At 71.3% G+C, this 56,791-nt stretch carries 52 protein-coding genes and 2 riboswitches (2 of these 54 running past the window's edge); of the genes, 14 read left to right on the forward strand and 38 right to left on the reverse strand.

All coding sequences use genetic code 11. The annotated features are described in order from the left end of the window. The 3 genes from ACWD11_RS21670 to ACWD11_RS21680 all read right to left on the reverse strand — a co-directional run. Positions 1–1,755 carry the 5' portion of an acetolactate synthase large subunit gene (locus ACWD11_RS21670; RefSeq protein ID WP_389414805.1) on the reverse strand. 102 nt of this gene lie to the left of the window's left edge, so only the first 1,755 of its 1,857 coding nucleotides appear in the window; it begins with the start codon at positions 1,753–1,755; its stop codon lies beyond the left edge, outside the window. A gap of 214 nt (positions 1,756–1,969) precedes the next feature. Then, positions 1,970–4,972 carry a putative bifunctional diguanylate cyclase/phosphodiesterase gene (locus ACWD11_RS21675; RefSeq protein ID WP_389414806.1) on the reverse strand — a complete coding sequence of 1,001 codons (3,003 nt, stop codon included), beginning with the start codon at positions 4,970–4,972 and terminating at the stop codon, positions 1,970–1,972. Between the two features lie 381 nt (positions 4,973–5,353). Continuing rightward, a complete protein-coding gene (locus tag ACWD11_RS21680; RefSeq protein ID WP_451284814.1) occupies positions 5,354–6,328 on the reverse strand; it encodes a 2-hydroxyacid dehydrogenase in 975 nt (324 codons plus the stop codon). 76 nt (positions 6,329–6,404) lie between these two features. Here ACWD11_RS21680 and ACWD11_RS21685 point away from each other — a divergent pair, with 76 nt between their 5' ends. Further along, a complete protein-coding gene (locus tag ACWD11_RS21685) occupies positions 6,405–7,403 on the forward strand; it encodes an aldo/keto reductase (protein ID WP_389414808.1) in 999 nt (332 codons plus the stop codon). Between the two features lie 113 nt (positions 7,404–7,516). Next, positions 7,517–8,722, forward strand: a complete 1,206-nt coding sequence (locus tag ACWD11_RS21690; RefSeq protein ID WP_451284816.1) for a PQQ-dependent sugar dehydrogenase — start codon at positions 7,517–7,519, stop codon at positions 8,720–8,722. A 42-nt stretch (positions 8,723–8,764) separates the two neighbouring features. Here ACWD11_RS21690 and ACWD11_RS21695 read toward each other — a convergent pair whose 3' ends face one another. From ACWD11_RS21695 to ACWD11_RS21765, 15 genes are all read right to left on the reverse strand, one after another. Beyond that, a complete protein-coding gene (locus ACWD11_RS21695; protein ID WP_451284818.1) occupies positions 8,765–11,827 on the reverse strand; it encodes a helix-turn-helix transcriptional regulator in 3,063 nt (1,020 codons plus the stop codon). Between the two features lie 65 nt (positions 11,828–11,892). Next, positions 11,893–12,078: a hypothetical protein gene (locus tag ACWD11_RS21700; protein WP_389414811.1), complete on the reverse strand. Its 186-nt coding sequence runs from the start codon at positions 12,076–12,078 to the stop codon at positions 11,893–11,895. A gap of 189 nt (positions 12,079–12,267) precedes the next feature. Then, positions 12,268–12,795 carry a hypothetical protein gene (locus ACWD11_RS21705; RefSeq protein WP_451284820.1) on the reverse strand — a complete coding sequence of 176 codons (528 nt, stop codon included), beginning with the start codon at positions 12,793–12,795 and terminating at the stop codon, positions 12,268–12,270. Between the two features lie 35 nt (positions 12,796–12,830). Next, positions 12,831–13,406 carry a GNAT family N-acetyltransferase gene (locus tag ACWD11_RS21710; RefSeq protein ID WP_389414813.1) on the reverse strand — a complete coding sequence of 192 codons (576 nt, stop codon included), beginning with the start codon at positions 13,404–13,406 and terminating at the stop codon, positions 12,831–12,833. Further along, positions 13,384–15,627, reverse strand: a complete 2,244-nt coding sequence (locus ACWD11_RS21715; protein ID WP_389414814.1) for an MMPL family transporter — start codon at positions 15,625–15,627, stop codon at positions 13,384–13,386. The genes ACWD11_RS21710 and ACWD11_RS21715 overlap by 23 nt, the downstream gene beginning before the upstream one ends. 194 nt (positions 15,628–15,821) lie before the next feature. Next, positions 15,822–16,118, reverse strand: a complete 297-nt coding sequence (locus ACWD11_RS21720) for a hypothetical protein (protein ID WP_451284823.1) — start codon at positions 16,116–16,118, stop codon at positions 15,822–15,824. Positions 16,119–16,145: 27 nt separating this feature from the next. Beyond that, positions 16,146–17,663, reverse strand: a complete 1,518-nt coding sequence (gene gatB / locus ACWD11_RS21725; protein WP_389415610.1) for an Asp-tRNA(Asn)/Glu-tRNA(Gln) amidotransferase subunit GatB — start codon at positions 17,661–17,663, stop codon at positions 16,146–16,148. Between the two features lie 12 nt (positions 17,664–17,675). Beyond that, positions 17,676–17,915: a hypothetical protein gene (locus ACWD11_RS21730; protein ID WP_386504686.1), complete on the reverse strand. Its 240-nt coding sequence runs from the start codon at positions 17,913–17,915 to the stop codon at positions 17,676–17,678. Further along, complete coding sequence (gene gatA, locus ACWD11_RS21735) at positions 17,912–19,405, reverse strand: Asp-tRNA(Asn)/Glu-tRNA(Gln) amidotransferase subunit GatA (RefSeq protein WP_451284825.1); 1,494 nt, start codon at positions 19,403–19,405, stop codon at positions 17,912–17,914. The genes ACWD11_RS21730 and gatA overlap by 4 nt, the downstream gene beginning before the upstream one ends. Positions 19,406–19,409: 4 nt before the next feature. Continuing rightward, entirely contained in the window at positions 19,410–19,706 is a 297-nt protein-coding gene (gatC, locus tag ACWD11_RS21740) for an Asp-tRNA(Asn)/Glu-tRNA(Gln) amidotransferase subunit GatC (RefSeq protein WP_007384860.1), read from the reverse strand. Between the two features lie 165 nt (positions 19,707–19,871). Beyond that, positions 19,872–22,085 (reverse strand): putative bifunctional diguanylate cyclase/phosphodiesterase, encoded by a 2,214-nt coding sequence (locus ACWD11_RS21745; protein ID WP_451284827.1) that lies wholly within the window; start codon positions 22,083–22,085, stop codon positions 19,872–19,874. A gap of 266 nt (positions 22,086–22,351) precedes the next feature. Beyond that, positions 22,352–24,544: an NAD-dependent DNA ligase LigA gene (ligA, locus tag ACWD11_RS21750; RefSeq protein WP_451284829.1), complete on the reverse strand. Its 2,193-nt coding sequence runs from the start codon at positions 24,542–24,544 to the stop codon at positions 22,352–22,354. A 15-nt stretch (positions 24,545–24,559) separates the two neighbouring features. Beyond that, positions 24,560–25,561: a methionine synthase gene (locus ACWD11_RS21755; protein ID WP_389414820.1), complete on the reverse strand. Its 1,002-nt coding sequence runs from the start codon at positions 25,559–25,561 to the stop codon at positions 24,560–24,562. A gap of 85 nt (positions 25,562–25,646) precedes the next feature. Then, entirely contained in the window at positions 25,647–26,345 is a 699-nt protein-coding gene (locus ACWD11_RS21760; protein WP_451284830.1) for an SDR family oxidoreductase, read from the reverse strand. 19 nt (positions 26,346–26,364) lie between these two features. After that, positions 26,365–26,904, reverse strand: coding sequence for an LOG family protein (locus ACWD11_RS21765; RefSeq protein WP_389414822.1), 540 nt, complete (start codon positions 26,902–26,904; stop codon positions 26,365–26,367). A gap of 51 nt (positions 26,905–26,955) precedes the next feature. Here ACWD11_RS21765 and ACWD11_RS21770 point away from each other — a divergent pair, with 51 nt between their 5' ends. Both ACWD11_RS21770 and ACWD11_RS21775 read left to right on the forward strand, forming a co-directional pair. Beyond that, positions 26,956–27,279, forward strand: a complete 324-nt coding sequence (locus tag ACWD11_RS21770) for a DUF427 domain-containing protein (RefSeq protein ID WP_389414823.1) — start codon at positions 26,956–26,958, stop codon at positions 27,277–27,279. 36 nt (positions 27,280–27,315) lie between these two features. Continuing rightward, positions 27,316–28,098 carry an alpha/beta fold hydrolase gene (locus ACWD11_RS21775; protein WP_389414824.1) on the forward strand — a complete coding sequence of 261 codons (783 nt, stop codon included), beginning with the start codon at positions 27,316–27,318 and terminating at the stop codon, positions 28,096–28,098. 22 nt (positions 28,099–28,120) lie between these two features. Here ACWD11_RS21775 and mnmA read toward each other — a convergent pair whose 3' ends face one another. Next, positions 28,121–29,245, reverse strand: a complete 1,125-nt coding sequence (gene mnmA / locus ACWD11_RS21780; RefSeq protein ID WP_389414825.1) for a tRNA 2-thiouridine(34) synthase MnmA — start codon at positions 29,243–29,245, stop codon at positions 28,121–28,123. Positions 29,246–29,305: 60 nt separating this feature from the next. Between mnmA and ACWD11_RS21785 the strand changes: the two genes are divergently transcribed. After that, positions 29,306–29,971 (forward strand): N-acetylmuramoyl-L-alanine amidase, encoded by a 666-nt coding sequence (locus ACWD11_RS21785; protein ID WP_389414826.1) that lies wholly within the window; start codon positions 29,306–29,308, stop codon positions 29,969–29,971. 85 nt (positions 29,972–30,056) lie between these two features. On the opposite strand, the gene ACWD11_RS21790 is transcribed toward ACWD11_RS21785, so the two are convergent. The 3 genes from ACWD11_RS21790 to ACWD11_RS21800 form a co-directional block, all read right to left on the reverse strand. Continuing rightward, positions 30,057–31,220, reverse strand: a complete 1,164-nt coding sequence (locus ACWD11_RS21790; RefSeq protein ID WP_451284833.1) for a cysteine desulfurase family protein — start codon at positions 31,218–31,220, stop codon at positions 30,057–30,059. A gap of 72 nt (positions 31,221–31,292) precedes the next feature. Continuing rightward, entirely contained in the window at positions 31,293–31,559 is a 267-nt protein-coding gene (locus ACWD11_RS21795; protein WP_451284835.1) for a DUF4190 domain-containing protein, read from the reverse strand. Positions 31,560–31,582: 23 nt separating this feature from the next. Further along, entirely contained in the window at positions 31,583–31,771 is a 189-nt protein-coding gene (locus tag ACWD11_RS21800) for a hypothetical protein (RefSeq protein WP_389415655.1), read from the reverse strand. Between the two features lie 95 nt (positions 31,772–31,866). Between ACWD11_RS21800 and ACWD11_RS21805 the strand changes: the two genes are divergently transcribed. Further along, the gene (locus ACWD11_RS21805; protein WP_451284837.1) at positions 31,867–32,496 is read left to right on the forward strand and encodes a TetR family transcriptional regulator; all 630 of its coding nucleotides are present in this window, start codon (positions 31,867–31,869) and stop codon (positions 32,494–32,496) included. Between the two features lie 15 nt (positions 32,497–32,511). Here the strand turns inward: ACWD11_RS21805 and ACWD11_RS21810 are convergent, their stop codons facing one another. The 10 genes from ACWD11_RS21810 to ACWD11_RS21855 form a co-directional block, all read right to left on the reverse strand. Then, the gene (locus ACWD11_RS21810) at positions 32,512–33,363 is read right to left on the reverse strand and encodes a thioesterase family protein (protein WP_451284839.1); all 852 of its coding nucleotides are present in this window, start codon (positions 33,361–33,363) and stop codon (positions 32,512–32,514) included. A 76-nt stretch (positions 33,364–33,439) separates the two neighbouring features. Then, complete coding sequence (locus ACWD11_RS21815) at positions 33,440–34,096, reverse strand: trimeric intracellular cation channel family protein (RefSeq protein ID WP_389414831.1); 657 nt, start codon at positions 34,094–34,096, stop codon at positions 33,440–33,442. 71 nt (positions 34,097–34,167) lie between these two features. Further along, positions 34,168–35,367 carry an ABC transporter ATP-binding protein gene (locus ACWD11_RS21820; protein WP_389414832.1) on the reverse strand — a complete coding sequence of 400 codons (1,200 nt, stop codon included), beginning with the start codon at positions 35,365–35,367 and terminating at the stop codon, positions 34,168–34,170. Then, complete coding sequence (locus tag ACWD11_RS21825; protein ID WP_451284841.1) at positions 35,364–36,461, reverse strand: ABC transporter ATP-binding protein; 1,098 nt, start codon at positions 36,459–36,461, stop codon at positions 35,364–35,366. The genes ACWD11_RS21820 and ACWD11_RS21825 overlap by 4 nt, the downstream gene beginning before the upstream one ends. Beyond that, a complete protein-coding gene (locus ACWD11_RS21830) occupies positions 36,458–37,465 on the reverse strand; it encodes an ABC transporter permease (RefSeq protein ID WP_451284843.1) in 1,008 nt (335 codons plus the stop codon). The genes ACWD11_RS21825 and ACWD11_RS21830 overlap by 4 nt, the downstream gene beginning before the upstream one ends. A gap of 69 nt (positions 37,466–37,534) precedes the next feature. Then, a complete protein-coding gene (locus ACWD11_RS21835) occupies positions 37,535–39,292 on the reverse strand; it encodes an ABC transporter substrate-binding protein (protein WP_451284845.1) in 1,758 nt (585 codons plus the stop codon). Between the two features lie 58 nt (positions 39,293–39,350). Beyond that, positions 39,351–40,346: an ABC transporter permease gene (locus tag ACWD11_RS21840; RefSeq protein WP_451284847.1), complete on the reverse strand. Its 996-nt coding sequence runs from the start codon at positions 40,344–40,346 to the stop codon at positions 39,351–39,353. A 322-nt stretch (positions 40,347–40,668) separates the two neighbouring features. Next, positions 40,669–41,457: an enhanced serine sensitivity protein SseB C-terminal domain-containing protein gene (locus ACWD11_RS21845; protein WP_389414837.1), complete on the reverse strand. Its 789-nt coding sequence runs from the start codon at positions 41,455–41,457 to the stop codon at positions 40,669–40,671. 167 nt (positions 41,458–41,624) lie between these two features. Continuing rightward, positions 41,625–42,416 (reverse strand): enhanced serine sensitivity protein SseB, encoded by a 792-nt coding sequence (locus ACWD11_RS21850; RefSeq protein ID WP_389414838.1) that lies wholly within the window; start codon positions 42,414–42,416, stop codon positions 41,625–41,627. 67 nt (positions 42,417–42,483) lie between these two features. After that, entirely contained in the window at positions 42,484–43,152 is a 669-nt protein-coding gene (locus tag ACWD11_RS21855; protein WP_451284849.1) for an AAA family ATPase, read from the reverse strand. A 175-nt stretch (positions 43,153–43,327) separates the two neighbouring features. Next, positions 43,328–43,423: riboswitch (glycine riboswitch) on the forward strand. Beyond that, a riboswitch (glycine riboswitch) is annotated at positions 43,424–43,532 on the forward strand. Between the two features lie 37 nt (positions 43,533–43,569). Between ACWD11_RS21855 and gcvT the strand changes: the two genes are divergently transcribed. The 4 genes from gcvT (at position 43,570) to ACWD11_RS21875 (ending at position 47,872) form a co-directional block, all read left to right on the forward strand. Continuing rightward, on the forward strand, positions 43,570–44,688 hold the full coding sequence (gene gcvT, locus ACWD11_RS21860; RefSeq protein ID WP_389414840.1) for a glycine cleavage system aminomethyltransferase GcvT: 1,119 nt from the start codon (positions 43,570–43,572) through the stop codon (positions 44,686–44,688). 98 nt (positions 44,689–44,786) lie between these two features. Continuing rightward, on the forward strand, positions 44,787–45,164 hold the full coding sequence (gene gcvH / locus ACWD11_RS21865) for a glycine cleavage system protein GcvH (protein WP_389414841.1): 378 nt from the start codon (positions 44,787–44,789) through the stop codon (positions 45,162–45,164). 14 nt (positions 45,165–45,178) lie between these two features. Then, positions 45,179–46,444: a serine hydroxymethyltransferase gene (glyA, locus tag ACWD11_RS21870; RefSeq protein ID WP_451284851.1), complete on the forward strand. Its 1,266-nt coding sequence runs from the start codon at positions 45,179–45,181 to the stop codon at positions 46,442–46,444. A gap of 60 nt (positions 46,445–46,504) precedes the next feature. Further along, entirely contained in the window at positions 46,505–47,872 is a 1,368-nt protein-coding gene (locus ACWD11_RS21875) for an L-serine ammonia-lyase (RefSeq protein WP_389414843.1), read from the forward strand. A gap of 25 nt (positions 47,873–47,897) precedes the next feature. Here the strand turns inward: ACWD11_RS21875 and ACWD11_RS21880 are convergent, their stop codons facing one another. Beyond that, positions 47,898–49,547, reverse strand: a complete 1,650-nt coding sequence (locus ACWD11_RS21880; RefSeq protein WP_451284853.1) for an amidohydrolase — start codon at positions 49,545–49,547, stop codon at positions 47,898–47,900. 82 nt (positions 49,548–49,629) lie between these two features. Then, positions 49,630–51,048: a purine-cytosine permease family protein gene (locus ACWD11_RS21885; protein ID WP_451284855.1), complete on the reverse strand. Its 1,419-nt coding sequence runs from the start codon at positions 51,046–51,048 to the stop codon at positions 49,630–49,632. Between the two features lie 169 nt (positions 51,049–51,217). Between ACWD11_RS21885 and ACWD11_RS21890 the strand changes: the two genes are divergently transcribed. Continuing rightward, a complete protein-coding gene (locus ACWD11_RS21890) occupies positions 51,218–51,823 on the forward strand; it encodes a TetR/AcrR family transcriptional regulator (protein ID WP_389414846.1) in 606 nt (201 codons plus the stop codon). Positions 51,824–51,939: 116 nt separating this feature from the next. After that, a complete protein-coding gene (locus ACWD11_RS21895; RefSeq protein ID WP_389414847.1) occupies positions 51,940–52,497 on the forward strand; it encodes a glycoside hydrolase family 25 protein in 558 nt (185 codons plus the stop codon). Positions 52,498–52,528: 31 nt separating this feature from the next. Here ACWD11_RS21895 and ACWD11_RS21900 read toward each other — a convergent pair whose 3' ends face one another. After that, positions 52,529–53,314: an NADPH-dependent F420 reductase gene (locus ACWD11_RS21900; protein ID WP_451284885.1), complete on the reverse strand. Its 786-nt coding sequence runs from the start codon at positions 53,312–53,314 to the stop codon at positions 52,529–52,531. Further along, positions 53,286–54,287 carry a zinc-dependent alcohol dehydrogenase family protein gene (locus tag ACWD11_RS21905; RefSeq protein WP_451284858.1) on the reverse strand — a complete coding sequence of 334 codons (1,002 nt, stop codon included), beginning with the start codon at positions 54,285–54,287 and terminating at the stop codon, positions 53,286–53,288. Before ACWD11_RS21905 ends, ACWD11_RS21900 begins: the two co-directional genes overlap by 29 nt. Before the next feature lie 101 nt (positions 54,288–54,388). On the opposite strand from ACWD11_RS21905, the gene ACWD11_RS21910 reads away from it, so the two are divergent. After that, entirely contained in the window at positions 54,389–55,312 is a 924-nt protein-coding gene (locus ACWD11_RS21910) for an AraC family transcriptional regulator (protein ID WP_389414849.1), read from the forward strand. A gap of 79 nt (positions 55,313–55,391) precedes the next feature. On the opposite strand, the gene ACWD11_RS21915 is transcribed toward ACWD11_RS21910, so the two are convergent. Next, a complete protein-coding gene (locus tag ACWD11_RS21915) occupies positions 55,392–55,604 on the reverse strand; it encodes an EF-hand domain-containing protein (protein WP_389414850.1) in 213 nt (70 codons plus the stop codon). A gap of 120 nt (positions 55,605–55,724) precedes the next feature. On the opposite strand from ACWD11_RS21915, the gene ACWD11_RS21920 reads away from it, so the two are divergent. Next, positions 55,725–56,393, forward strand: a complete 669-nt coding sequence (locus ACWD11_RS21920) for a GNAT family N-acetyltransferase (RefSeq protein ID WP_451284860.1) — start codon at positions 55,725–55,727, stop codon at positions 56,391–56,393. On the opposite strand, the gene ACWD11_RS21925 is transcribed toward ACWD11_RS21920, so the two are convergent. Then, positions 56,347–56,791 carry the 3' portion of an ADP-ribosyltransferase gene (locus ACWD11_RS21925; RefSeq protein WP_451284862.1) on the reverse strand. Its footprint extends 149 nt past the window's final position, so the window shows 445 of its 594 coding nt (coding positions 150–594); its start codon lies off the right edge, out of view; its stop codon occupies positions 56,347–56,349. The genes ACWD11_RS21920 and ACWD11_RS21925 overlap by 47 nt on opposite strands.

The raw sequence follows: 56,791 nt of genomic DNA on the forward strand, positions 1-56,791 counted from the left end.
CTCGTGGACGATGAAGTCCACGACGACCGGGCGGTCGTTGATGGAGTTGGCCTCCTCGATCACCTTGTCGAGGTCGGCCGGGTCCTCGCAGCGGATCGCGTAACAGCCCATGGCCTCCGACAGCTTGACGAAGTCGGGGACGCGGGTGCCCGCGCTGGGCTGCTTGCCGTCCGCCTCCGGGCCGCTGTGCAGCACGGTGTTGGAGTAGCGCTGGTTGTAGAAGAGGGTCTGCCACTGGCGGACCATCCCGAGGGCGCCGTTGTTGATGATGGCGACCTTGATCGGGATGTTGTTCAGGGCGCAGGTGGCCAGTTCCTGGTTGGTCATCTGGAAGCAGCCGTCGCCGTCGATCGCCCAGACCGTACGGTCCGGTGCGCCGGCCTTGGCGCCCATCGCGGCCGGGACCGCGTAGCCCATCGTCCCGGCGCCGCCGGAGTTCAGCCAGGTCGCGGGCTTGTCGTACTCGATGTAATGCGCGGCCCACATCTGGTGCTGGCCCACGCCCGCGGTGAAGACCGTTCCCTCCGGGGCGAGTTGACCGATGCGCTCGATGACCTGCTGCGGCGACAGCGAGCCGTCCTCGGGCTGGTCGTAGCCGAGCGGGTAGGTCTCGCGCCAGCGGTTCAGGTCGTTCCACCAGGCGCTGTAGTCGCCCTGGTGGCCGTCGTTGTGCTCCTTCTGGACCGCCTGGATCAGGTCGGCGATGACCTCGCGGGCGTCCCCCACGATCGGCACGTCGGCGGCGCGGTTCTTGCCGATCTCGGCCGGGTCGATGTCGGCGTGGACGATCTTGGCGTGCGGGGCGAAGCTGTCCAGCTTGCCGGTGACGCGGTCGTCGAAGCGGGCACCGAGGGCGACGATCAGGTCGGCCTTCTGCAGCGCGGTGACGGCGGTGACCGATCCGTGCATGCCCGGCATTCCCACGTGCAGCGGGTGGCTGTCGGGGAAGGCGCCGAGCGCCACCAGGGTGGTGGTGACGGGCGCTCCGGTGAGCTCCGCGAGGACCTTCAGCTCGGCGGTGGCCTTGGCCTTGAGGACGCCGCCGCCGACGTAGAGGACGGGCCGCTTCGCGGAGGTGATCAGCTTGGCCGCCTCGCGGATCTGCTTGGCGTGCGGCTTGGTGACCGGACGGTAGCCGGGCAGGTCCATGACCGGCGGCCAGGAGAAGGTGGTCTGTGCCTGGAGGGCGTCCTTGGCGATGTCGACCAGGACCGGGCCGGGGCGGCCGGTGGAGGCGATGTGGAACGCCTGCGCGATCACCCGGGGGATGTCATCGGCCTTGGTGACGAGGAAGTTGTGCTTGGTGATCGGCATGGTGATGCCGACGATGTCCGCTTCCTGGAACGCGTCCGTGCCGATCGCCTTGGAGGCCACCTGGCCGGTGATCGCGACCATCGGCACCGAGTCCATGTGCGCGTCGGCGATCGGCGTGACGAGGTTGGTCGCGCCGGGGCCCGAGGTCGCCATGCAGACACCGACCTTGCCGGTGGCCAACGCGTACCCCTCGGCCGCGTGACCGGCGCCCTGCTCGTGGCGCACCAGGATGTGACGCACGCGGGTGGAGTCCATCAGCGGGTCGTACGCCGGAAGGATGCAACCACCGGGAATGCCGAACACCGTGTCGGCCCCGACTTCCTCGAGGGAGCGGATGAGGGACTGCGCACCCGTGACGTGCTCGGGGGCGGACGGCTGTCCTCCGGAACGGGGCCGCGGCTGCGGATGATGGGCCCCGGTGGCCTGCTCGGTCATCGGCATTCTCTTCTCGATGCTGAGGGTTTTTGCGAAGTTTGTACGGTGTACGACTGCTGCTGGTGCAACAAAAAACCCCTCGTGCCGTCAGGCAAGCGAGGGGAGCGCGCCGGGAGTGGGTCGCTGAGCGGTCAAGGGCTCAGCGTCAGCCGACGCGCTTTCCAAGTACGAGAATTCGGGTGCGCATGGCACTGACCCTCCCCCCGGCACGCACCGCGTGTCAAGGTGGTGGGACGGGAGTCTCATTATGTGAGCGACGGGTGCCGCCGCCTCCGAGAACGGCGGGCACCCCCCGGCCCTGCGGCTCCCGCACACCCGCGAACGCCGGCTCCCCCGGCCCGTGCGGGACCGGGTAGCGGCCGGAGGCGAGCGCCCGGCGCAGCCGGTACTCGTCCACCGGACCGGAGAAGGCCATGCCCAGGCCGTGGGTGCAGCCCATCGCCCGCAGCGCCACCACCTGCTCGGGCAGGTCCACACCCTCGGCCACGGACTGCAGCCCCAGGTCGGCGGCGATCCGCAGCAGCCCGCTGGTGATCTTGTGCAGCCGCGCGGACTCCACGACGCCCTCGACCAGGCCGCGGTCCACCTTGAGCACGTCCACGGGAAGCCTGCGCAGCGCGGCGATCGCCGCGCCGCCACTGCCGAAGCCGTCCAGCGCGATCCGCACGCCGAGTCTGCGCAGCGCGCCCAGGCGGCGCTCCAGCTCGTCCAGCGAGCCCCGTACGTCGGTGTCGGCCAGCTCGATCACCAGCGAACCCGACGGCAGCCGGTACCGGGTGAGCAGGGCCTCGATCGAGTCGGGCGGCATCGAGCGGTCCAGCAGCCGGCGCGCGCTGATCCGGACGGTCACCGGCACCGAGAGCCCGGTGGCGGCGCGCTCGGCGGCCTGCTCCACGGCCTCCTCCAGCATCCAGCGGCCCAGCTCGGCGGTCTTGTCGCTGTCCTCGGCGACCCGCAGGAACTCGGCGGGCGTGAACAGCACGCCCTGCGAGGACCGCCAGCGCGCCTGGGCGGCGACCGAGGTGATCCGGCCGTCCTCCAGGCACACCACCGGCTGGTGCAGCAGCGCGAACTCGCCGTCGTGCAGCGCGGCCCGCAGGCGCGTGGCCAGCTCGGCCTTGCGTACGACGTCCTGCTGCATCTGCGGCTTGTACAGCTCGACCCGGCCCTTTCCGGACGCCTTGGCCCGGTACATCGCGAGGTCGGCGTTGCGCAGCAGCTCGCCCGCGCCCAGGCCCGGCTCGGCGAACGCGACGCCGATGGAGGCGGCGACCCGGACATCGTTGCCGTCGATGACGTACGGCTGCGACAGCGTGAGCCTGAGGCGGTCGGCGAGATCCAGGATGTGCCGTTCGCGGGCGGACCGGTCACGGGTGCCGTCTCCGACGATCAGCGCGGCGAACTCGTCGCCGCCGAGCCGGGAGGCGGTGTCCCCGTGCCGGACCGCCTCCTGGAGCCTGCGGGCGGCCTGCACGAGCAGTTCGTCCCCGGCCTGGTGCCCGATGGTGTCGTTGACGGCCTTGAAGCCGTCCAGGTCGATGAAGAGGACGGCCGTGCCGCGCAGGGCGGCGCCACGGTCGGAGGCGCGGCGGCCGGACAGGGCCTGCTGCACGCGCTTGGTGAACAGGGCGCGGTTGGGCAGGTCGGTGAGCGGGTCGTGCTCGGCGTTGTGCTGGAGCTGCGCCTGCAGGCGGACGCGCTCGGTCACGTCCCGGCTGTTGAAGATGAGGCCGCCGTGGTGGCGGTTGACGGTGGACTCCACGTTCAGCCAGCCGCCGTCGCCGGAGCGGAAGCGGCACTCGATGCGCGTAGTGGGTTCCTCGTGCGGGCTGGCGGCGAGGAAGCGGCGCACCTCGTGCACCACGCAGCCCAGGTCCTCCGGGTGGATGAGGTTGGCCAGTTCGGTGCCCACCAACTCCTCCGCGGGGCGGCCGTAGACGCCGGCCGCGGCCGGGGAGACGTAGCGCAGGATGCCGTTCGGCGCGGCGATCATGATGACGTCGCTGGAGCCCTGCACCAGGGAGCGGAAGTGGTTCTCCTTCTGCGCCAGTTCCTGGGTGAGGGTGATGTTGTCGAGCAGCATGATGCCCTGGCGCACCACGAGGGCGAGCACGACGGTGCCGCCGGTGATGAGCACGACGCGGTCGACGCTGCGGCCGTTGAGGACGTTGTAGAGGATCCCCAGCGTGCAGACGGCGGCGGCGAGATAGGGCGTGAGGGCGGCCAGCGAGCCGGCGATCGGCCGGGCCGCCGGGAACCGGCTGTGATCACCTCCCTGCGGGGGCAGGTGGTGGTGGCTGCCGCCGCCCCGCTGTCCCGGCAGGTGCTCGCGCACCACGCGCGTGTAGCCCTCGCCCTCCTGCCGCTCCGTGTCGCCGCCCCGGGGGGAGGCCCAGGGGGCGTAGGCGAGCAGCAGCGAGCCGGCGAACCAGCCCGCGTCGAGGAGCTGGCCGGAGCGGTAGTTGCTGTTCATCAGCGGCGAGGTGAACAGGGCATCGCACATCACGGTCAGGGCGAGTGCCCCGATCGCGGTGTTCACCGCGGTGCGGTTCACCGACGAGCGCCGGAAGTGCAGCGCCAGCACCATGCTGACCAGCGCGATGTCCAGCAGCGGGTAGGCCAGCGACAGCGCGGTGTGCGACACGCTCGTCGCCTCGGACTGGGCGGCGGTCTGGGCGAGGGCCAGGCTCCACGCCAGCGTCAGCAGGGAGCCGCCGATCAGCCAGGCGTCGAGGCCGAGGCAGACCCAGCCGGCCCGGGTCACCGGGCGCTTGGCGAGCACCAGCAGCCCCACGATGGCGGGCGGGGCGAAGCACAGGAAGAAGCCGTCCGCGTAGCTGGGGCTGGGCACGGGCCGCTCGAGCACGACCTCGTACCACCCCCAGACCAGATTGCCGAGGGACGCCATCACCGAGGAGAGGGCGAACAGCAGCCAGGCCGGCCGGAAGCGGATCCGGCGGCTGCGGGCGTACAGGAAGCACGAGACCGCGGCGGCAGCGGCCGCGGCGCTCAGCCCGAAGTCGCCCATGATCAACGCGAGTTCGTCCGAACCCCAGCCGAGCGCGGAACCGACGGCGTATCCCGCGCACACCAGGGCCAGAACGAGTTGGGGGACCATGCCCGCCCCGCCGCCGGAGGACGGCGGCCGGGGCAGCGCCCCCGACGAAGGATGGGCCCGCAACGCGCCGTTGAGGGTCGTCGTGGGAGGCGGCGGCGAGCTCACCGGTCCCTCCCGGTCCGCGCCGCTCCCGGGTCCCGGTGCGCTGGATGGGCCTGCCTGCGCCGGCTGCTGTGCCTGCGGTGATGGCTGTGGTGTCCGCCGGGACTGCCGTGGTGGCCGCGCCTGCGCGCGGCCGTGCGCCAGGGTCGCCGCCGGCGGCCCCGCCGCGTCGGATCGTTGGTCCATAGGCCGTGCATCGCCCGTCGCCCCCCTCACAGTCTGCAATGTCCATCCCCGGCGCCGAACGGTGCGCGGCGCAGCCCCTGTCGGGACGATACACCAGTCTCGTCACTCAGGGACATAGGTTCTCTACGCTCCGTGACGACCAGCGGGGATGCGGGTACGGACCGCGTCCGGAAGGTTGCGGAGGGTACCCGAACCGGGTTACGTGGCTGTCGCGTTGGTCGACGGGCCGCTGTCCGCACCCGTCGTAAGGATCACGTTGCGCAGCGGCTCCCGGTTCACGAAACGGCTCAACTGCTCGACCAGCAGCCGCTTGGCGCGGGGCATGAAGGCGGACGTCGGGCCACCGACGTGCGGACTGATGAGCACCCCGGGAGCCTGCCACAGAGGGTGGCCCGGCGGCAGCGGTTCGGGGTCGGTGACGTCGAGGGCCGCGGTGATGCGCCCGCTCTCCAGTTCGGCGAGGAGGGCCTTGGTGTCGACGACGCCGCCGCGGGCGATGTTCACCAGCAGCGCCCCGCCCTTCATCCGGGCCAGGAAGTCGGCGTCGACGAGGTGACGCGTGGTCTCGGTGAGCGGGGTGGAGAGCACGACGACGTCCGCCTCGGGAAGCAGGTCGGGCAGCCGGGTGAGTGGATGCACCGGCCCGCGCTCCGTAGTGCGCTCGGAGCGCGCGACGCGCGCCACCCGCGCGAGCTCGAACGGCGCGAGCCGGTCCTCGATGGCGGCGCCGATCGAGCCGTATCCCACGATGAGCACGGTCTTGTCCGCCAGCGCGGGCCGGAAGCCACCGTGCCACTCCCCCTTGTCCTGGGCGCGCACGAAGTCGGGGATGCCGCGCAGCGAGGCCAGGATCAGCGCGAGCGTGAGCTCGGCGGTGCTCGCCTCGTGCACCCCGCGCGCGTTGCAGAGCCGGACGCCCGCGCGCAGATGCCGCAGTCCGGGCTCGACGTGGTCGATGCCGGCGGACAGCGTCTGCACGACCTCGACGGAGCTCATCAGGGGCAGCGGGCGCTGTCCGAGTCCCGGCGGCTTCATGTAGGGGACGACGTAGAAGGCGCACGCGGCGGGGTCCGCGGGATAGTCGTCGGCGCCGTTCCAGAAGCGGTAGTCCGGCCCCTCGGGGAGCCCTTCGATCTCGTCCGGCGGGATGGGAAGCCACACGTCAGCAGTCATGCACCGGAGGCTATGTCAGGTCCCCGGGACGGCAGAGGTTAGGTTGGGGTGGCGGAAGAGGGAGGGTCACGAGCAGGTGGAGCGCAGGACGATCGGCGCGGCGGCGCTCGCGGTGGGGGCTGTCGGACTCGGGTGCATGCCGATGAGCTGGGCGTACAGCGGATCCCGGCAGCGCGGTGACGAGTCGCTGCGGGCCGTGCACCGGGCGCTCGATCTGGGCTCGACGCTGCTGGACACGGCCGACATGTACGGCCCGTTCACCAACGAGCTGTTGCTGGGGCGGGTATTGAAGGAACGCCGCCAGGACGCCTTCGTGTCGACGAAGGTCGGGCTGCTGGTCGGCGAGCAGCACATCGTGGCCAACGGCCGCCCCGGGTACGTGAAACGGGCGTGCGACGCCTCGCTGCGGCGGCTCCAGACGGACGTGATCGACCTGTACCAGCTGCACCGGGCGGACCCGGAGGTGCCGGTCGAGGAGACCTGGGGGGCGATGGCGGACCTCGTCCGGGCCGGGAAGGTACGGGCGTTGGGCATGTGCGCGGTGGGGGCGCGCGGCGGTCGCCGGTCCGGGAGCCGCCTGCACGACGCCACGCTGCGGCAGTTGCGGCGGATGCAGCAGGTCTTCCCGGTGAGCGCGGTGCAGGCGGAACTGTCGGTGTGGTCGCCGGAGGCGCTGGAGTCCCTCCTGCCGTGGTGCGAGGCGCGCGGCATCGGCTTCCTGGCGGCGATGCCGCTGGGCAACGGCTTCCTCACCGGCACGCTGACGCCGGGCGAGGGCTTCGAACCGGACGACGTCCGCGCCCGCCATCCCCGCTTCACGGCGGAGATGATGGCCGCCAACCAGCCGATCGTGGTCGGTCTGCGCCGCATCGCCCGCCGCCATGGGGCAGACGTCACCCCGGCGCAGGTGGCGCTGGCGTGGGTGCTGGCGCAGGGACGGCACGTGGTGCCGGTGCCGGGGGCGAAGCGGGAGCGGTGGGTGACGCAGAACGCGGGGGCGGCGCGGCTGCGGCTCACGGCGGAGGATCTGGCGGAGATCGGGGCGCTGCCCGGGGCGCGGGGGTCCTGGGACTGAGCCGGTGGGTACTTAGCCGGTGGGTACTGAGTCGGCGGGTACTGAGCCGGCGGTTGCCGGGCGGTCTTGATGCGGGAATCATTGATCGGGAACCTGTGAGGCGCGAGCGGTGTATGACAAGGAGAAGCCGCCGCGTCGAAGGGACCATGATCGTGCAACGTCGAGCTGTGTCGGCCGTACTGGCCGCGGCCGCGCTCCTGCTGACGGCCGGGTGTTCCTCCGACGACGAAGGGGGCTCGTCCGGCGCGGGTGACAGCGCGGCGTCGACCGGTGCGGCCTCCCAGGCACCACCGTCGTCCCGGGCCACCGACGACACCCCGCCCGCCAAGGGCTCCGCCAAGGTGGTGCGGACGGTCGCCGAGGGACTGAAGAGCCCGTGGGGCCTGGCCCCGCTGCCGGACGGCGACCTGCTGGTCTCCTCCCGTGACGAGGGCACCATCACCCAGGTCGACACCGAGAGCGGAAAGAAGACCGAGCTGGGCGAGGTGCCCGGGGTGTCCCCGGCCGGAGAGGGCGGCCTGATGGGCCTCGCGCTCTCCCCGGACTACGCCTCGGACCACATGGTCTACGCCTACTTCACCTCGGCCTCGGACAATCGCATCGTCCGGCTGCTCGTCGACGAGGACAAGCCGGCCGGCGAGCAACTGGGCGCCCCGGACACCGTCTTCAGGGGCATCCCCAAGGGCTTCGTCCACAACGGCGGCCGGATCGCCTTCGGCCCCGACAAGATGCTGTACGCGGGCACGGGCGAGAGCGGCGAGGAGGGGCTGTCGCAGGACAAGAAGTCCCTGGGCGGCAAGATCCTGCGGATGACCCCGGAGGGCGAACCGGCGCCGGGCAACCCCTTCCCCGACTCCCCGGTGTACTCGTACGGCCACCGCAATGTGCAGGGCCTGGCCTGGGACACCGAACAGCGCCTGTTCGCCGCGGAGTTCGGCCAGGACACCTGGGACGAGCTGAACGCGATCAAGCCGGGTGACAACTACGGGTGGCCCCGGGCCGAGGGCGAGTCGGACGACCCGGCGTTCCACAACCCGATAACCCAGTGGGCCACGGACGAGGCCTCCCCAAGCGGCATCGCCTACGCCGAGGGCTCGGTCTGGATGGCGGGCCTGAGGGGCGAGCGTCTGTGGCGCGTCCCCCTGAAGGGCACGGAGGCCGCGGCCGACCCGCAGTCCTTCCTGGAGGGCGAGTACGGCCGACTGCGCACGGTGGTCCCGGCAGGCGGCGACAAGCTGTGGCTGACGACGAGCAACACCGACGGCCGGGGCTCACCGGAGGACGCGGACGACAGGATCCTGGAGGTGCAGGTGTCCTAGGCGGCGAGGAACAGGTGTCCTAGCCGGCGAGGTGCAGGTGTCTTAGGCCGCGCCGCCCACCCGCTCTCCGTCCTCCGTCGGGAACAGCCCCATCCGGTGCGCCATCGCCGCGGCCTCGCCCCGCCCCGCGACGCCCAGCTTGGCGAGGATGTTGGAGACATGGACGCTGGCCGTCTTCGGGGAGATGAAGAGTTCCTCGGCGATCTGGCGGTTGGTGCGGCCGGCCGTGACCAGCCGCAGGACGTCCCGTTCACGGCTGGTGAGGCCGAGGGTGTCGGCGGCGGGGCGGGGCGCGTCGGGCGTGAGGGGGAGGCGCGCTCGCCGGGCGAGGGAGGCGACCTCGTCGGCGAGGGGGCGGGCGCCCAGGTGGTCGGCGACGGCGTGGGCGAGGCGGAGGAGTTCCGCCGCCGAGGCCCGGTCGTCCTCGCCGCCCGCCGTCACCAGGGCCTCGGCGAGCCGGTGGCGGACGCGGGCGAGGTCGTGGGGCCGCTGGAGGCGCTCGAAGGCGGTGACGACCGACGACCAGAGGTCGGGGGGCGCCTGTCCCTCGGCGCGGTGGAGTTCCGCGCGGACCCACTGCTCGTGGGCGCGCCAGATGGGCGCGTCGGTGGTGAGGGTCTTCACCGCGCCGAAGAGGCGCTCCAGGGTCTCGGTGCGGCCCTCGTCGGCGGCGGGGAGGTCCCGGGCGTCGGCCTCGGCGGTGGCGGCGGCCAGCAGCAGGGGCCAGGCGTAGCGCTGGGTGCCGGGCTGGAAGCCGGCGTCGAGGACGCGCGTGAGTTCGGCGCGGGCGTCCAGGATGCGGCCCTCGGCGGCCGCGAGGGCTATCGCGAGCCGGGACAGGGGCAGGTCGTTCTGCGGCATGGGGTCGTGGGAGCCGTAGGCGAGGCGGCCGTCGGCGAGGTGCCGGGCGGCCTCGTCCAGATGTCCGCGGGCCAGCGCGATCTGGGCGAGGCAGTGGGCGGCGCAGCCGCGCGGCTTGGCGACCTGGCCCACGCGCTGGGCGGCCAGCGCGGCCTGCGCTGCCTCGTCCCAGCGGCCCAGGGAGATCAGTGCCTCGGCGAGGTTGGCCCAGATCCAGGCCTCCGAGTCCCGCAGGCCCCGGTCCTGGGTGAGCCGCAGGCCATCGCGGAGGATCCCGACCGCGTCCTCGGAACGGCCGATGCCTTCGAGGACGGACGCCAGGTTGATGTGGCTGCGGCCGAGCACCGACGGCAGTCCGAGCGGCAGCGCCTGCTCCCGCACCTCGTACATCTGGGCGAGCCCGGTCTCGATGTCCCCGGCGTCGACGAGCAGTACCCCCAGGGTGAGGCGGGCGTTCAGTTCGATGTCGGAGGCGCCCACCATGCGCGCGTACTCGACGGCGCGCTCGGCGGCGGTCATGGCGTCCGGGCCGGGTGCCCGGACCATGGCCCAGGCGGCCGCGGTGGCCAGCACGTCGGCGTGCACCTCGGACGGCGGCAGGCCCCGGACCAGCTCCTGGGCGGTGCCGATCTCCTGCCAGCCGTCGCCGCGGGCCTGGGCCTGGACCAGCCGGGAGCGCTGGATCCAGAACCACGCGGCCCGCAGGGGATCGTCCTCGCCGTCGAGCAGACGCAGCGCCCGCTTGGTGATCTTCAGGGCGCGCTCGCGCTCCCCGCACAGCCGTCCGGCGACGGCGGCCTCGGCCATCAGGTCGAGATAGCGCAGGGGTGTGGTGGCGGGGTCGCAGCCGCAGGGCGGATAGACCTCGGTGTAGTCGACGGGGCGCAGGGTGGCCCGTACGTCCTCGGGCGCGGAGTCCCACAGCTCCATCGCGCGTTCCAGGAGCCGCAGTTGTTCGGAGTAGGCGTGCCGGCGGCGGGCGGTGACGGAGGCGTCCAGCACGGCGGGCAGGGCCTTGGCCGGGTCGTGGGCGTGGTACCAGTAGCTGGCCAGGCGCATGACGCGTTCGTCGGCGGGGACGAGGCTCGGATCGGCCTGGAGGGCCTCGGCGTAGGCGCGGTTGAGGCGGGAGCGCTCGCCGGGCAGCAGGTCGTCGCTGACCGCCTCGCGGACCAGGGAGTGCCGGAAGCGGTAACCGTCGCCGCCGGGCGCGGCGGTCAGGATGCTGGCGTTGACGGCGGCCCGCAGCGCCTCCAGGAGATCGTCCTCGGCGAGCCGGGCGACGGCGGCGAGCAGCCGGTACTCCACGGTGGAGCCGCCCTCGGCGACGATCCGGGCCACCCGCTGGGCGGACTCGGGCAGGGCCTCGACCCGCACCAGGAGCAGATCGCGCAGGGAGGCGGTGAGTCCGGTGCAGCAGCCCTCGTGGGCGGCGACGGCGAGTTCCTCGACGAAGAAGGCGTTGCCGTCGGAGCGTTCGAAGATCTCGTCGACCTGGGCCGGGTCGGGTTCGGTGGCGAGGATGCCGGCGATCTGGCGGCCGACCTCGGCGCGGCTGAACCGGGCGAGCTCGATGCGGCGGACCGTGCGCAGCCGGTCGAGTTCGGCGAGCAGGGGGCGCAGCGGGTGGCGGCGGTGGATGTCGTCGGAGCGGTAGGTGGCGAGGACGACCAAGCGGCCGGTGCGCAGGGTGCGCAGGAGGTAGGCGAGGAGGTGGCGGGTGGAGGCGTCGGCCCAGTGCAGGTCCTCCAGGACGAGGACGACCGTGCGGTCGGCGGAGACGCGCTCCAGCAGCCGGGCGGTGAGCTCGAAGAGGCGGGCCATGCCGTTCTCGTCGTGCCGCTGGGAGCCGGTCTCGCCGAGTTCGGGCAGCAGCCGGGCCAGTTCCTCCTCCTGGCCCGCCGCGGCGGCGGCGAGTTCCCCGGGAAGTTCGTGGCGCAGGGCGCGCAGGGCGGTGGAGAAGGGCGCGAAGGGCAACCCGTCGGCGCCGATCTCCACGCAGCCGCCGAGGGCGACGACGGCTCCCGCGCGGGCGGCGCGGTTGGCGAACTCCTCGACGAGGCGGGTCTTGCCGACCCCGGCCTCGCCGCCGAGGAGCAGCGCCTGGGGCTCTCCCCCGGTGCCGAAGGCCGGGGAGGTTCCTCCGGCCTCGGCACGGGCGAGCGCGTCGTTCAGGATCTGTACCTCGTCGGCACGACCGACGAACACCGGGCTGACGGACTGGTTCTCCACGGGCCAGAGCATCGCACGCGGCCCTGACGGCGGGGCACCGGTTTTCGTGGTGCGCCCTGGCGCCAGGCCCCCGATGGTCATGCGGTGCGGGTGATCCGCAGGCGGCCGAGACGGGAGGTATGCACCTCGCCCTCGGCGGCTTGGCGGGCCGCCTCCCGGCGGGCGGCGCGGCGGCCGCGGACGATCTCACGGGCCAGCCGGTCGTTCTGGGCCTCGCGCATGAGGTCGGCGGTGCGCAGGCGGTAGAGCTCGTGCTCGAACATGGTGTCCCCTTGGGAGAGTTGGCTTCGCTTTGTTGCGATGCCTCAACTCTCGTCTCCCAGGGGGGTCCGCCACATCGGGAGAGTTCCGCATCTTCGGCGGTGCCCGGGGCCTTAGATGCGGGTGAGGGGCCTCAGATGCTCCGTAAGGTGCTCACGGACGCTCTAAGACCCCTCAGGACCTGCGGTGATTCAGCCGGTGGAAGGAAGGCCGAGCAGGACGTCGGTGTACTTCAGGACGGCCAGCAGCAGGCCGATCACACCGAGCGCGACGCCGCCCCAGGCGACCGACTTGATCCACACGGGCTGCGGCTCGCCGGGAACGCCGAAGGCGGGCCGGGCCAGCACGAAGACGCCGGCGATCAGGGCGATGAGCGCGAACAGGCCCGCCCACAGGGCGGTGGTCTGCCAGGCGTCGCCGTAGACCTGCTGGACCTGCTGGGCGACGGTCGCGCTGGAGGAGGTCTCCAGCTGGCCGATGAGGGTCTCGCGCGCGGCGGCGACCGTACCGATCCAGCCGCCCGTCAGCGACACCAGGCCGAGCGCCGCGGAGACGACGGCGCCGGCGCCCTGTCCGACGAAGGAGGTGCCCCCGTCCTTGGTGGTGTCGGCGGCCTCGGCCTCCGTCACCTCGTCCATCACTTCGTCGTCGGGCTCGGTGGCCTCTACGGCCTCCGGCTCCTCGGCTGTCTTCGTCACGTCCACTGTCTTCGTTCCCATGTCTCGCACCGTACGGAGGCTGTCTGAGAGGTTTCTTAATGATCCTTGTGAGCGGTACGCGCGCGTGCGTGCGCCCACTCGGCGGCGAGGATCGCCCACACCTCGGTGTCGTGGCGGACGCCCCGGTGAGGATAGTTCTCCCGCAGGACGCCCTCCCGGGTCATGCCGAGCCGCCGCGCCACATTGATGCTGGGCTCATTGGCCGCCGCCGCGTGCCATTCCACGCGGTGCATGCCGCGCGCGCCGAACGCCCAGTCCAGGAGCGTCCGCATCGCGCGGGTGACGAGTCCGCGTCCGGTCGCGGCCGGCTCCAGCCAGCACCCGACCTCGCAGTTGCGGCTCGCGGCGTCGAAGTTCAGGAAGAGCACCCCGCCGACCAGCTTCCCGTCCAGCCACAGCCCGTGCAGGGACCCGGTGTCGGCGGCCCGCATGTCGGCGTACCGCTGGAGGACCTCGCTGGCACCGGCGGTGTCCTCGGCCTTCGAGCCGAACGGGACGTACTGGTTGATGAACTCCCGGCCGCGCTCCAGGTGCGCGAGGAACTCCTCGGCGTGCCAGGGCTCCAGGGGCCGCAGTTCGGCGCCGTCGTCACCCAGCGATATCGCGTACATCCTGCCGCTGCTCCTTCGCCAGTACGTCCGCCATCTCGGCGTCCGTCGCAGCGGCCAGCCTCTCATGGGCGGCGCGGGCCTCGGGCGGCTCGATGCTGATCCGGGGCAGCCGGGCGTCCAGCCAGCGTGGCAGCCACCAGTTGGCGCCGCCGAGGAGATGCATCAGGGCGGGCACGAGCAGGGTGCGCAGGACGAAGGCGTCCAGGGCGACGGCGGCGGCGAGCGCGATGCCGAACATGGCGATCACCCGGTCGCCGCTGAGCACGAAGGCGAGGAAGACCGAGATCATGATGACCGCGGCGGAGTTGATCACCCGGCTGGTCTCGGCGAGGCCGATCCGTACGGCCCGCCGGTTGTCACCGGTCTCCAGCCACTCCTCGTACATCCGGCTGACCAGGAACACCTGGTAGTCCATGGAGAGCCCGAAGAGCACGGACACCATGATCACCGGGAGGAAGGGCTCGATCGGCCCGGCGCGGCCGAGACCGAGCAGCTCGCTCCCCCAGCCCCATTGGAAGACGGCGACGACGATGCCGAAGGAGGCGGCGACGGCGGCGATGTTCATCGCGGCGGCCTTCAGCGGGATGCCGATGGACCGGAAGGCGAGCAGGAGCAGCAGACAGCCGAGTCCGACGACGACGCCCACGAACAGGGGCAGCTTGCCGACGATGACATCGGCGAAGTCGTCGTAGCCGGCCGTCACCCCGCCGACCTGCACATCGAGCGAGGTGCCGGTCTCCGCGCGCGGGAGCACCTCGGAGCGGAGCCGCTCGACGAGGTCGCTGGTGGAGCGGGACTGCGGCGAGGACTCGGGGACGACCGTGAGGTACGCGGTGTCGCCGGCCGCGTTGAAGGTCACCGGGGTCACCGCGGCGACGCCCTCGGTGGTGCGCAGGGTGGCGTCGAGGCTGTCCAGGGCGAGCTTGTCGTCGCCGCCGTCGACCTGGGTCACCAGGGTCAGCGGGCCGTTGACGCCGGGGCCGAAGCCGTCGGCGAGGAGGTCGTAGGCCTGCCGGGTGGTGGCGGTGTCCGGGTTGTTGCCCTGGTCGGAGGTGCCCAGGCGCAGCGAGAGGGTGGGCAGGGCGAGGATCGTGATGACGACCAGGGCGAGGGCGCCGAGCAGCTTGGGGTGCCGCTCGACGAACGCCGACCAGCGGGCGGCGAACCCGGTCGGCAGCTCGGGTTCGGGCCCGTGCTCGACGAGCCTGCGCCGCTCGCGGCGGCTGAGGGCGCGCAGGCCGATGAAGGACAGCAGGGCCGGCAGCAGGGTCACGGAGGCCGCGACGGTGAGCACCACGGTCAGCGAGGCGGCGACGGCGACGCCGTTGAGGAAGTTCAGCCGCAGGATCAGCATGCCCAGCAGGGCGATGCAAACGGTGGCACCCGCGAACACGACCGCCCGTCCGGTGGTCGCGACGGCCTGGGTGATCGACTCGGTGACGTCCAGTCCGCGCTTCAGGCCGCGCCGGTGCCGGGTGACGATGAACAGCGCGTAGTCGATGCCGACGCCGAGCCCGATCAGCATGCCGAGCATGGGCGCGAAGTCGGCGACGGTCATGACGTGCCCGAGCAGCACGGTCCCGGCGTAGGCGGTGCCGACGCTGACCAGGGCGGTGGCGATGGGCAGCACGGAGGCGGCGAGCGAGCCGAAGGCGAGGAAGAGGACGATCGCGGCGACGGCCACCCCGACCACCTCGGCGAGATGGCCGCCGGAGGACTCGGTGAGCCCGATCGCGGTGCCCCCGAGCTCGACCTGAAGCCCGTCGGCCTCGGCCTCCCCGGCGATGTCGACGACCGCCCGCACTTCGGCGGGGTCGATGTTCTCGGCCCGGTCCTCGAAGATGACCGTGGCGTAGGCGGTCCGGCTGTCCGCGCTGACCTGGGCCGCGCCCTGGCCGCCGTAGGGGCCGGTCACGGCGGCCACGCCGGGCAGCTCGGCGATCTCCTCCAGGGCGCGGTTCATCGTCTGCTGGACGTCGGCGGCACGCACGCTGCCGGCGTCGGTGTGCCAGACGACGGTGTTGCTGTCCCCGCCGAGGCCCTGGAAGCCGTCCTCGAGGAGCTGGGTGGCCCGGCCGGACTCGGTGCCGGCGACCTCGTAGTCGTTGGAGTACGCGGCGCCCGCGGCGACGGCCGCCGCGCTCACCGCGCCGAGGGCGAGAAGCCACAGCAGAACGGCGACAAGGCGGCGCTGGACACACCAGCGGGCGAGGGCTGCCACGAAACGTGCTCCCAGGAGTGCGATTTATGGATCTTTGACCGGGAACAGCGGTTCATGAGGTGAACAACCCGCAAAGAACGCATCAGCAATGCGAGCACCACTCTTACAGCCCAAAGTGATCATTTGATGTGTTCGTGGGCTTATTCACAGGAATGGGAGACGGATCACAGGACAGTAACGGCTGCTGCGCCATGTCAGCCGAACTGATCCCCGAACGCCATCACCGTCACCCCGGCGATCAGCAGCCACAGCGCCCGCCGGGTGCGGCCGCGGGAGCCGAGGAAGGCGGCGAGGCCGCAGACGGCGGCGCCGAGGGCGTAGGCGGCCGGCACGAGCGCCGGGACGGCGCCGGTGGCGCGGAGTGTCGAGGCGGCGAGTCCGGCCAGGGTCAGCAGCACACCTGCAGCGGCCGCCGTCCAGCGGGCCCGGTGCGGTGCGGGGTGCCGGAGGTCTCCGGACGCGCCCAGGGGGATGCATCGGCTGCGATGCATCCCCCTGGGGCTCGGGACAAGGGGCCGTCAGCCCTCGCTGACGCCCAGCTTCTCCAGGATCAGCTCCTTGACGCGCGCCGCGTCGGCCTGACCACGGGTCGCCTTCATGACCGCGCCGACCAGGGCACCGGCCGCGGCCACCTTGCCCCCGCGGATCTTGTCCGCGATGGCCGGGTTGCCGGCGATGGCCTCCTCGACGGCCGTGGTCAGGGCACCCTCGTCGGAGACGACCTTCAGACCGCGCTTGTCGACGACCTCGTCCGGGGTGCCCTCGCCCGCGAGGACGCCCTCGATGACCTGTCGGGCCAGCTTGTCGTTCAGGTCACCCTTGGCGACGAGCTCGGTGACCCGGGCGACCTGCTCCGGGGTGATCGCCAGCTCGTCGAGCGAGGTGCCCGACTCGTTGGCGCTGCGGGCGAGTTCGCCCATCCACCACTTGCGGGCGGAGGCGGCGTCGGCACCGGCGTCGATGGTGGCGACGATCGGGTCCAGCGCACCGGCGTTGAGGATCGACTGCATGTCGGTGGCGGAGATCCCCCACTCCTCACGCAGCCGGTTGCGGCGCACCAGCGGCAGCTCCGGCAGCCCGCCACGGATCTCCTCGACCCACTCACGGGACGGGGCGACCGGCACCAGGTCGGGCTCCGGGAAGTACCGGTAGTCCTCGGCCTCCTCCTTCACGCGGCCCGAGGTCGTCGACCCGGTGTCCTCGTGGAAGTGGCGGGTCTCCTGGATGATCGTGCCGCCGGAGGACAGCACGGCCGCGTGCCGCTGGATCTCGAAGCGGGCCGCACGCTCCACGGACCGCAGCGAGTTGACGTTCTTCGTCTCGGACCGCGTGCCGAACTTCTCGCGGCCGTGCGGGCGCAGCGACAGGTTCACGTCGCAGCGCATCTGGCCCATCTCCATCCGGGCCTCGGAGACACCGAGCGCCCGGATCAGCTCGCGCAGCTCACGGACGTACGCCCGGGCGACCTCGGGAGCGCGCTCGCCCGCACCCTCGATCGGCTTGGTGACGATCTCGATGAGCGGGATGCCGGCGCGGTTGTAGTCCAGCAGCGAGTGCGAGGCGCCGTGGATACGGCCCGTGGCACCGCCGACGTGCGTCGACTTGCCGGTGTCCTCCTCCATGTGGGCGCGCTCGATCTCCACGCGGAAGGTCTCGCCGTCCTCCAGCTGTACGTCGAGGTAGCCGTTGAAGGCGATCGGCTCGTCGTACTGGGAGGTCTGGAAGTTCTTCGGCATGTCCGGATAGAAGTAGTTCTTCCGGGCGAAGCGGCACCACTCGGCGATCTCGCAGTTCAACGCGAGACCGATCTTGATGGCGGACTCGACGCCGGTCGCGTTGACGACCGGGAGGGCGCCGGGCATGCCGAGGCAGACCGGGCAGGTCTGGGTGTTCGGGTCGGCACCGAGCGCGGTCGAACAGCCGCAGAACATCTTGGTCTTGGTGCCGAGTTCGACATGGACCTCGAGGCCCATGACGGGGTCGTACGACGCCAGCGCGTCCTCGTACGACACCAGGTCGGTCGTGGTGGTCACGATGAAACTTCCCTCTCAGCCCAGCAGGACGTCGTCGTCGCCCAGCCGCTTCAGCTCGCGGTAGAGAATGGCCAGGTTGGTGACGACCGCGGCACCGGTCACGACGGCGTCGAGCAGCCGCAGCGTGTCGTTGTCGCCGCGGGCCTTCTTGATCTGCTTGTAGACACCCAGGGCCCCGAAGGCCGACGTGGCCATCGAGATGTACAGACCGGACTTGGAGCTCTTGAAGCCCTTGGCCTTGGACAGTGCGCTCACAGCGACGGAGCCTCCTCGATCAGCGGGTGGCCCCACCTTTCCACGAAGGCTGCCTCGACGGCGGCGCCGACCTTGTAGAGGCGCTCGTCCTTCATGACCGGGGCGATGATCTGCAGTCCGACCGGGAGGTTGTCCTCCGGGGCGAGGCCGCACGGCAGTGACATGGCCGCGTTGCCCGCCAGGTTGGTCGGGATGGTGCACAGGTCGGCGAGGTACATCGCCATCGGGTCGTCGGCGCGCTCGCCGATCGCGAAGGCGGTGGTCGGGGTCGTCGGGGAGACGATCACGTCGACCTGCTCGAACGCCTTGTCGAAGTCCTGCTTGATGAGCGTACGGACCTTCTGGGCGCTGCCGTAGTAGGCGTCGTAGTAGCCGCTCGACAGGGCGTACGTGCCGAGCATGATGCGGCGCTTGACCTCGGGGCCGAAGCCCGCCTCACGGGTGAGGGAGGTGACCTCCTCGGCGGAGTGGGTGCCGTCGTCGCCGCTGCGCAGGCCGTAGCGCAGGCCGTCGAAGCGGGCGAGGTTGGAGGAGCACTCGGAGGGCGCGATCAGGTAGTACGCGGAGAGCGCCAGGTCGAAGGACGGGCAGTCCAGCTCGACGATCTCGGCGCCCAGCTCCTTGAGCAGGGCGACGGACTCGTCGAAGCGCTGGATGACACCGGCCTGGTAGCCCTCGCCGCGGAACTGCTTGACGACGCCGACGCGCATGCCCTCGACGCTGCCGTTGCGGGCGGCCTCGACGACCGGCGGGACCGGGGCGTCGATCGAGGTGGAGTCCATCGGGTCGTGCCCGGCGATGACCTCGTGCAGCAGGGCCGCGTCCAGGACCGTACGGGCGCAGGGGCCGCCCTGGTCGAGGGAGGAGGAGAAGGCGACCATGCCGTAGCGGGAGACCGAGCCGTACGTCGGCTTCACGCCGACCGTGCCGGTGACGGCGGCCGGCTGGCGGATGGAGCCGCCGGTGTCGGTGCCGATGGCGAGCGGGGCCATGTGCGCGGCCAGCGCGGCGGAGGAGCCGCCACCGGAACCGCCGGGGATCTTGGTGAGGTCCCAGGGGTTGCCGGTCGGGCCGTAGGCGCTGTTCTCGGTGGAGGACCCCATGGCGAACTCGTCCATGTTGGTCTTGCCGAGGATGACGACGTCGGCGGCCTTGAGGCGCTGGGTGACGGTGGCGTCGTAGGGCGGGATCCAGCCCTCGAGGATCTTCGAGCCGACGGTCGTCGGGATGCTCTCGGTGGTGAAGATGTCCTTGAGCGCGAGCGGTACGCCGGCCAGCGGGCCGAGCTTCTCGCCGCGCTCCCGCTTCTCGTCGACGGCACGGGCCTGGGCCAGCGCGCCCTCGCGGTCGACGTGCAGGAAGGCGTGCACCTTCTCGTCGACGGCCTCGATGCGTGCGAGGTGGGCCTCGGTGACCTGGACCGCGGTGAGCTCGCCGGAGGCGATCTTCGCGGCCGTCTCGGCGGCCGTGAGCTTGATGATGTCCGTCATGCGATTAGTCCTCCCCCAGGATCTGCGGCACCTTGAAACGCTGCTGCTCCTGGGCCGGGGCGCCGGAGAGCGCCTGCTCGGGGGTGAGCGACGGACGGACCTCGTCCGCCCGCATGACGTTCGTCAGCGGGAGCGGGTGCGAGGTCGGCGGTACGTCTTGGTCGGCGACCTCACTGACGCGGGCCACCGCGCCGATGATGTCGTCCAGCTGTCCCGCGAAGTGCTCGAGCTCTTCGGGCTTCAGCTCCAGACGCGCCAGCCGGGCGAGGTGGGCGACCTCCTCGCGCGTGATGCCAGGCATGCAGCGATCCTCTGGGTGGGAGTGGGTGGTTCGGGCCCAATCCTATGGGGCGGGGACCCGTGCCAGGGAAACGGTTTCGACAGCGCCCGGAAAGGGGCCCGGGGCCGCGTCGATTTCGCGGCTTCGCCGCGTGGGCGCGACCTGCCCCGACGAACCGCGGACGCGCTAATCGGCCGCCGGCAGTGCCGCCCGCGGCCGCTGCCACCCTCGTGACCCCCGGGCCCGCAGCCACGCCGTCGTCTCCTCGGGAGGCATCGCGGCGGCGACCAGCCAGCCCTGTACGGCGTCGCAGCCCAGGTCGCGCAGCCGCTCCCAGGTCTCGTCGTCCTCGACGCCCTCGGCGACGACCAGCAGGCCGAGCGAGTGGGCGAGGTCCACCGTGCAGCGCACGATCGCGGCGTCCTCGGTGTCGATGGCGAGGCGGGCCACGAACGAGCGGTCGATCTTCAGCTCGCTCACCGGGAGCCGCCTGAGGTGCACGAGGGAGGAGTACCCCGTGCCGAAGTCGTCCAGGGACATCTTCACGCCGTGCCCGGTCAGTCCCGCGAGGGTGTCGGCGGCGCGCTGCGGGTCCTCCAGCAGGACGTGCTCGGTGATCTCCAGTTGGAGCGCTCCCGCGGGGACGCCGTGCCGGGCGAGCCGGGCGGCGACCAAGCCGGCGAAGCCCGGGGTGTGGACGTCGCGCGGGGAGACATTGACGGCGACCGGGACGAACAGGCCCTGCGCCCGCCACTTGGCGACCTGTCCGAGCGCCGTGTCCAGCACGTACTCGGTCAGATAGGGCATCAGCCCGGAGGACTCGGCGATGGCTATGAACTCGTCCGGCGGCACCTTCCCGCGCTCCGGGTGCACCCAGCGGACCAGCGCCTCCAGGCCGGCCACCTGGCCGTCGAAGCGGACCTTGGGCTGGTAGTGCAGCTGCACCTCGTGCGCGTCCAGCGCCCGGCGCAGATCGCCGAGGAGTCCGAGCCGGTCGGGGGTGTTGGAGTCCCGCTTGGACTCGTACACCTCCACGCCGGTACGGTCCCGCTTCGCCTGGTACATCGCCACGTCCGCGCGGCGCAGCAGGCCCTCGGCGTCCAGGGCGTGGTCGGGGAAGACGGCGACGCCGGCACTGGCCTCCAGGACCAGGGTGAGGCCGTCCAGGTCGAGCGGGGAGCTGAGGTCGGCGACCAGACTGCGGGCGACCCGGGTCGCGGACGTCGTGGAGTCGGCGACCGGCAGTAAGACGGCGAACTCGTCCCCGCCGAGGCGGGCGGCCTCGGCGCCGCGGGGCAGCGCCAGCCGGAGCCGGTCGGCTATCTGGAGCAGCAGCCGGTCCCCGGCGAGATGACCGAGGGTGTCATTGACCGAGCGGAAGCGGTCCAGGTCGATAAGCATCAGTGCGGACTTGGCGTCGATCCGCTCGGCGTCGTCGAGCGCGGTCCAGATCCGCTCCAGCAGCCACTGCCGGTTGGGCAGTCCGGTCAGCGGGTCGCGCAGTTGCTCCTCGGCGCGCGCCCGGGCTATCCACAGGGTGGAGTCGAGGGCGATCAGCGGGATGGCGAACAGCGGCAGCAGGACCGGCTTGGCCATGGCGACGACGCAGACCAGCGGGGCGATCCCGAGCAGGGCGACCGCGACCAGACCTTGTCTGACCAGGGCGGTGCGGGCGACGGTGGGCACTCCTGCGGTGCGCGGGGCGTGGAGGTACCACAGCAGGGTGCGGCTGACCGCGAGGTAGGCGACGGCGACCAGCACCACCTCGGGGGCGGTGTAGAAGGTCCAGGTGTCCGGGTTCCAGGGGTTCTCGACGGACGGCACCCGGCCGAACGCGGCGAGCACCAGGGCCCCGGCGGCGATGCCGAGGATGTCCACCGAGCCGTGCAGGACACCCTGCCGCCAGCGGTGGCGGCGGGCTGTGCCGACCAGCACGACGACGGTGAGGCTGACCATGCCGGCGGGCAGCCAGCCGAAGAGCATCAGGACGGCGAGGGTGAGGGCGGCGCCGGAGCCGGTGCCGCCCCACCAGCGGGCCCGGCCGAGGGCGACGAGGTGGCCGACGATGATGCCGGTGAGCAGCGCCAGCGACCAGCCGACGGTGCCGGACGGGAAGAGGGCGTGGCCGCCGGTGAAGGCGCGGTAGAACCCGGCGCCGAGCACGAAGCCCGCCGCCGCCACGACGCCCGCGGGCAGCGCGGGCCACGACAGGTGCCGTTCGGTCTCGCTCTCCGGCACACCCGGGACGCGCTCGACGGTGAGCTGGGCGGCGCCGAGGCCGGCCGCCCCGGTGAGCGGTACCGCGCCGGGCCGCCCGGACCAGCGGCTCGCGCGCCAGGGGCCGGTGACCCGGCGCAGGCGCAGCCGTGAATCCGGGGCGGCGCTCTCGGTCGGTTCCATTCCCGTCCCTCTCACAGCCGGCGGTGCCCACGCCACGCGGCCCGTGGCCCGACGACCGGGCGGCACCGCGTTGGAAAACCCTTCCCCGGCTCATCATGAGCAAGGGAATGCCCCGACCGCAGCTGGGCACGGCAGGCGCACATCTCAACAGTAGGCCGCAGAGGGCTTCCACGGGCAGCGGTCGTCGACGGTTGCCCGAATGCGCCCCGGCCACCCGTATGCATCTGATATGCGCCGATCGGGTGGCCTTCAACCGCTGCCGCCGCCTACTCCTCGGTGGGAAGCGCGACGCCGGCCGCCGCCTCGGGACCCTGTTCCAGCAGGACGTCGAAGCCGTCCTCGTTCAGAACAGGCACCTTGAGCTGCATCGCCTTGTCATATTTCGAACCGGGATTCTCCCCCACCACCACGAAGGACGTCTTCTTCGAGACCGAACCGGTCACTTTCGCTCCACGGGTCTGCAGCGCCTCCTTGGCGCCGTCCCGGGTGAAGCGCTCCAGGGTGCCGGTCACGACCACGGTGAGCCCTTCGAGCGGGCGCGGGCCCTGGTCCTCGCCGGAGCCCTCCTCCTCCATGCGGACACCGGCCGCACGCCACTTGCGGAGGATCTCCTGGTGCCACTCCTCGGCGAACCACTCCTTGAGGGAGGCGGCGATGATCGCGCCGACGCCGTCGGTGGCCGCCAGTTCCTCCTCGCTCGCCTGCTCGATCCGCTCGATCGAGCGGAACTCACGGGCCAGCGCCTCGGCGGCGACCGGGCCCACATGACGGATCGACAAGCCCGTGAGGACCCGGGCGAGCGGGCGCTCCTTGGCCGCCTGGATGTTCTCCAGCATGGCAAGCGCGTTCTTCTTGGCCTCGCCCTGCTGGTTGGCGAAGACCCGGGCGACCTTCTCCTCGCCGGTCTTCGGGTCCCGCTTGGGCAGGCCGCTGTCCTGGTCGAGGACGTACGCCTTGATGGGCAGCAGCCGCTCGATGGTGAGGTCGAACAGATCGCCCTCGTCGGCCAGCGGCGGGTCCTCGGGCTCCAGCGGCTTGGTGAGGGCGGCCGCGGCGACGTACCCGAAGTGCTCGATGTCCAGCGACTTGCGGCCCGCGAGGTAGAACAGGCGCTCGCGCAGCTGGGCCGGGCAGGTGCGCGCGTTCGGGCAGCGCAGGTCGACGTCGCCCTCCTTCATGGGCCGCAGCGCCGTGCCGCACTCGGGGCACTCGCTCGGCATCACGAACTCGCGCTCGCTGCCGTCGCGCAGGTCGACGACCGGGCCGAGGATCTCCGGGATGACGTCACCGGCCTTGCGCAGCACCACGGTGTCGCCGATGAGCACGCCCTTGGCCTTGACCACGTCCTGGTTGTGCAGGGTGGCGAACTCGACCTCCGAGCCGGCCACCGTCACCGGCTCGACCTGGGCGTACGGCGTGATCCGGCCCGTACGGCCGACGCCGACCCGGATGTTGACCAGCTTGGTGTTGACCTCCTCCGGCGCGTACTTGTACGCGATGGCCCAGCGCGGCGCGCGCGAGGTGGAGCCGAGGCGGCCCTGGAGCGGGATCTCGTCGAGCTTGACGACGACTCCGTCGATCTCATGCTCGACCGAGTGCCGGTGCTCGCCGAAGTGGGCGATGAACTCCCGGACGCCGTCGAGGTCGCCGACCACCTTGTTGTGCCGGGAGGTGGGCAGTCCCCACCTCTTGAGCAGGTCGTACGCCTGGGAGAGGCGGGTGAGGCCGTCGCCGCCCTCCAGGGCGCCGATGCCGTGGACGACCATGTGCAGCGGGCGGGTGGCGGTGACGCGCGGGTCCTTCTGGCGCAGCGAACCGGCGGCGGCGTTGCGCGGGTTGGCGAAGGGCTTGTCGCCGGCCTCCACCAGACGGGCGTTGAGCTCCTCGAACTTCTCCATCGGGAAGTAGACCTCGCCGCGGATCTCCACGAGGTCCGGGACGCTGTCCCCGGTCAGCCGGTCCGGGATCTCCGCGATCGTCCGGACATTGGGAGTGATGTCCTCGCCCGTGCGGCCGTCGCCCCGGGTCGCCGCGCGGGTGAGCCGGCCGTGCTCGTAGGTCAGGTTCACGGCGAGGCCGTCGACCTTCAGCTCGCACAGGAAGTGGTACGCGGAGGTGCCGACGTCCTTGTGGACGCGCTCGGCCCAGGCGGCGAGCTCCAGGTCGTCGAAGGCGTTGTCCAGGGAGAGCATGCGCTGCCGGTGCTGGACGGCGGTGAAATCCGTCGCGTACGCCCCCGCCACCTTCTGGGTCGGTGAGTCGGGGGTGCGCAGCTCCGGATACTCCTCCTCCAGTGCCTCCAGCGAGCGCAGGAGCTTGTCGAACTCCGCGTCGCTGACGACGGGGGCGTCCTTCACGTAGTACCGGAAGCGGTGCTCCTCGATCTGCTCAGCGAGCTTGGCGTGCTGTTCCCGCGCCTCGGCGGGCACCGTCGTCTCCGCTTGCTTGTCGCCGGCCACCGTGTTGTCCTCCCGTTACTCTGGGTTGTCCGCGAGGGATCTCGCCGCCCGGACGCAGTGGGCGAGGGCCTTGCGGGCGTACTCGGGGGATGCGCCCGCGAGTCCGCACGCCGGGGTGATCGTGACGGACTCCGCGAGGAGCCCCGGCCGCAGCCCCAGCCTGCGCCACAGCGTCCTGACACCCATGACGCTACCGGCAGGGTCTGACAACGGGCCGTCCGTGCCCGGGACGACACCGGCGAACAGCCGGGTGCCCGCCTCCACCGCCTCCCCGATCGTGTCGTCGTCACGCTCGGTGAGGAGCGCGGCGTCGAAGGACACCGCCGCGGCGCCCGCCCGGCGCAGCAGGGCGAACGGGACGTCGGGTGCGCACGAGTGGACCACGACGGGTCCGCCGGCGTGCACCCCGACGGTCTCGCGCAGCGCGGCCTCGACGATCTGCCGGTCCACGGCACGGTGGGTCCGGTACCCGCTGGCGGTCCTGACGTGCCCGCGCAGGACCGCCGTGAGGGAGGGTTCGTCGAGCTGGAGGACGATCTGGGCGCCGGGGATGCGGCGTTGCACCTCCGCGAGATGGAGGCGCAGTCCCTCGGTGAGGGAGGCGGTGAGGTCGCGGCAGGCGCCGGGGTCGGAGAGGACCGACTCGCCGTTCCTGAGCTCCAGCGCGGCGGCGAGGGTCCAGGGCCCGACGGCCTGCACCTTGACCTGCCCCTCGTACCCCTGGGTGAACTCCTCCAGGGCGTCGAGGTCTTCGACGAGCCAGGACCGGGCGCGCCGGGTGTCCCTGCCGGGCCGGTCCCCGAGGCGCCATCCACTGGGCTCCACGCGCGCGTACAGCTCGACGAGCAGGCCCGCGGTACGGCCGATCATGTCGGCGCCGGGGCCGCGGGCGGGCAGTTCGGCGAGGTGCGGGAAGTCCTCGAAGGACCCGATGACCGTCTTGGCGGCCTCCCGGGCGTCGCCGCCGGGCAGGGAGCCGACGCCGGTGGCGGGGGCGAAGCTGAAGTGTGCGTTCACGGAGGGAAGCCTACGTAGGAGGTGGCGGCGGGGGCACCGCCGCGTACCCCGGCCCGCTTCGCCCCCGCCGGGGCCGCCCGGTGGGTCAGCGGCCGGGGCGGACCGTCACGTCGTTGATCTCCGCGTCCCTGGGCAGGTCCAGGGCCGTCAGGATCGTCGTCGCCACCGACTCCGGGTCGATCCACTGCGACCCGTCGTACTCCTTGCCCTCCTGCTGGTGGACCTTCGCCTGCATCGGGCTGGCCGTGCGGCCGGGGTAGACCGACGTGACGCGGACGCCGTTCGCGTGTTCCTCGTGCCGCAGCGCGTCCGCCAGCGCCTTCAGACCGTGCTTGGAGGCGGCGTAGGCGGACCAGTCGGCGTGTGCGTTCAGGCCCGCGCCGGAGTTCACGAACACCACGTGGCCCCGCGTGGTCCGCAGCTGCGGCAGGAAGTGCCGGGTCAGTTCCGCGGGTGCGATGAGGTTGACGTTCAGCTGGTGGCGCCAGGACTTGGGGGTCAGGTCGCCCACCCGGCCCAGGTCCACCACGCCCGCGATGTGCAGCAGCGAGTCCACCCGGTCCGGGAGCGACTGGTGCGAGAAGGCCCAGGACAGCTTGTCGGGGTCGGCGAGATCGCCCACCAGCGTCCTCGCCCCGGGGAACCGGGCCGCCAGTTCCTTCGCCCGCCCCGCGTCACGCGCGTGCAGCACGAGGTCGTCCCCGCGCGCGTGCAGCCGGCGCGCCACGGCCGCGCCGATGCCGGAACCGGACCCGGTGATCACATGAGTAGCCATGCCGGTCATGGTCGCACCCCCGGGGCCGTCACTCGATGCCCTGGCTCTCCTCCAGATAGGCCAGCGCCCCCACCGGCTCCTCCGCGAAGAACACCAGGTCGGTCAGCGGCCGGGGCAGGAAGCCCTCGTCCTCCATGCGCCGGAACTGCTCCTTGAGGCCGTCGTAGAAGCCCGCCGTGTTCAGCAACACCACCGGCTTGTCCGTGTGCCCGTGCTTCTTCAGCTCCAGGATCTCCGTGGCCTCGTCCAGCGTGCCCGTCCCACCGACCATGATCACCACGGCGTCGGCGTTCTCCAGCAGCAGCTTCTTGCGCTCGGCCAGATCCTTGGCGACGACCATCTCGTCGGCGCCCGCGCGGGCCCTGGCGGACAGGAACTCCACCGAGACGCCGAGCAGCCGCCCGCCCGCCTCCTGCACGCCGTCCGCGACCACCTTCATCAGGCCGACGTCGGAGCCGCCCCACACGAGCGTGTGACCGCCCTTGCCCAGCAGGTTCGCGAACTCCCGCGCGGGGCGGGTGTAGCGCTCGTCGAGATCGGCCGCGGAGAGGAAGACGCAGATTCGCATGCGATCACCGTACGCGGGAAGAACCGGCGCCCCGCGCGCGCTGCACCAACCATGGCTGATGGACACACGATCACGATCGAGCAGGGCACGCGGCGCGTGCGGGTCGTCCACGACGGCGAGGTCCTCGCGGAGAGCGACCGGCCGCTCGTGCTGCGGGAGACCGGCTGTCCCGCGCGCTACTACCTGCCCGCCGAGGACGTCCGGACGGACCTGCTGACGCCCTCCGACACGCACACGTACTGCCCGTTCAAGGGCACGGCCTCCTACTGGTCGCTGCCGGGCGCACCCGACCGGGTGTGGTCGTATCCGGACCCCAAGCCGGACGTCGCCCGGATCAAGGACCACCTGTGCTTCTACGACGTTGAAGTGTTGTGAGCGATTAGCCGGGTGCTCGATGGCAACCTGTCGGGCATGGCACACGAGACCATTTCGCGCGACGGCACCTCCCTCGCGTACGAGAGCACCGGTGACGGCCCGGTCGTCGTCCTCGTCAGCGGCGCGATGTCCACGGGCGCCACGCTCGCGCCGCTGGCCGGGTCCCTCGCGGAGCACGGGCTCACCGCGGTCACGTACGACCGCCGGGGCCGTGGCGCGAGCGGTGACACGCCGCCGTACGACGTGGCCCGCGAGGTGGAGGATCTCGCGGTGCTGATCGAGGCGGTGGGCGGCGAGGCGGCGCTGTGCGGGGTCTCCTCGGGCGGCGCGCTGGCGCTGGAGGCGGCGGCGAGCGGGCTGCCGGTGCGTCAGGTGGCCGTGTACGAGACGCCGTTCACCGTGTACGAGGGTGGCACCGCGGAATGGGCCGCGTACACCGAGCGCCTGACCGAGGCGCTCGGCGAGGACCGGCGCGGGGACGCGGTCGAGCTGTTCCTGCGGCTCACGGGGCTCGCCGAGGCGATGATCCAGGGCGCCCGCCAGTCCCCCATGTGGGCCGGCATGGAGGCCATCGCGCCGAGCCTCGCGTACGACGCCGCGGTGCTCCGGGACGGCGATGTGCCGCGCGAGCGGCTGACCGGGATCGAGGTACCGGTGCTGGCGGTCGCGGGCGGCGAGAGCCCCGGCTGGATGCGGGAGGCCGCGCAGGCGGTCGCCGAGGCGGCCCCGCGGGGCGCGTACCGCTCCCTGCCGGGCCAGACCCACATGGTGGAGCCCCAGGTCCTCGGACCGGTCCTGGCCGAGTTCTTCGCCGCCTAGGCAGTCCCGTCCGCAGGACCGGTCAGGCCACGTCCGCCGTCGCGCGCGTGGTCGTCGAGATCGTCGCCGAACCGACCACGCGCGTGCCGTCGTACAGGACGATCGCCTGGCCGGGGGCCACACCGCGGACCGGTTCGGTGAACGTGACCTCCAGGGTGCCGTCGATCAGTTCGGCGGTGACCTCGGTCTCGCCGCCATGGGCGCGCAGCTGGGCGGTGTAGGTGCCGGGCCCGGTAGGGGCGGCGCCGCACCAGCGGGGCCGGATCGCGCGCAGGGCGATGACGTCGAGGGCTGCGGCCGGGCCGACCGTGACCGTGTTGTCGACCGGGGAGATGTCGAGGACGTAGCGCGGCTTGCCGTCGGCGGCCGGGGTGCCGATGCGCAGGCCCTTGCGCTGGCCGATGGTGAAGCCGTACGCGCCCTCGTGGGTGCCGAGCTTGGTGCCGGACTCGTCGACGATGTCGCCCTCGGCCTTGCCGAGCCGCTTCGCCAGGAAGCCCTGGGTGTCGCCGTCGGCGATGAAGCAGATGTCGTGCGAGTCGGGCTTCTTGGCGACCGCGAGCCCCCGGCGCTCCGCCTCCGCGCGGATCTCGTCCTTGGTGGTCACCGTGTCGCCGAGCGGGAAGAGCGCGTGGGCGAGCTGCTTGTCGTCCAGGACGCCGAGGACGTACGACTGGTCCTTGGCCATGTCGGAGGCGCGGTGCAGCTCGCGGCTGCCGTCCTCGCCCACGATCACCTGGGCGTAGTGGCCGGTGCAGACCGCGTCGAAGCCGAGGGCCAGCGCCTTGTCGAGCAGCGCCGCGAACTTGATCTTCTCGTTGCAGCGCAGGCAGGGGTTCGGGGTGCGGCCCGCCTCGTACTCGGCGACGAAGTCCTCGACCACGTCCTCGCGGAAGCGGTCGGCGAGGTCCCACACGTAGAAGGGGATGCCGATGACGTCCGCGGCGCGCCGGGCGTCGCGCGAGTCCTCGATGGTGCAACAGCCACGCGCGCCCGTGCGGAACGACTGGGGGTTCGCGGAGAGCGCGAGGTGGACGCCGGTCACGTCGTGGCCGGCTTCCGCGGCACGGGCGGCGGCTACGGCGGAGTCCACGCCTCCGGACATGGCGGCGAGGACGCGAAGGGGGCGCTGCGGGGTGTCAGTCATAACTCTTCAAGAGTAAGGGGCCGCGGGAACCGGAGCCCACGAGTATCCGTTGACGATCACATGGGGGCGAGGAAGGCATCCAAGGACACGGACCGGCGCATCGGCCGGCGGGCGCTGCTGATCGGCGGCGCCGCGGCGGCCGCGGGCACCGCCGTGCTGGCGCGCGACGAGCTGGGGCGGCTGTGGTGGCGCATGCCCGGCGTGGAGAAGCCGCGCGAGGAGGGGGAGGTCGACTTCGCGGGCGCGCGCTGGGTGGCGGCGTCGGACGCGAACTGGCGGCGCGCGGACCGGCCTGACGACTACGGCGTCGACATGGTGGTCATCCATGTCACCCAGGGCAGCTTCGACAGCGCGGTGCGGGTGTTCCAGGATCCGGAGCACGGCGCGGCCTCGCACTACATCGTGCGCAAGGACGGTCACGTCACGCAGATGATCCGCGAGCTCGACGTGGCGTTCCACGCGGGCAACCGCGACTACAACGAACGCAGTGTCGGCATCGAGCACGAAGGGTTCGTGGACCGGCCCGAGGGTTTCACGGACGAGATGTACGCGGCCTCGGCGCGGCTCACCGCCCGCATATGCGCGCGTTACGACATCCCCGTGGACCGCGAGCACATCATCGGCCACGTCGAGGTACCGGGCACGGACCACACCGACCCGGGCGAGCACTGGGACTGGAAGCGGTACATGACACTCGTGCGCAGGGCGCGGACCGCCGTGGCGTGACCCGGCGGTCGGGCCGGGACCCGGATGCCGCGGCGGCGGGCAGGGCGAAAGCCTGGGGCGCGAGGTGCACGCCCGGAGGGGGCCGCTACGTCAGCCCCGCCGCGCGGGCCCGCTCCACCGCAGGGCCGATCGCCCGGGCGACGGCGTCGACGTCGGCGTCGGTGGAGGTGTGGCCGAGGGAGAAGCGGAGGGTGCCGCGGGCCAGGTCCGGGTCGGTGCCGGTGGCCAGCAGGACGTGGCTGGGCTGGGCGACGCCCGCGGTGCAGGCGGAGCCGGTGGAGCACTCGATGCCCTGGGCGTCGAGCAGGAGCAGCAGGGAGTCACCCTCGCAGCCGGGGAACATGAAGTGGGCGTTGGCCGGGAGGCGGTCCACCGGGTCGCCGCCGAGGATGGCGTCCGGGACGGCCGTGCGGACCGCGGCGATCAGGTCGTCGCGCAGGCCGCCGATCTCCTGGGCGAACCACTCGTGCTGCTCGGCGGCCAGCCGGCCGGCGACCGCGAAGGAGGCGATGGCCGGGACGTCGAGGGTGCCGGAGCGGACCTGGCGCTCCTGGCCGCCGCCGTGCAGGACCGGGACGGGGGCCTGGTCCCGGCCGAGGATCAGCGCGCCGATGCCGTAGGGGCCGCCGATCTTGTGGCCGGAGACGGTCATCGCGGCGAGGCCGGAGGCGGCGAAGTCCACCGGGAGCTGGCCGACGGCCTGGACGGCGTCGGCGTGCAGGGGGATGCCGAACTCGGCCGCGGCCTGGGCGAGTTCGCGGACCGGCAGGATGGTGCCGATCTCGTTGTTCGCCCACATGACGGTGGCCAGGGCCACGTCGTCGGGGTTGCGGGCGATGGCCTCGCGCAGCGCCTCGGGGTGGACCCGGCCGTGCTCGTCCACCGGGAGGTACTCGACGGTGGCGCCCTCGTGCTCGCCGAGCCAGTGGACCGCGTCCAGGACGGCGTGGTGCTCGACGGGCGACGCGAGGACCCGGGTGCGGGCCGGGTCGGCGTCGCGGCGGGCCCAGTACAGGCCCTTGACCGCGAGGTTGTCGGCCTCGGTGCCGCCGGAGGTGAAGACGACCTCGCTGGGACGGGCGCCGAGCGCTTCCGCGAGGGTCTCGCGGGCTTCCTCGACCGTACGGCGGGCGCGGCGGCCGGCTGCGTGCAGGGAGGAGGCGTTGCCGGTGACGCCCAGCTGGGCGGTGAGTGCCTCAGCCGCCTCCGGGAGCATCGGAGTCGTCGCGGCGTGGTCGAGGTAAGCCATGGTGCAGCGATTCTACGGGCCCGGTCGGCGGCCGTAGGCGCGGGTGCGGGCGCGGTGCCGGGCGACGGCCTGTCAGAAGCTCCAGGACAGTGTGCCGTCCGCCTGCATGAAGGCCAGCAGGACCAGCAGGTCCGCCACTCCCAGGCCGAGGCCCAGGTAGGCGCGGCCCCGGCGCTGGGTGCCTCGGGACAAGGCGACCGCGGCGAGGGTGATCGCGATCGGGCCCAGGAAGACGTTGAGGACCAGGAGGCCCACCAGGCCGAGGATGAAGGACGCCACGGCCATGCCGTCGGTGTCCCGGGCGATGCGGCGGTCGGTCGTCGGGGCGGTGAGCTGCATGACGGATCAACTCCCTGTGCGGGTCAGTGGCGGCGGGCGTGGCGCTCGCGGAGCGCGAAGACGGACAGCCACACGGCGATCACCGCGGCGGCGACGACGGTGAAGCCGAGCGGTGCGTGGGCGACGGTGCCCAGCACGACGCCCAGCAGCAGGAGCGCGGCGACGAGGAACAGCATGGGATGGGATCCCCCTCCGAGATGCGTCTCGTACATGGGTGAACAGTTGTAGGTACAGCTGTTCACTGACTTCCCAGTCTAGCGCGCCTTATGACTTTTCAATTCGGGAGAACAGTTGTTAACTGCATGGCATGAGTCACACCCTCGGCATCCGGCAGGCCCAGAAGCAGAAGACCCGACAGGCGCTCCTGGACGCCGCGTTGGGGCTGCTGGAGGAGCAGAGCCTGAGCAGTCTGGGCCTGCGCGAGGTCACCCGTGCCGTCGGCGTGGCCCCCACCGCCTTCTACCGGCACTTCCGCTCCACCGCGGATCTCGGCGTCGCCCTCGTCGAGGAGGCGCTCGGCAGTCTGCACCCGATGATCCGCACCACCGTCTCCGCGGACGGCGACCCCGACGAACGCATAGCGCGCGCCGTGGAGTTGATCGCCGGTCATGTCACCGCGCACCCGGCGCACGTCCGCTTCATCGCCCGTGAGCGGCACGGCGGTGTGCAGCCCGTGCGGGAGGCCATCCAGCAGCAACTCGCCCGGTTCGGCGAGGAGGTGCAGCACGAGCTCGCCAAGGACCCGATGTCCGGGGGCTGGAGCGACGACGACCTGCTGATGCTGGCCAACCTCTATGTCGACCAGATGCTCATGGTGGCCTCCCTCTTCCTCGACACGCTGGAGGAAGGGGCCGAGGAGAAGCAGGCGCAGGTCGTCCAGGTCGCCACCCGCCGGATGCGGCTGATCAGCATCGGCCGCCGGCACTGGCTGGACTGAGGCCCGCTTCCCCGGTCAGCCGAGACGGACCCGGGCCAGCTGCCGCGACTGGGCCACCAGACGGTCCTCGCTGTCCCACACCTCCGCGTCCTCCTCCAGGAAGCCGCCCGCCAGGTTGCGCGTGGTGATCCCCACCCGCAGCGGGCCCGGGGCCGGGCGGCAGCGGACGTGGACCGTCAGTTCCACCGTCGGGACCCAGCCCTTGATGCCGAGCTCGAAGGCGGTCGGCGGCAGCGCGTCCACCGCCAGCAGCAGGGAGAGCGGGTCCGCGTCGCGGCCGTCGGCCAGGCCGAGCCAGGCGCGCATCTCGCCCTTGCCGGAGGGGGCGCCGAGGGCCCAGCCCAGGGTGGCGGGGTCCAGCTTGATCATCAGGCGGTGGGTGATGGCGGAGCTGCCGGGGACCGGGGCGGGGCCGTCCTGGGGGCCGAAGCACTGGTCCATCGGCGGGATCGCGGGCGGCTTCGCCGTCGTACGGACGTCGTCAGGGAGGGCGTCGAGGTCGCCGTAGGAAGCGAGGACGCGGATGCGTTCGACCTCGCGGCCCTGGTCGTCGTACTGGAAGAGCGAGGCCTGGCCGGTCGACAGGGTGCGGCCGGTGCGGACCACCGAGGTGCGCACGACGGCCGGGCCGGGCTGGGACGCGGTCAGGTAGTGCGCCGAGATCGTGAACGGGTCGGCGTGCGGCAGGGCGTCGGAGAGCGCGCGGCCGAGGACGGCCAGCAGATAGCCGCCGTTGACGGCGCTGATGATGGTCCAGCCGGCGGAGAGGTCGATGTCATAGACGCCGGGCTCCCGCCGGGTGAGCGCGGTGTCGCGGTCGAACTCGCTGTCGCCGATCGTGGCCTGCGTGGACGCTGCTTCTGGCATGGGTGAACGGTACAACAGGCGACTACTAAGCGGTAGCTTTCCTCGTCGTTCCCGGCACCGGCCCGCACCTCGGCGCCTACTCCTCCCGTACCGTCGAGCGCCGGTTCCAGGCCCGCGGGGCCCGCCAGTGGTAGCGCATCGCGAGCAGCCGCAGGACGAACGCGGTGACCGCCGCGAGCCCGCCGGTGACGGGGCCGAGGGCGTCGTAGCGGATGCACAGGGCGACCATCGTGGCGCCGACCATCGCCGGCACCGCGTACAGGTCACGGTCCCAGCGCAGCAGGGAGGGGACCTCGTTGGCGAGCACGTCCCGCAGGACGCCGCCACCGACCGCGGTGGCCAGGCCCAGGGCGGCGGAGGCGGTGAGGCCCAGGCCGTGGTCGTACGCCTTCGTCGTGCCGGTGACGCAGAACAGGCCGAGGCCGGCCGCGTCGAAGACGTTCACGCCGCTCTGGATGCGCTCCACGTGCGGATGCAGGAAGACCACCAGGAGAGCGGCGAGCAGCGGGGTCAGGAAGTACCCCAGGTCCGTGAAGGCGGCGGGCGGCACCGAGCCGATGACCAGGTCCCGGAAGAGTCCGCCGCCCAGCGCGGTGACCTCGGCGAGGACGGCGATGCCGAAGACGTCGAAGTTCTTGCGGACCGCCAGCAGGGCGCCCGAGATGGCGAAGACGAAGATGCCGATCAGGTCGAGCGTGTGCTGGACGGAGGGGGTGAAGAGTTGCTGGAGCACCCTGCCATTCTTACCCGACGACGAGCCCCCGCCTTTCATTGCAAGGCGGGGGCTCGGTCGGGCGTGGGGCACTAGTCCTTCTTGCCGGGGGTTTCCTCTTCCGTGGCGGCGACCTCCGCGGCCACCGCCGCCGAGGTCTCCGCCGATTCCGCCAGCACCTCGTCGGACACCAGCTCCGCCGCCTCCTTCGCGGCGGTCAGCAGGACCGTGTCCTGCGGGGCCTGGTCCTCGAAGTTCTCCGGGTGGTGGCAGGCGACCCGCTGGCCGGGGCGCAGCTCCAGCAGCGGCGGCTCGGTCGTCTTGCAGATCTCCGTCGCCTTCCAGCACCGCGTGTGGAAGCGGCAGCCGCTGGGCGGCGCGATCGGTGAGGGCACATCGCCGCGGAGCAGGATGCGGTCGCTCTTGGTGCCCCGGCGCTTGGGGTCCGGCACCGGCACGGCCGACATCAGGGCCTTGGTGTACGGGTGCATGGGGGACTCGTACAGCGCGGTGCGGTCGGCGAGCTCGACGATCTTGCCGAGGTACATCACCGCGATCCGGTCCGAGACATGGCGGACGACGGACAGGTCGTGCGCGATGATCACGTACGTCAGGCCGAGCTCCTGCTGGAGGTCGTCCATCAGGTTCACGACCTGCGCCTGGATCGACACGTCGAGAGCGGAGACCGGCTCGTCCGCCACGACCAGCTTCGGCTTCAGCGCCAGCGCCCGCGCGATGCCGATGCGCTGACGCTGACCGCCGGAGAACTCGTGCGGATAGCGGTTGTAGTGCTCGGGGCTGAGGCCGACCAGCTCCAGCAGCCGCTGGACCTCCTTCTTCACCCCGCCCTCGGGCTCGACGCCCTGGAGCCGGAAGGGCGCCGAGACGATCGAGCCGATGGTGTGCCGCGGGTTCAGGGAGCCGTACGGGTCCTGGAAGATCATCTGGATGTCCCGCCGCAGCGGGCGCATCCCGGCCGTGCTCAGCCGCGTGATGTCCTTGCCCTCGAAGTGGATCGAGCCGCCCGTCGGGTCCTGGAGCCGGGTGATGACCCGCCCCATGGTCGACTTGCCGCAGCCCGACTCGCCGACCACGCCCAGGGTCTCGCCCTTGCGCACCTCGAAGTCGATGCCGTCGACCGCCTTCACCGCGCCGACCTGGCGCTGGAGCACGCCCTTGCGGATCGGGAAGTGCTTCTGCAGGCCCTCGACCTTCAGCAGCACCTCGCGCTCCTCCGCGGGGGCCGACGCCTGCGCCGGGACGGTCACGTCCGATTTCTTGGTTTCACTCACAGCTTCGGCGCAATCTCTTCGGTCCAGATCCGCGTGCGGTCCTCGGGCGAGAGGTGGCAGGCGGAGAAGTGTCCGGTGCCGACCTGCGACAGCTCGGGGCGCACGGTGCGGGTGACATCGCCCTTGGGGACGTCCGCGTACGGGCAGCGGGGGTGGAACGCGCAGCCCGAGGGGATGTTGATCAGGCTCGGCGGCTGGCCCTTGACCGGGATGAGCCGGTCCGAGGTCTCCCGGTCGATGCGGGGCATCGAGCCGAGCAGACCCCAGGTGTACGGGTGCTGCGGCCGCTCGAAGATGTCGTCGACCGGACCGCGCTCCACGCACCGGCCGCCGTACATCACCAGCACGTCGTCGGCGATCTCGGCGACCACTCCGAGGTCGTGGGTGATGAGGACGACCGCCGAGCCGAACTCCTTCTGCAGATCCCGGATCAGGTCGAGGATCTGCGCCTGCACGGTGACGTCCAGGGCGGTGGTCGGCTCGTCCGCGATGAGCAGCTCGGGGTTGTTCACCAGCGCCATGGCGATCATCGCGCGCTGGCGCATACCGCCGGAGAACTCGTGCGGGTAGCCGTCGACGCGCTTGGCGGGCTCGGGGATGCCGACCCGGTCGAGCATCTCGATGGCCCGGTTGCGCGCCACCTTCTTGCTGACGTCGTGGTGGACGCGGTACGCCTCCACGATCTGGTTGCCGATCGTGTAGTACGGGTGCATCGCGGACAGCGGGTCCTGGAAGATCATCGCCATCTCGCGGCCGCGCAGCCGGCGCACCTCGTCCGGGTCGGCGGAGACCAGTTCCTTGCCGTCCAGCCAGATCTCGCCGGACATCCTGACGTTCTTGCCGCGTGCGCCGAGGCGGTGCAGGCCCATGATCGCCAGCGAGGTGACCGACTTGCCCGAGCCGGACTCGCCCACGATGGAGAGGGTCTTGCCCTTCTCCAGCTTGAAGCTGAGCCCGTCGACGGACTTGACCATGCCGTCGTCGGTCGGGAAGTGCACCTTGAGGTCACGGACTTCGAGGAACGCGGTGGGCGTGTCGGAGGGCGCCTTGACGGGCTCCCCCACTGCGGCACCGGTCTTGGAGAGTTCGGTCACGAGAGCCTCACCCGCGGGTCGGCGGCGGCGTACAACAGGTCCACCAGGAAGTTTGCGATCACGACGAAGAAGGCGGCGAGCAGGGTCACGCCGAGGATCGGGGGCAGGTCGTTGTCCCGGATGGACTGCACCGCGTACTCACCGATGCCGTGCAGGGAGAAGACCGTCTCGGTGATCACCGCGCCACCGAGCAGCAGTCCGAGGTCCATGCCGAAGACGGTGATGATCGGGGTCAGCGCGGCCCGCAGCCCGTGCTTGACCACGACCTTCCGCTCGCGCAGGCCCTTGGCGCGCGCCGTGCGGATGAAGTCCTCGTTCATCGTCTCCAGCATGCCGGAGCGGGTGAGCCGGGCATAGATGGCCGAGTAGAGCAGGGCGAGCGAACACCACGCAGGGAAGAGCGTGTTGGCCCACTGCGAGGGGTTCTCGGTGAAGGGGACGTACTCGCGGCCGAAGATCGGCCACTGGTAGGTGAAGAGGAAGATCGCGAGCTGGCCCGTGAAGAACATGGGCAGGGAGACACCGGCGAGGGCGATGCCCATGAACGTCCGGTCGGCGAACGACCGCGGCTTGAGCGCGGAGATCACACCGGCCGTGACGCCGCCCAGCAGCCACATGACGGCGGCACCGGCGGCCAGGGACAGCGTCACCGGCAGACGGTCGGTCAGGTGCGGCCAGACAGCCTCGTGGGTCTTGAAGGAGTAGCCGAAGCAGGGGGCGTTGCACTGCGCCGTGGTGGGGCCGAGGTCATAGGTGGCGCCGGAGACGATCCCCTTGATGAAATCCCAGTACTGGACGTACACGGGCTGGTCGAGACCGAGGTTCTGCTTGACCGCTTCGATGTCGGCCTTCGAGGGGCTCTTCCCGATGTACTGCTGGGCCAGCTGGTCGGCCGTCTGGCCGGCGAGCCGGGGCAGCAGGAAGAAGATCGCGAAGGTGACCGCGGTGACGACCAGCAGCAGGATCACCGCTGCGATCATCCGGCGGAGGATATACGAGATCACGGGGATCGGCGCTGATGCCCGCGGGCCGCGAAGCCCGCGGGCATCAATGCCTTCACCTGCCTTCCGGGGCTACTTCTTGGTCGTGCCGATGTTGAGGTAGTCGTACTGACCGCTGAAGGCCGCCGTCGAGACCAGGTTGGTGAAGTTGGCGGGGCGGTACAGCAGGACCTTGAAGTAGGTCAGCGGAACGAGGGCCGCCTCCTCCATCGTCTTCTTGTCGATCTCGGCGTAGAGGCTGTTGCGCTCGGCCTCGTCCTCGGTCGCGATCGCCTTCTCGAGCATCGAGTTGATGTCGGCGTTGTCGAGCTGCGACAGGTTGGTGTTGCCGGACTCGCCGATCGCGTCACCGTGCAGGATCTGCTGCTCGAAGCCGTAGCCGGAGGGCCAGTCGGCACCCCACTGCATCATGTGCAGGCCGATGTTCTGCTTCTTGTTGAACGTCGGCACACCCGCGGCGTCGGTGAAGTACTTGCCCGACGGGAACTGCTTCAGGCTGGCGTCGATGCCGACCTTCTTCAGCGAGTCGATGATCGCGGTGGCCGAGTCGATCTCCGCGGGGCGGTCGCTGCGCGCCGAGATGTTGGTCTTGATCGACGTCTTGCCGCAGGCCTTGAGCTGCTCCTTGGCCTTGGCGACGTCACCCTTGTTGTCCGGGGTGGCGTACAGGTCGGACTTCTCGTAGCCCGGGATGTCCGGCGGCAGGACGGTGGTGGCGATCTCACCGCGGATCGGGCCGCCGAGGGCGGTCTGCACCGAGACCTTGTCGACCGCGAACTGCACGGCCTTGCGGCACTCGACCTTGTCGAACGGCGCGAGCTTGGTGTTGATCGCCATGTAGACCAGACGGCCACCGAAGGTGTTGTCGGTGTTGGCCTTCATGTCCGAGGAGTTGACGACCTTCGCCTGGGTCGCGGCCTGGACGCCCGTACCACCGAGGTCGATCGCCTTGCCGGCCATGACGTCCTGGTCGATCGTCTCGGCGTTGACCTTCAGCTTGACGACGATCTTGTCCGGGTACTGCTTGCGCAGCGGGTCGGTCTTGGCGTCCCAGTTCTCGTTGCGGACGAGGACGACCTGCTTGCCCTCCTGGTAGCTCTCGAACTTGTAAGAGCCGGAGGACACGATGTTCTTGACGTACTCGACGCCCTTGTCCTTCGCCTTCGGCACCGGGGCCGTCTGCGGGGTGGCGACCAGGTAGTCGAACTCCTGGAAGGCGCGGTTGAGCTTGAAGACGATCGTGCTGTCGTCCGGCGTCTCGATGGACGACAGGCCCTTGGCGCTCTTGTCCTTGTACGGGCCCTTGTACTTGTCGCCGCCCTCGAGGAACTGCTGGAAGTAGTTGGGGCCGAGGGAGAGCACGTCACGCGCGAAGTTCGAGCGCTCCACCGCGTACTTGACGTCCTTGGACGTGATCGGCGTGCCGTCCTCGTACTTGAGGCCCTCACGCAGCTTGTACGTCCAGGTCTTGCCGCCGTCGCTGGGCTCACCCGGAGCCGACGCGAGGTCGGGGACCAGCTCGTTGCCGGCCTCACCCGCGGCGGGCTTGAACGTCATCAGCGGGCGGGCGTACAGCCGGCTGAGGTTGTACATGTACGCGTAGTACGTGTTGCCCGGGTCGAAGGAGTCCGGCACGTCCGAGTACTCGTACGTGACCGTGCCCCCCTTCGCGTCGGAGGCGTTGACGACACCCTTGGTCGCGGCGTCGGCGCCGGCCGACTTGTTCTTGCCGTCGCCATTGTCGTTGTTGTCATCGGCCTTGCTGCAACCCGAAAGCACCAGGCTCACAGTGCCGACAGCCGCGATTGCGGCCAGCGCTGACCTTCGCATGATGGTCTGCTTCCCCTCCATAGGTGGAAACTTGATGGGCTCTCGACGCGGCCGCATGTCAGCGGCTGCGCGGGTCGAGAGCGTCACGGAGTCCGTCGCCGAGCAGGTTGAACGCCAGGACGGTGACGAAGATGGCGAGGCCCGGCACGATCATGAACTGCGGGTCGACCTCGTAGAAGTCGACCGCCTGGTTGAGCATGCCGCCCCACGACGCCTGCGGGGGCTGGATGCCGACGCCGAGGAAGCTCAGACTGGCCTCGAAAAGGATGTTCGTCGGGATGAGCAGCGTCGAGTAGACGATGATCGGGCCGACCAGGTTCGGGAGCAGTTCCCGGAAGAGGATGTACGGGCCCTTGGCGCCCATGCCCCGGGAGGCGTCGACGAACTCACGTTCCCTCAGGGCCAGGGTCTGACCGCGGACGATACGGCCCAGGTACGGCCAGTTGAAGAAGCCGATGATGAAGATCAGCACGGTGATGTGGAGCGGCAGACCCTCCAGGCCGAAGGCACCGCCCTGCAGCGTCGCCGAGATGGCGATGGCGAACAGCAGCAGCGGGAAGGCGAGGAAGGTGTCCATCAGCCGGCTGATGATCGCGTCCACACGCCCGCCGTAGTAACCGGCGATCACACCGAGAACCGTGCCGATGGTGTTGGACAGGATGGTGGCCCCGAACGCGACGACCAGGGACACCCAGGAGCCCTCCAGGATGCGGGTGGCGATGTCCCGCCCGAACTTGGGCTCGACGCCCAGCGGGTGGTCCATGCTCATCCCGCCGAAGTCCCCTGTGGGAAGCGAGGTGTTGGGGTCGATCAGATCCTGGTTGAAGGCGTTGGGGTCGAGACCGAAGAGGGCCTGGATGGGCCGGGACAGGACGGCGAGCAGCACCAGCAGGATGACGACGATGCCGCCGGACACGGCGAGCTTGTCCTTCTTGAACCGGGTCCAGGCGATCTGCCCAAGGGAACGGCCCTCGATCTGCCCCTTGTCGGCACCGCTGAGGACAGCTTCCGGCTGAGCCTCGGCTGCCTTAGTGGTCTCGATCGGTGCGGTCACAGTGACCCGACCCCTCTCGCCGGTGGTGACCGGCCTACGCCCGCCGTGGATTACGGCTTTGTCGACTTGCACTCGATCACAGGATCGACCGATCCCATGTCTGTCTCGGGAGTCTTCAGCGTCGTCACGATCACCCGCCAGGTCTGACGGCGAAAGTATGCGCAACCGTGATGATGCACTGGGGATTCCGTTATCCGAACAGCAGATAACGGAGGCCGAACGGGAGGGAGTTAGGACACATCGGCCACTAGGCGACATTCGGCGTCATCTACGCGCGAAGAAATGTGTCGGGTCCGTGAACGGCCGATGGCCCGTGTGGAGGTCAGTAGCCGCCCTGTACCGGTGGGTAACCGTACCCCGCGGCGGGCGCCTGTGCCGCGTGGGCCTCACGGTCGTAGAAGGGGCGGGCGTTCGCCCGCATCCACAGCGCGACCGGGTCGTACTCGTCGGACATCGCCACCGTGGAGACCGGCAGCCCGTCCGGAACGGCGCCGATGGACTGCTGCATCATCGCGCGCACCGAGTCCACGGCGGGCGGGCTGGTGTCGTACACGTCCAGGCCGATGGCGAGGTACGGCGCTCCGAGCGCGGGCTGCACCCAGGCGCGGCGCAGTGCGCGGACGGCCGGGGTGCGGTGGGCGTTCTGCGCGAGCAGGGCGTAGAAGTGCGGGATCTCGATGCCAGGTTCGGACAGCTGCAGCGGGCCCGCGGGCTGGCGCTCCAGACCGGTGGCGATCCGGCGCAGGTCGAGCCAGGGGATGCCGACGCCGCCGCCCGGGGCGTGCGGGTTCAGCCAGAGGCCGAAGTGGTCGGGGTACAGCGTGCGGGCGACGTCGACTCCGTCGACGACCTCGTAACTGCGGTTCCAGCCGCTGGCCGAGAGTTCCTGGGCGGAGGTCACGCAGGGGGCGTAGCCGTAGCCGTCGACCTCCATGTTCCCGTACTGGGCGTCCGGGGAGCCGGCCTGGCCGTGCCACAGCAGCATCCAGATCTGGCCGGAGTTCGGGGTCGCGAGCGCGCGCAGCAGCGCCTCGTAGGCGTCGTACCGCCCGGGCGTGACCTGGCGCAGCATGTGCTCGACCTGCCCGGCCGCGATGCCGCTGGCGCTCACCTGTACCGCCCCTTCACCTTTTCTCCGACCGAGCCTTGGGCCTAGCTTAAGCCCGCCTGCGGACTCGGGACTTGCTCCGGTTGTGCGAGTGCGGGCTGCGTGTGGCCGGTCGCGCCCCGCGGCGGAGGCGCACATCGACACAGCCCCGCGCCCCTTGTGTCCCTCGACTAACCACGCGTGTAGAAGGGCCGCACTTTTTCCCGCATCCATATCGCCACCGGGTCCTGGGCCGCCATGTCCAGGAGGATCAGGTTGACGGGCCACTTGGTCGGGACCCTGCCCAGGGCCCGCCCCAGGGCGTCCATCGGGGCCGTGCGCAGGTCGCCCTCCCAGTCGGAGAGTTCGACCCCTATGAACATCACCGGGTCCGCCGTCTCGATGGCGGCCAGGCAGCGACGGGCGGTGGTGACCACGCCGGTCGTCGCGAACTCGGCGGAGGCGGCGGACAGGAAGTCGACCGGGTCGTCCTGCCAGTCCGGCTCGTACAGCTTGACGCGGCCGCCGCTCGCCGGGCCGTCCAGCGGGGTGCGGCCCACCCGGCACAGCTCGGCCACCGCCGGCGGCGGAAGGGGGATGCCCACCATGCCGTCCGGGTTCACCGCGATGCCCACCTGCGGCGGCAGCCCGCGGGCGAACTCCACCGCCGGGGCGATCGTGTACGACATGTGGGAGCCGACGACCTGGCGGAACTGTTCCTCGGAGCTGAAGACCGGGACATAGGCCTGGCCCTCGATCTCCAGCGTGGGCAGGTCCAGCGGGCCGCTGTGCGGGCCGCCGCCGGACGGCAGCGGGACCCACAGGAAGCTGCGGCCGAGGACCTCGATGATCCGGCCGCCCGCCGTGGGGACGCCGAGGGAGGCGGAGAGCACCTCCTCCAGTTCGTTGCCGGGCCATCCGCCGTGCGGATGGGGGTGTGCCTGCGCCGGAAAGTCCGCGGGGAGATCCGCCGGGAAGTCCATCTGTCTGACCGCCTGCCCTGAACCACTGATGTGGCTGAAAAGGCTAACGCCTGCCCGGCCGCCCGGGTCAGCCCGTGAAGCCGATCCGCCGCAGCGCCCCCGCCGCCGGCCGGTCGATCAGCACCGCCGAACCGCAGCCCGGGGGCAGCTCGCCCTGCTCCACCGCGCGCAGCAGCCGGCCCGCCGCCGAGCGGTGCCGCAGGAAGGCGTACCGCGAGACACCGCGCCCGCGCTCGCGCTGGCCCTCCAGCGCCTCGTCCGGGGTGACGTCCAGGAGCAGCAGATGCAGCAGGCCGCCGCGGCGCCGCGCGGTGCGGGCCAGCCAGCCGCGCACCCAGGCCTGGGTGCCGCAGTCGTGGACGACGACTCCCTGGTCCGAGCGCAGCGCGCGCCACAGCCCGGCGTAGTGCGCGAGCCGGACCAGGGGCCGGTAGACCGCGTACGGCAGGAAGCCCGGCATCCGGGCGTCCCAGCGGTCGCGGGTGTCCTGGGAGTCGATGCGCGGGCCCTTCACGGTCCGCCGCATCAGCGTGGACTTGCCGCTGCCCGGCAGGCCGGTGATCACGACCAGGTCCCGGGGCCCGAAGAGCAGGGCATGCGGGCTGCGGCCGTCGCGTGCGCGCAGGTCGCGGACGACGGGTGCGGGCAGCGTGCCGCGGGCTTCGAGCGCCGGGGCCGTGGGCTGCTCGGGCAGCGCCAGGCCCGACGTGGTCGCGTACGCCGTGGTCCTGTTCACCGTGATCGTCCTCCTCCGGGTCGGGATCTCCCCTCCCCACTGAACGTAAAGAGAAGGTAATGGGCGATCTCTCGCGTTTTCGTGTGCGTACCGCCACAAGCCGGTTACAGAAGCGGCCTGCCCACGGACGCCCCGGTCATGCAATGATGGCCGCGCCAACTGCATACCGGCCGTTCGAATCCGCGCGGGAGAGTTCCCAGCCTTCAGCTGGGGCGCCGAAGGAGCAAGTCCCTCCCTTGAATCTCTCAGGCCCCGTTACCGCGCGGGCGAGGCACATCTGAAAAGCGGACCGCCCTTTGCCGGTGGTCCCACCCAAGGTGCAAGTCATGCCCCGCGTGGTCATGACGAACCTCTCAGGTTCCGATGACAGATGGGGAGGAAAGACCTCGCCGTCATGCCCTGGGAGACGACCGTCCGATGAGCAGTTCCGAACCCCGCCGTACCGCCCTCGATGCCCTGCATCGCTCGCTGGGCGCGACGATGACCGACTTCGCCGGCTGGGACATGCCGCTGCGTTACGGCTCCGAGCGCGACGAGCACACCGCCGTGCGCACCAAGGCCGGCCTCTTCGACCTCTCCCACATGGGCGAGATCACCGTGACCGGCCCGGAGGCCGCCCGGCTGCTGAACTACGCCCTCGTCGGCAACATCGCCTCCGTCGGCGTCGGCCGCGCCCGCTACACCATGATCTGCCGGGCCGACGGCGGCATCCTCGACGACCTGATCGTCTACCGGCTCGCCGAGACCGAGTACATGGTCGTCGCCAACGCCTCCAACGCCCAGATCGTGCTGGACGCGCTGGCGGATCGTTCCGCCGGCTTCGACGCCGAGGTGCGCGACGACCGGGACGCCTACGCGCTGATCGCGGTGCAGGGCCCGGAGTCCCCCGGCATCCTCGGCTCGCTCACCGACGCCGACCTCGACGGCCTGAAGTACTACGCCGGGCTCCCCGGCACCGTCGCGGGCGTCCCGGCGCTGATCGCGCGCACCGGCTACACCGGCGAGGACGGCTTCGAGCTGTTCGTGGCGCCCGCCGACGCCGAGAAGCTGTGGCAGGCGCTCACCGAGGCGGGCGCGCCCGTCGGCCTGATCCCGTGCGGCCTGTCCTGCCGGGACACCCTGCGGCTGGAGGCGGGCATGCCGCTGTACGGCCATGAGCTCACCACCTCGCTGACCCCCTTCGACGCCGGTCTCGGCCGGGTGGTCAAGTTCGAGAAGGAGGGTGACTTCGTGGGGCGCGAGGCGCTCACCGAGGCCGCCGAGCGCGCGGAGAGCAACCCGCCGCGGGTCCTGGTCGGCCTGATCGCCGAGGGCCGCCGCATCCCGCGCGCCGGGTACCAGGTCGTCGCCGACGGCCAGGTCATCGGCGAGGTCACCTCCGGCGCCCCCTCCCCCACGCTGGGCAAGCCGATCGCCATGGCCTACGTCGACGCCGCGCACGCGGCGCCCGGCACGGCCGGCGTCGGCGTGGACATCCGGGGCACCCACGAGCCGTACGAGGTCGTGGCGCTGCCCTTCTACAAGCGCCGGAAGTAGCCACCGGGCGTGACCCCGGACACCTTTGCGCTGGTCACGCGCGCCTTCTGCAGTCCCCCCTTCATCAGCACTCCCCCGCGTACAGGAGAATTCAGGCCATGAGCAACCCCCAGCAGCTGCGCTACAGCAAGGAGCACGAGTGGCTGTCGGTCGCCGAGGACGGCGTCTCGACGGTCGGCATCACGGAGTACGCGGCCAACGCGCTCGGTGACGTCGTCTTCGCCCAGCTCCCCGAGGTCGGCTCCACGGTGGCCGCGGGCGAGTCCTGCGGCGAGCTGGAGTCCACCAAGTCGGTCAGCGACCTGTACTCCCCGGTCGCCGGCGAGATCACCGAGATCAACGAGGACGTCGTCAACGACCCCTCGCTGGTGAACTCGGCCCCCTTCGAGGGCGGCTGGCTGTTCAAGGTCCGCGTGACGGAGGAGCCGGCCGACCTGCTCTCCGCCGACGAGTACACCGCCTTTTCCGCCGGCTGAGGAGTCGTAGACGCATGTCCGTCCTGAACACGCCCCTGCACGAGCTCGACCCGGACGTGGCCGCCGCGCTCGACGCCGAGCTGCACCGCCAGCAGTCCACCCTGGAGATGATCGCCTCCGAGAACTTCGCGCCGGTCGCGGTCATGGAGGCCCAGGGCTCGGTCCTCACCAACAAGTACGCCGAGGGCTACCCGGGCCGCCGCTACTACGGCGGCTGCGAGCACGTCGACGTGGCCGAGCAGATCGCCATCGACCGGGTCAAGGAGCTGTTCGGCGCCGAGTACGCCAACGTCCAGCCGCACTCCGGTGCCTCCGCCAACCAGGCCGCGCTGTTCGCGCTGGCCCAGCCCGGCGACACCATCCTCGGTCTGGACCTGGCCCACGGCGGCCATCTGACCCACGGGATGCGGCTGAACTTCTCCGGCAAGCAGTTCAACGTGGTCGCCTACCACGTCGACGACGCCGGTCTGGTCGACATGGCCGAGGTCGAGCGGCTCGCCAAGGAGCACCGCCCCAAGGTGATCATCGCCGGCTGGTCGGCGTACCCGCGCCAGCTGGACTTCGCGGAGTTCCGCCGGATCGCCGACGAGGTCGAGGCGTACCTGTGGGTCGACATGGCGCACTTCGCCGGCCTGGTGGCCGCGGGGCTGCACCCGAACCCGGTGCCGTACGCCGATGTCGTGACCTCCACCACCCACAAGACCCTGGGCGGTCCGCGCGGCGGCATCATCCTCGCCCGGGGCAAGGAGTTCGCGAAGAAGCTGAACTCCGCCGTCTTCCCCGGCTTCCAGGGCGGTCCCCTGGAGCACGTGATCGCGGCCAAGGCGGTCTCCTTCAAGGTCGCCGCCTCGGAGGACTTCAAGGAGCGGCAGCGGCGTACGGTGGAGGGAGCGCGCATCCTCGCCGAGCGGCTCACGGCGGCCGACGCCCGCGGGGCCGGGGTCAACGTCCTGTCCGGCGGCACCGACGTCCACCTGCTCCTGGTGGACCTGCGCGAGTCCGAGCTGGACGGACAGCAGGCCGAGGACCGCCTCCACGAGGTCGGGATCACGGTCAACCGCAACGCCGTCCCGAACGACCCGCGTCCGCCGATGGTCACCTCCGGTCTGCGGATCGGCACGCCCGCCCTGGCCACCCGCGGCTTCACCGCCGAGGACTTCGCCGAGGTCGCGGACGTGATCGCACAGGCGCTGAAGCCGTCCTACGACGCGGAGGCGCTGAAGGCCCGGGTCCGGGCCCTGGCCGACAAGCACCCGCTGTACCCCGGCCTGAGCAAGTAGTAGTTCCCTGGTGGGGGCACCCGAGGACGTGTGCCCCCACCCTTTTTTGGAGGAGTTCCCGTGGCCATCTCGGTCTTCGACCTGTTCTCGATCGGCATCGGCCCGTCGAGCTCCCACACGGTCGGCCCGATGCGTGCGGCCCGCATGTTCGCCCGCCGCGTGCGCAACGAAGGGCTGCTGGAGGGCGTCACCTCGGTCCGCTGCGAGCTGTACGGCTCCCTGGGCGCGACCGGGCACGGCCACGGCACGCCGAAGGCGGTGCTGCTCGGGCTGGAGGGGGCCTCGCCGCGCACGGTGGACGTGGAGGGCGCGGACGAGCGGGTCGAGTCGATCAAGTCCACGGGGCGGCTGTCGCTGCTGGGCGAGCACGAGATCGCGTTCTCCTTCGACGACGACCTGGTGCTGCACCGGCGCGAGGCGCTGCCGTACCACGCGAACGGCATGACGATCCGGGCGTACGACGCCCAGGGCGCCGAGCTGATCGCGAAGACGTACTACTCGGTCGGCGGCGGCTTCGTCGTGGACGAGGAGGCGGTGGGCGCCGACCGGATCAAGCTCGACGACACGGTGCTGAAGTACCCCTTCCGCACCGGTGACGAGCTGCTGCGGCTGACGAAGGAGACGGGTCTTTCGATCTCCTCGCTGATGCTGGAGAACGAGCGGGCCTGGCGCACGGAGGAGGAGATCCGCGCGGGCCTGCTGGAGATCTGGCGGGTGATGCAGGCGTGCGTGGCGCGCGGCATGTCCCGGGAGGGGATCCTGCCGGGCGGGCTGCGGGTGCGCCGCAGGGCCGCGGTGTCGGCGCGCCAGCTGCGGGCCGAGGGGGACCCGCTGGCGCACGCGATGGAGTGGCTCACGCTCTACGCGATGGCGGTGAACGAGGAGAACGCGGCGGGCGGGCGGGTGGTCACGGCCCCGACGAACGGCGCCGCGGGCATCATCCCCTCGGTCCTGCACTACTACATCAACTTCGTGCCGGGCGCGGACGAGGACGGCGTGGTCCGGTTCCTGCTCGCCGCCGGCGCGATCGGCATGCTCTTCAAGGAGAACGCCTCCATCTCCGGCGCCGAGGTCGGCTGCCAGGGCGAGGTGGGCTCGGCCTGCTCGATGGCGGCGGGAGCCCTCGCGGAGGTGCTGGGCGGCTCCCCGGAGCAGGTGGAGAACGCGGCCGAGATCGGCATGGAGCACAACCTGGGCCTGACCTGCGACCCGGTCGGCGGCCTGGTCCAGATCCCGTGCATCGAGCGCAACGGCATGGCCGCGGTGAAGGCGGTCACGGCGGCGAAGATGGCGATGCGCGGCGACGGCTCGCACAAGGTGTCCCTGGACAAGGTCATCAAGACCATGAAGGACACCGGCGCCGACATGAGCGTGAAGTACAAGGAGACGGCGCGGGGCGGGCTGGCGGTCAACATCATCGAATGCTGAGGGTTCGTCCTGGCCACGAGGCAGATCACCCGTGCTCGACCCGGCCGCCGACCACCACGGTCTCCGCGACGGTGCCCGGTATGTCCTCCGGCGCCGAGCGCAGGATGTCCCGGGAGAGGATCACGAAGTCGGCCGCTTTCCCCACCGTCAGTGACCCCCGGTCGTGTTCCAGGAAATTGGCGTACGCGGAGCCCATCGTGTAGCCGTGGACCGCGGTCTCCACGCTGATCGTCTCCTCGGGCATCCAGGGCTCTCCGCCACCCAGCGGACGCCGTGTGACGGCGGTGTAGATGCCGACCATCGGGTCCATCTCGGCCACGTTCCAGTCGCTGGAGAGAGCGAGTACGGCGCCTGCGTCGTGCAGGCTGCGCAGCGGCCACGCCTTGTGCCAGCGTCCGGCACCGACGTTCTCGGCCCAGTCCTTCCCGGGACCCGCGATCTCCGGGGCGGCGTGGCGTGGCTGCATGCACGCGACGACGCCGAGTTCGGCGAAGCGCGGTGTGTCCGCGGGGTCGAGGCACTCGACGTGGACCACCTGATGCCGGGCGTCTCGCGGCCCGTTGACCGTGCGGGTGTGTTCGACGGCGTCCAGGACGGTCCTGATGCCGCGGTCGCCGGTCGCGTGCACGAAGCACTGGAAGCCGCGCGCGTCCAGCTTCGCCAGCAGGGCCGCGAACTCCTCGGGCGGGTAGAAGGTGTCGCCGCGGTGGTGGCGGCAGCCCGCGTACGGTTCGAGAAGGGCCGCCGTTCGTGGTTCGACGACGTCGTCGATGTAGAGCTTGAGGGGGCCGACGTGCAGCCGGTCGTCCGCGTACCTGCGTGCGGCGGCGGCGAAGTCGTCGAGGTCGGCGTCCGTGGTGCCACGCGGATGGAACAGTGCCGCGACGATCCGGGACCTGAGCCTGCCCTCGGCGCGGGCGCGGTCGAACAGCGCGAGGTCGTCGAGCGAGTTCTGCGGTTCGACGACGGTGGTGATGCCGAAGGCGATGGCGTCGTCCAGGGATGCGGTGAGCCGTCCGTACTGGCGGTCGGCCGAGGCCCAGGGCAGGCCGAGTTCCCGCAGGGCACGGTGACCGTCTCGGGAGAGGCCCTTGACGGCGAAGTCCCTGATGAAGCCGGTCGGTTCGCCCGTGGCAGGGTCGGTGACCGCCTCCCCGAAGGGCAGATGGGTGTGGTCCCGGTCGATGCCGAGCCGCCGCAGGGCGGCGGTGTTCACCCACGCGGTGTGCACGTCGTAGCTCAGGACGAAGGCGGGCACGTCACCCGTGACCGGATCGAGGTCGGCGGCACTGGGCATGCGACCGCCGGGGATCGCCGAGTAGTCGAAGGCTTCCGCCTCGATCCACGGCGCGTCGGGGCCGGCCGTGTGCCAGGCGCGGATGCGGGCGTGGACCTCGTCGAGCGTGGCGGCGCCGGCGAGCTGCACGCAGGCGTCGTCGGAGCCGAGCCGGACGTGGTTGTGCGCGTCGATGAACCCTGGCAGGACCAGCTTCCCCGCGGCGTCGATCACCTGTGTGCGCGGTCCGGTCCATTCCGCGGCGTCGGCGTCGGAGCCGAGCCAGGCGATCCGGCCGCCGGACACCGCCAGGGCCTGCGCTTCGGGGAGCGCCGGGTCGACGGTGTGGATCCGGGCGTTGCGCACGAGAAGGTCTGCGGGGTGTGAGGCCAGGGGCATGTGAGGGAACTCCAGTGGTGGTGCGGTGATTCGGGTGTGGAGGCTTCCGCGCGAAGCGGAGTGCGCGGCGCGCGGCTGCGGCTCAGCCGAGGGAGGGGTGCGGGACGACCGTGCGCCGGGCGAGGACCCAGTACCCGCCGCCGGAGACGAGGGAGCCGAGGAGGGTCAGGTCGGCTCCGCCCAGCGGGGCCACCAGCGGCCCGGTCCACAGTTCCGAGTCGCAGGTGAGCGCGGCGAAGGCCATGCCCGCGAGGAGGGCTGCCATACCGGCGGGGTGGTGGCCGGACCGGTACCAGTAGCCGCCGTCCCGTCCCGCGTGCAGAGCCGGTGCGTCGTAGCGGCAGCGGCGCATCAGCATGTCCGCGAGGAACACGCCGCCCCAGGGCGCGAACACGATGATCAGCAGGGAGAGGAAGGACAGCAGCGAGCTGGTGAAGTCGGTGAGGAAGAGCGCGTAGAGCGATCCCGCGGCTGTGACGGCCGCGCTGATGAGGATGGCCTGGGAGCGGCTCCAGGGGACGCCGAGGACCTGGAGGTTCAGGCTCGACGAGTAGAGCGTGATGATCGAGTTGGTCACGGAGCCGCCGAGGACGAGGGCGAGGAAGAGCGGCTGGAACCAGCCCGGCAGCAGTGCCTCCGTGCCCGCCACGGCGTCGGTCATGTCCGTCTGGGTGGCTGCGGCCACCCCGGCCACGCCCAGGGCGACGGACGAGACGAAGCCTCCCAGGGCCCCGTACCAGGTCAGCGACCGCAGCGAGGTCGTGGTCGGCAGATAGCGGGTGTAGTCGGCCGGCATGGGGACGTAGCTGAACGGCCCGGCCAGCATCACGACGAAGGCCAGGCTCCATCCGGCGGCACCGGGCGCGGCGGCCGTGGTGGCGCCGGTCTCGGTGCCGGGCAGCAGGAAGACGAGGAGCACGGCGAAGCCTGCGGCGAGGACGTACGCGATCCAGCGCTCGGCGAACTGGACCGTGGCGTGCCCCCAGAGCGTGACCGCGAACGTCAGCGCCAGCGTGATCAGGAGCGCCAGAGCCCGTCCGGCGTCGTTCGACGCCCATCCGAGGTCGGCGAAGAAGGCTTCCAGAGCGAGCACGCCGACGACCGTGTTCACGATGGTGTAGCCGATGCTGACCACCCAGTTGAGCATCCCGGCCGGCCAGTTGCCGCGTACGCCGAACGCCGCGCGGGAGACGACGAGGGTGGCGGTTCCGGTGCGAACGCCGCTCAGGCCCGCCGCGCTGATCGCGAAGAACGCCAGGCCACCGGCGACGACGACGAAGGTTGCCTGCCAGAAGGACAGGCCGAAGGCCACGGCCAGGGCGCCGTTGATGACGTACGTGAACGTGAGGTTGGAACCGAACCAGAGCCAGAACAGATCTTTCGCGCTGCCGTGGCGCTCCGCCACGGGGATGGGGTCGATGCCGTGCTTCTCCACCTGGAAGACCTGGTCGGTGGAGGCGTTCCCGTCGGCTGGTGCCACACCCGCGTCCTGCTGAGCCATACGGCCCACCTCTCGTCCCCGCGCGTCACCGGACGGCCACGCTGGTTTGAATGCCGTTCTAGAAGTTAGAACGGCATTCAAGATGCGCGGACGGAGGCGCTGCCGTCAAGACCTCTGCGGAAAACGGCGGCTAAGGTCGTCTCCAGCCGTAGCGAAGAGGAGGGGCGACGTGGCGACGACTGCGCGACGACGCGATGGGCACGACGCCCGGGAACGGATGCTGAAGGAGGCGATGGCGGCCATCGCCGAGGACGGGCTGGCGACGCTCACCATGTCCGCCCTGGCCAAGCGCCTCGGCACCAGCGGCGGGCACATCCTCTACTACTTCGGCAACAAGGACCGACTGCTGCTGGAGGCGCTGCGCTGGAGCGAGAACGTGCTGGCCGAGGAGCGGCGGGCCCTGCTGGCGCGCCGGGTCACCGTCGAGCGCAAACTCGCCCTCTTCCTGGAGCTCTACCTTCCCGTCGGCCCGCGGGACCCGCGCTGGACCCTCTGGATCGAGCTGTGGGCGCGGACGGGGGCGAACGAGCAGTTGCGCGCGGCGCAGGCCGAGATCGACGTCAGCTGGCAGGAGGACCTCGAGTCACTCCTCGCCAAGGGCGTGCAGCAGGGCCGTTTCGCCGCCGGACTCGACACCGCGGCCGTGGCCTCCGTACTGCTGGCCCTGCTCGACGGGTTGAGCACCCGGGTGGTGCTCGGCCAGCCCGGCGCGGACCGCGCCGGCGCGCTGGAGACCGCGCGATCCGTGGCGGCACGACTGGTGTCGGCGGCCTGAGCGACGGTTCGTCCCCGCGGCCGTGCGGGGCCAGCGGTCCGAGACCAAGGGTCAAGGCCCGGCAACCGGGGCATCAACAACTCCCGTCCCCCCACGCACACTTCAGGGAGTCCACGATGCTTCGCGGCATTGACGTCAGCTCGTACCAGTCGTCGGCCTATGACACGGACGGCCTCTCCTTCGTCTTCGTCAAGGCGACGGAGGGGCGTTCGTACGTCAACCCCAAACTGGCGGCCCAGACCAAGCGTGCCCGCGAGGCGGGACTGGTGGTCGGCTTCTACCACTTCCTGTGGCCGGGCAACCTCACGGCCCAGGCGCAGTACTTCGTCAAGCACGCCCCGGAGAAGGCGGGCGACATCCTCGCCGTCGACTGGGAGACCACCAGCGACGGCACCCACGCGTCCAACGCGGAGAAGGACCTGTTCATCCGCAAGGTGAAGGAGCTGCGGCCGAACAACCCGGTCGTGCTGTACTGCAACCGGAATTTCTGGCTCAACATCGACCGCACCTCCTACGCCGGCGACGGCCTGTGGATCGCCGACTACGTCACCGCGGGCAAGCCCCGCATCAAGGCGAAGTGGCGCTTCCACCAGTACACCGACGACCCCCTGGACCGGAACGTCGCCGACTTCGCGAGCAGGGCGGCGCTGCGCGAGTGGGCCGACGAGGTGTGATCAGAGGGGGTCGTCGCCGCCGAGCGACGGCTCAGGCCCGGAACTCCGGCTTGCGGTGCGGGGACGCTTCCGCCAGGGCCTTGGCGACCTCCTCGACGCCGGCCCGCAGACCGTAGACGGGGGTGTCGGGCTGCTGGCGCCAGGAGTCGTCGATCCCGCCCGAGTCGACCGTGTCGTAGCCGAGTTCGTCGATCAGGGCGCGGACCTTCGCCTTCGCCGCCTCGTCGTCGCCGGCCACCGGCAGGGCCATCCGGTCGGGGTCGCCGGCCGGGCGGTGGCGGTCCAGGAGGTCCTGGGCGTAGGTGCCGTTGAACGCCTTGATCACCGGGTGGCCGATCTGCCGTTCCGTCCAGCGGCTCTCCGTCAGGCCCTCGTCCTCGATCCCGGCGATCCTCCCGTCCCGCTGCTTCGGGTAGTAGTTCCCGGTGTCGATGACGGCGACGCCCTCCGCCACCTCGGCGAGCAGGCCCGCCGGCAGGTCCGGTACGGCCTTGACCGGGATGGTGATCACGACGATCTCGGCGCCGCGCGCGGCCTCCTCCACCCGGACCGCCCTCGCCCCGGTCTCCGTGGCCAGTTCATCGAGGGTGTGCGGCCCGCGCGAGTTGGCGACGGAGACCTCGTGGCCGAGGGCGGTCAGCCGCCGGGTGAGGTTGCCGCCGATCTGACCCGCGCCGATGATGCCGATCTTCATGTCAGCCCTTCCCAAGGTAAATGCACGTGCATTCTTCTGCTGTCGGGCGTCAACCTCGCGGCCGTTGCGGCTATTCCTCGGTGGACCGCCGCTCTCAGAGCCGTACGACGATCTTGCCGGTATGCCGGTTCGACTCCATCAGACGGTGGGCGTCCTGGATGGTGTCGAGCCCCTCGAAGACCTCCGCCACGACCGGCCGGAAGCCGCCGTCGGCGAGACCGGCGTCGACGAAGGCGGTGGCGCGGCGGCGGCCGTCGCCCGTGTCGGTGAAGGCCATGTTGGCGTACGTGTGGATCGTGAAGGGCCAGTTGAAGGGGATCTCGGCGGGACGGCCGTCCAGCCAGCCGTAGAGCACGACGCATCCGCCGGGCACGAGCGAGGAGGCCAGGGCGCCGAAGCCCGGGCCGCCGATCCCGTCGAAGACCACCTCGACGCCCCGGCCGCCGGTGAGCTGCTTGACCTCCGCGGCGACCGCGTCCCCTACGGCATCCCCGGTGACGATCACCTCGGCCGCCCCCACGTCGAGCAGCTGCTGGCGCTTGGCCTCGGTCCGGGTGGTGGCGATCGGGATCGCACCGATGCGCCGGGCGACCTGGACGGCGGCCGTGCCCACGCCGCTGGAGGCGCCGGTGACGAGCACATGGTCCCCGGGCTTGAGCCCGGCGGTCTCCAGCAGGGCCCCGTAGGCGGTGCTGTACGTCATCCAGGCGGCGGCCCCGGTCACCGCGTCGACGGAGGCGGGGCGCCGGACGACGGCGGACCCGGGCAGGACGAGCCGCTCGGCGTACACGCCCTGGGCGCTCATCTCGATACCGGGGCCGGTCATCACCAGGTCACCGACGGCGAGTTCGGTGACGCCCTCGCCGACCGCCTCGACGACGGCGGAGGCCTCGTAGCCGAGGCGGGAGGCGGGAAGTGTGGGCTGGTAGTAGTAAGTCCCGGCGCGGAAAAGGGCTTCGGCGCGGTTGAGGCCCAGCGCCTCCACGCGCAGGGCGACTTCACCCGGGCCGGGATCGGGGACGGCCGCGTCCTCGATCGTCAGGACGTCGGGTCCGCCGAGGTCGTGAAAGAGCACGGTGCGTGCGGTCGTTGGCATGGCATCGACGGTACGGGCGGTGCCGGAGACGATCCATGTCCGCCGGTCCTCCCTTCATGTCCGTTCGTCTCACCCCTTGACCGGAGGGCTACCGTACGGACATGGATGTCCTCAGCGACGCGGTCGCCGCCATGCGCACCGGGCGACCGCACTCCTCGCGCAACGACATGTACGGGCCCTGGGGCCTGCGCTTCGAGGCCTCGGCCGGCGCCGGGTTCCACGTACTGCTCAGAGGATCGGCCTGGCTGGTCCCCGCCGAGAGCGAACCGGTCGAACTCGGGCCGGGGGACGTGGTGTTCCTGGCGAGCGGGTGCGGACACGGGGTGGCCAGCGCCCTGGACGTACCGATGCGGGAGGTGCGACTCCAGGACGACGGCACCTGGCCCGAACTGCCGCCCGATCCGGTCGGGTCGGGCCCGCCGACCACGGTCATGCTGTGCGGCGCCTATCTGCTGGACCGCTCCCGCGCCCACCCCCTGCTCACCGAGCTGCCGGAGGTGGTGCATCTGCCCGCCCGCGTCGGCACGCACCGTTCGCTGCGGGCGGCGGTGGAACTGCTGGGCGCGGAACTGGCGGAGCCGCGGCCGGGCTCGGACACCATCGTGACCTCGCTGCTGGACACCCTGCTGCTGTACCTCCTGCGCGCCTGGTGGCAGGGGGAGGCACGGGCCGACGGGCACCCCACGGGCTGGGCGGCCGCCCTCGCCGACCCGGCGGTCACGGCGGCCCTGCGCGCCATCCACGGCGACCCGTCCCACCCCTGGACGGTGGCGGAACTCGGCGCCCGCGGCGGCCTGTCCCGCGCGGCCTTCGCCCGCCGGTTCACGGCCCTGGTGGGGACGCCGCCGCTGACGTATCTGACCTGGTGGCGCATGACGACGGCGGGGCGGCTGCTGCGCGAGGACGGCGCCCCGCTCCGACTGGTCGCCCAACGCGCCGGCTACACCTCGGAGTTCGCGTTCGCCAAGGCGTTCAAGCGGGAGTTCGGAGTGGCGCCGGGACAGTACCGGCGCAGGGTCTCGTGAAGCGGACGGACAAGCCGGGGCTGCTGAAGCGGACGGAAAAAGGGGCGGCCCAGCGGGCGCGCCCCCCTTGCCGCACGCGTCACTTGCCCACGTAGGACCAGAACTCGTCGAACGACAGCAGCTTGTCGCCGTTGAGGTCGCGGGACTTGATGACGGCCTCCGCGACGGACTCGGTGACGTTCCAGTCGCCGCCCTGGGCCATAGCGGTCTTGAACTCGGCCGCGGTGATGAAGCCGTCACCGTCCGTGTCGATCCGCTCGAACTGCTTGCGTGCCTCGTCGATGTCCGCCACCGATCCGCCCCTTCGTCGTACCTTGCCAGGTCCTGCTGTCCTACTGACGAAGGTCAGATTAACCGGCACGCCGAGCCCGCACCGCGGCGCCCGGTGTGCGAAGAGTCGAGGAGCACGGTGATGGAGACATTGCGGGACATATTCGACGCGGCGGCCCACGGCATCTTCCCGGCCCCGGACGGCGGCACGACGGTGGTCCCCCAGCCCTCTCCCCGGGACGCGGGGGTGTTCGCCTTCACCGCGCACTCCGTGATCGCGACCGACGAGGATCCGGACTGGGTGTACGCGACCCTGCGCGCCCTCGACTGCGACGCCCTCGCCGCGACCATGAACGCACGGTTCCTCGCGGCCCTCATGGACCGCACGGGACGCGGCAGCGACACGATCGACGTGATGACGGTGGCCTCCGCCCTGCCGGGTGAGCCGGCGCTGCCCCTGACCGGGATCAACGACCCCGGCCATCCGAGGGTGGCGAGTTCCCGCGGGCGGCGCGACGAGGTGCGGGTGTGGGCCGCGCAGGGCGGTGTGCTGGTCCTCGGGCGCGGGGTGGCGGGGCGGCTGGAGGTGGCGGTCGAGGTGGGGGACGACGTACGGCATCGGGGGCTGGGGCGGGAACTGGCCCGCTGTGCGCGGCAGTTGAGCGGTGGTGAGCCGGTGTGGGCGCAGATCTCCGCGGGGAACGCCCGCAGCATGCGGGCGTTCCAGGCGGCCGGTTACCGTCCCGTCGGCTCGGAGCTGCTGCTCAGTGCCAGGACTCGTAGTGCGGGTTGCTCTCGCAGCCGCTCATGATCTCGACCTTGGTCGTCTTGTTCACCGGGCAGACGCCGATGATGTACTTCCGGTCGATGCCGCCGGGGAAGGCCACCTCGACCTGGTCGGCCCATTTGTGGGTGTCGCCGATGGTCCTGTTGACGTCGATGCCGCCGGGAGCGTCGATGTAGTAGTTCCAGCCGGACTTCCACCACTTCTTGTACAGGTCGTGGTCGTAGGTCGTGGACACGTACGGCGAGGGCTGGTTGACGAGGACGTACTGCTTGATGTCGTACTGGCCGTTCATGACGTCCTTGGGCTTGAAGCCCTCCTCGAAGACGGTCGAGGGGCCGCGGCTGTCGGCGCGGTAGAGGGTGCCGCAGGCCGTGCGCCAGACCGGCTCGGGGGTGATGCGGCCGACGTCGACGCGGCGGTCG

It is taken from the genome of Streptomyces sp. NPDC002776, from assembly GCF_053592195.1.

Coding starts and splice junctions, on each gene's coding strand:
- ACWD11_RS21800 (WP_389415655.1), bottom strand. CDS start 31,771: ATGTACGAGACGCATCTCGGAGGGGGATCCCATCCCATGCTGTTCCTC.
- ACWD11_RS21775 (WP_389414824.1), top strand. CDS start 27,316: ATGGCACACGAGACCATTTCGCGCGACGGCACCTCCCTCGCGTACGAG.
- ACWD11_RS21700 (WP_389414811.1), bottom strand. CDS start 12,078: ATGTTCGAGCACGAGCTCTACCGCCTGCGCACCGCCGACCTCATGCGC.
- glyA (WP_451284851.1), top strand. CDS start 45,179: ATGTCCGTCCTGAACACGCCCCTGCACGAGCTCGACCCGGACGTGGCC.
- ACWD11_RS21850 (WP_389414838.1), bottom strand. CDS start 42,416: ATGGACTTCCCGGCGGATCTCCCCGCGGACTTTCCGGCGCAGGCACAC.
- ACWD11_RS21770 (WP_389414823.1), top strand. CDS start 26,956: ATGGCTGATGGACACACGATCACGATCGAGCAGGGCACGCGGCGCGTG.
- ACWD11_RS21795 (WP_451284835.1), bottom strand. CDS start 31,559: ATGCAGCTCACCGCCCCGACGACCGACCGCCGCATCGCCCGGGACACC.
- ACWD11_RS21720 (WP_451284823.1), bottom strand. CDS start 16,118: ATGCATCGCAGCCGATGCATCCCCCTGGGCGCGTCCGGAGACCTCCGG.
- ACWD11_RS21810 (WP_451284839.1), bottom strand. CDS start 33,363: ATGCCAGAAGCAGCGTCCACGCAGGCCACGATCGGCGACAGCGAGTTC.
- gatC (WP_007384860.1), bottom strand. CDS start 19,706: ATGCCTGGCATCACGCGCGAGGAGGTCGCCCACCTCGCCCGGCTGGCG.
- ACWD11_RS21680 (WP_451284814.1), bottom strand. CDS start 6,328: ATGACTGCTGACGTGTGGCTTCCCATCCCGCCGGACGAGATCGAAGGG.
- ACWD11_RS21910 (WP_389414849.1), top strand. CDS start 54,389: ATGGATGTCCTCAGCGACGCGGTCGCCGCCATGCGCACCGGGCGACCG.
- ACWD11_RS21785 (WP_389414826.1), top strand. CDS start 29,306: ATGGGGGCGAGGAAGGCATCCAAGGACACGGACCGGCGCATCGGCCGG.
- ACWD11_RS21835 (WP_451284845.1), bottom strand. CDS start 39,292: ATGCGAAGGTCAGCGCTGGCCGCAATCGCGGCTGTCGGCACTGTGAGC.
- ACWD11_RS21690 (WP_451284816.1), top strand. CDS start 7,517: ATGACAAGGAGAAGCCGCCGCGTCGAAGGGACCATGATCGTGCAACGT.
- ACWD11_RS21805 (WP_451284837.1), top strand. CDS start 31,867: ATGAGTCACACCCTCGGCATCCGGCAGGCCCAGAAGCAGAAGACCCGA.
- ACWD11_RS21880 (WP_451284853.1), bottom strand. CDS start 49,547: ATGCCCCTGGCCTCACACCCCGCAGACCTTCTCGTGCGCAACGCCCGG.
- ACWD11_RS21790 (WP_451284833.1), bottom strand. CDS start 31,220: ATGGCTTACCTCGACCACGCCGCGACGACTCCGATGCTCCCGGAGGCG.
- gcvH (WP_389414841.1), top strand. CDS start 44,787: ATGAGCAACCCCCAGCAGCTGCGCTACAGCAAGGAGCACGAGTGGCTG.
- gcvT (WP_389414840.1), top strand. CDS start 43,570: ATGAGCAGTTCCGAACCCCGCCGTACCGCCCTCGATGCCCTGCATCGC.
- ACWD11_RS21745 (WP_451284827.1), bottom strand. CDS start 22,085: ATGGAACCGACCGAGAGCGCCGCCCCGGATTCACGGCTGCGCCTGCGC.
- mnmA (WP_389414825.1), bottom strand. CDS start 29,245: ATGACTGACACCCCGCAGCGCCCCCTTCGCGTCCTCGCCGCCATGTCC.
- ACWD11_RS21920 (WP_451284860.1), top strand. CDS start 55,725: ATGGAGACATTGCGGGACATATTCGACGCGGCGGCCCACGGCATCTTC.
- ACWD11_RS21895 (WP_389414847.1), top strand. CDS start 51,940: ATGCTTCGCGGCATTGACGTCAGCTCGTACCAGTCGTCGGCCTATGAC.
- ACWD11_RS21765 (WP_389414822.1), bottom strand. CDS start 26,904: ATGCGAATCTGCGTCTTCCTCTCCGCGGCCGATCTCGACGAGCGCTAC.
- ACWD11_RS21905 (WP_451284858.1), bottom strand. CDS start 54,287: ATGCCAACGACCGCACGCACCGTGCTCTTTCACGACCTCGGCGGACCC.
- ACWD11_RS21695 (WP_451284818.1), bottom strand. CDS start 11,827: ATGCTCTGGCCCGTGGAGAACCAGTCCGTCAGCCCGGTGTTCGTCGGT.
- ACWD11_RS21885 (WP_451284855.1), bottom strand. CDS start 51,048: ATGGCTCAGCAGGACGCGGGTGTGGCACCAGCCGACGGGAACGCCTCC.
- ACWD11_RS21760 (WP_451284830.1), bottom strand. CDS start 26,345: ATGACCGGCATGGCTACTCATGTGATCACCGGGTCCGGTTCCGGCATC.
- ACWD11_RS21705 (WP_451284820.1), bottom strand. CDS start 12,795: ATGGGAACGAAGACAGTGGACGTGACGAAGACAGCCGAGGAGCCGGAG.
- ACWD11_RS21710 (WP_389414813.1), bottom strand. CDS start 13,406: ATGTACGCGATATCGCTGGGTGACGACGGCGCCGAACTGCGGCCCCTG.
- gatA (WP_451284825.1), bottom strand. CDS start 19,405: ATGACGGACATCATCAAGCTCACGGCCGCCGAGACGGCCGCGAAGATC.